54 protein-coding genes, 5 tRNA genes and 2 pseudogenes (1 of these 61 cut by a window edge) are annotated in these 56338 nt (G+C 69.5%); 26 read left to right on the top strand and 35 right to left on the bottom strand.

The window, feature by feature from the left end; genetic code table 11:
- Positions 1–687: the 5' portion of an ABC transporter substrate-binding protein gene (locus tag G401_RS0125565; RefSeq protein ID WP_027344708.1), read on the bottom strand. The gene continues 588 nt to the left of window position 1, outside the view; 687 of the gene's 1275 nt are visible here — the first part of the coding sequence; its start codon is at positions 685–687; its stop codon lies beyond the left edge, outside the window.
- 233 nt (positions 688–920) lie between these two features.
- Between G401_RS0125565 and G401_RS48400 the strand changes: the two genes are divergently transcribed.
- Both G401_RS48400 and G401_RS55005 read left to right on the top strand, forming a co-directional pair.
- Positions 921–2585, top strand: coding sequence for a cellulose binding domain-containing protein (locus tag G401_RS48400; protein ID WP_051367148.1), 1665 nt, complete (start codon positions 921–923; stop codon positions 2583–2585).
- Between the two features lie 373 nt (positions 2586–2958).
- Positions 2959–3132 (top strand): DUF4236 domain-containing protein, encoded by a 174-nt coding sequence (locus G401_RS55005; protein ID WP_084557593.1) that lies wholly within the window; start codon positions 2959–2961, stop codon positions 3130–3132.
- A gap of 76 nt (positions 3133–3208) precedes the next feature.
- Here the strand turns inward: G401_RS55005 and G401_RS0125545 are convergent, their stop codons facing one another.
- A complete protein-coding gene (locus G401_RS0125545; protein ID WP_051367147.1) occupies positions 3209–5386 on the bottom strand; it encodes a ricin-type beta-trefoil lectin domain protein in 2178 nt (725 codons plus the stop codon).
- Positions 5387–5974: 588 nt separating this feature from the next.
- Here G401_RS0125545 and G401_RS53320 point away from each other — a divergent pair.
- A complete protein-coding gene (locus G401_RS53320; protein ID WP_051367146.1) occupies positions 5975–6484 on the top strand; it encodes a GyrI-like domain-containing protein in 510 nt (169 codons plus the stop codon).
- Here G401_RS53320 and G401_RS0125535 read toward each other — a convergent pair.
- The 3 genes and pseudogenes from G401_RS0125535 to G401_RS58640 all read right to left on the bottom strand — a co-directional run.
- Positions 6409–7035, bottom strand: coding sequence for a zinc metalloprotease (locus G401_RS0125535; RefSeq protein ID WP_027344706.1), 627 nt, complete (start codon positions 7033–7035; stop codon positions 6409–6411). The two genes, G401_RS53320 and G401_RS0125535, sit on opposite strands and share 76 nt — an antisense overlap.
- Before the next feature lie 29 nt (positions 7036–7064).
- Positions 7065–7820 carry an AI-2E family transporter gene (locus G401_RS48390; RefSeq protein WP_169734251.1) on the bottom strand — a complete coding sequence of 252 codons (756 nt, stop codon included), beginning with the start codon at positions 7818–7820 and terminating at the stop codon, positions 7065–7067.
- 121 nt (positions 7821–7941) lie between these two features.
- A pseudogene (locus G401_RS58640) lies at positions 7942–8154 on the bottom strand (AI-2E family transporter); the annotation flags it as partial.
- 169 nt (positions 8155–8323) lie between these two features.
- Here G401_RS58640 and G401_RS0125525 point away from each other — a divergent pair.
- The 5 genes from G401_RS0125525 to G401_RS48380 all read left to right on the top strand — a co-directional run bounded on the left by G401_RS0125525 (position 8324) and on the right by G401_RS48380 (position 12345).
- Positions 8324–8566, top strand: a complete 243-nt coding sequence (locus G401_RS0125525; RefSeq protein ID WP_027344705.1) for a hypothetical protein — start codon at positions 8324–8326, stop codon at positions 8564–8566.
- Positions 8567–8603: 37 nt separating this feature from the next.
- Positions 8604–9335 (top strand): ATP-binding cassette domain-containing protein, encoded by a 732-nt coding sequence (locus tag G401_RS48385; RefSeq protein ID WP_034593106.1) that lies wholly within the window; start codon positions 8604–8606, stop codon positions 9333–9335.
- Positions 9332–10018: a hypothetical protein gene (locus tag G401_RS0125515; RefSeq protein ID WP_027344704.1), complete on the top strand. Its 687-nt coding sequence runs from the start codon at positions 9332–9334 to the stop codon at positions 10016–10018. Before G401_RS48385 ends, G401_RS0125515 begins: the two co-directional genes overlap by 4 nt.
- 103 nt (positions 10019–10121) lie before the next feature.
- Positions 10122–11603 (top strand): sulfatase family protein, encoded by a 1482-nt coding sequence (locus tag G401_RS0125510; RefSeq protein ID WP_034593103.1) that lies wholly within the window; start codon positions 10122–10124, stop codon positions 11601–11603.
- A 175-nt stretch (positions 11604–11778) separates the two neighbouring features.
- A complete protein-coding gene (locus G401_RS48380; protein ID WP_157546313.1) occupies positions 11779–12345 on the top strand; it encodes a hypothetical protein in 567 nt (188 codons plus the stop codon).
- On the opposite strand, the gene G401_RS0125500 is transcribed toward G401_RS48380, so the two are convergent.
- Positions 12308–13879, bottom strand: coding sequence for a glycoside hydrolase family 10 protein (locus G401_RS0125500; protein ID WP_245601839.1), 1572 nt, complete (start codon positions 13877–13879; stop codon positions 12308–12310). The two genes, G401_RS48380 and G401_RS0125500, sit on opposite strands and share 38 nt — an antisense overlap.
- Positions 13880–14027: 148 nt before the next feature.
- Positions 14028–14636: a TetR/AcrR family transcriptional regulator gene (locus G401_RS0125495; protein WP_027344701.1), complete on the bottom strand. Its 609-nt coding sequence runs from the start codon at positions 14634–14636 to the stop codon at positions 14028–14030.
- Between the two features lie 131 nt (positions 14637–14767).
- Here G401_RS0125495 and G401_RS0125490 point away from each other — a divergent pair, with 131 nt between their 5' ends.
- The gene (locus G401_RS0125490; protein ID WP_027344700.1) at positions 14768–15610 is read left to right on the top strand and encodes an alpha/beta fold hydrolase; all 843 of its coding nucleotides are present in this window, start codon (positions 14768–14770) and stop codon (positions 15608–15610) included.
- Positions 15611–16222: 612 nt separating this feature from the next.
- On the opposite strand, the gene katG is transcribed toward G401_RS0125490, so the two are convergent.
- The 8 genes from katG to G401_RS0125450 all read right to left on the bottom strand — a co-directional run bounded on the left by katG (position 16223) and on the right by G401_RS0125450 (position 24289).
- Positions 16223–18442: a catalase/peroxidase HPI gene (katG, locus tag G401_RS0125485; protein ID WP_027344699.1), complete on the bottom strand. Its 2220-nt coding sequence runs from the start codon at positions 18440–18442 to the stop codon at positions 16223–16225.
- Positions 18443–18673: 231 nt separating this feature from the next.
- The gene (locus G401_RS0125480; protein WP_169734250.1) at positions 18674–19555 is read right to left on the bottom strand and encodes a septum formation family protein; all 882 of its coding nucleotides are present in this window, start codon (positions 19553–19555) and stop codon (positions 18674–18676) included.
- Positions 19556–19684: 129 nt separating this feature from the next.
- Positions 19685–20068, bottom strand: a complete 384-nt coding sequence (locus G401_RS53315; protein ID WP_051367144.1) for a hypothetical protein — start codon at positions 20066–20068, stop codon at positions 19685–19687.
- Positions 20065–20580, bottom strand: coding sequence for a SigE family RNA polymerase sigma factor (locus G401_RS0125470; protein ID WP_027344697.1), 516 nt, complete (start codon positions 20578–20580; stop codon positions 20065–20067). The genes G401_RS53315 and G401_RS0125470 overlap by 4 nt, the downstream gene beginning before the upstream one ends.
- A gap of 79 nt (positions 20581–20659) precedes the next feature.
- Complete coding sequence (locus tag G401_RS57895; RefSeq protein WP_027344696.1) at positions 20660–21508, bottom strand: hypothetical protein; 849 nt, start codon at positions 21506–21508, stop codon at positions 20660–20662.
- Complete coding sequence (locus tag G401_RS0125460; protein WP_027344695.1) at positions 21505–21999, bottom strand: SigE family RNA polymerase sigma factor; 495 nt, start codon at positions 21997–21999, stop codon at positions 21505–21507. The genes G401_RS57895 and G401_RS0125460 overlap by 4 nt, the downstream gene beginning before the upstream one ends.
- A gap of 56 nt (positions 22000–22055) precedes the next feature.
- Entirely contained in the window at positions 22056–23252 is a 1197-nt protein-coding gene (locus tag G401_RS0125455) for an NAD(P)/FAD-dependent oxidoreductase (RefSeq protein WP_027344694.1), read from the bottom strand.
- A 92-nt stretch (positions 23253–23344) separates the two neighbouring features.
- Positions 23345–24289: an RNA polymerase sigma-70 factor gene (locus G401_RS0125450; protein ID WP_027344693.1), complete on the bottom strand. Its 945-nt coding sequence runs from the start codon at positions 24287–24289 to the stop codon at positions 23345–23347.
- A gap of 160 nt (positions 24290–24449) precedes the next feature.
- Here G401_RS0125450 and G401_RS0125445 point away from each other — a divergent pair, with 160 nt between their 5' ends.
- Entirely contained in the window at positions 24450–26138 is a 1689-nt protein-coding gene (locus G401_RS0125445; protein WP_407636944.1) for a DEAD/DEAH box helicase, read from the top strand.
- 53 nt (positions 26139–26191) lie between these two features.
- On the opposite strand, the gene G401_RS0125440 is transcribed toward G401_RS0125445, so the two are convergent.
- Positions 26192–26662, bottom strand: a complete 471-nt coding sequence (locus G401_RS0125440) for a cupin domain-containing protein (RefSeq protein WP_027344691.1) — start codon at positions 26660–26662, stop codon at positions 26192–26194.
- Positions 26663–26810: 148 nt separating this feature from the next.
- Here G401_RS0125440 and G401_RS0125435 point away from each other — a divergent pair, with 148 nt between their 5' ends.
- Complete coding sequence (locus G401_RS0125435) at positions 26811–27305, top strand: RrF2 family transcriptional regulator (protein ID WP_034593094.1); 495 nt, start codon at positions 26811–26813, stop codon at positions 27303–27305.
- A gap of 77 nt (positions 27306–27382) precedes the next feature.
- On the opposite strand, the gene G401_RS0125430 is transcribed toward G401_RS0125435, so the two are convergent.
- Entirely contained in the window at positions 27383–28369 is a 987-nt protein-coding gene (locus G401_RS0125430; protein ID WP_027344689.1) for a hypothetical protein, read from the bottom strand.
- Positions 28370–28523: 154 nt separating this feature from the next.
- Here G401_RS0125430 and G401_RS48370 point away from each other — a divergent pair, with 154 nt between their 5' ends.
- Positions 28524–29255, top strand: coding sequence for a GbsR/MarR family transcriptional regulator (locus G401_RS48370; RefSeq protein ID WP_051367143.1), 732 nt, complete (start codon positions 28524–28526; stop codon positions 29253–29255).
- Between the two features lie 69 nt (positions 29256–29324).
- On the opposite strand, the gene G401_RS0125420 is transcribed toward G401_RS48370, so the two are convergent.
- The 3 genes from G401_RS0125420 to G401_RS0125410 all read right to left on the bottom strand — a co-directional run bounded on the left by G401_RS0125420 (position 29325) and on the right by G401_RS0125410 (position 30939).
- Positions 29325–29396, bottom strand: a tRNA-Val gene (locus G401_RS0125420).
- Between the two features lie 44 nt (positions 29397–29440).
- Positions 29441–30619 carry a glutathionylspermidine synthase family protein gene (locus G401_RS0125415; RefSeq protein WP_027344688.1) on the bottom strand — a complete coding sequence of 393 codons (1179 nt, stop codon included), beginning with the start codon at positions 30617–30619 and terminating at the stop codon, positions 29441–29443.
- A gap of 2 nt (positions 30620–30621) precedes the next feature.
- Entirely contained in the window at positions 30622–30939 is a 318-nt protein-coding gene (locus G401_RS0125410; RefSeq protein ID WP_064741851.1) for a hypothetical protein, read from the bottom strand.
- 60 nt (positions 30940–30999) lie between these two features.
- Here G401_RS0125410 and G401_RS0125405 point away from each other — a divergent pair, with 60 nt between their 5' ends.
- A complete protein-coding gene (locus tag G401_RS0125405; protein ID WP_027344686.1) occupies positions 31000–31422 on the top strand; it encodes a DUF350 domain-containing protein in 423 nt (140 codons plus the stop codon).
- Between the two features lie 12 nt (positions 31423–31434).
- Here the strand turns inward: G401_RS0125405 and G401_RS0125400 are convergent, their stop codons facing one another.
- Positions 31435–32154 (bottom strand): VOC family protein, encoded by a 720-nt coding sequence (locus G401_RS0125400; RefSeq protein WP_027344685.1) that lies wholly within the window; start codon positions 32152–32154, stop codon positions 31435–31437.
- 98 nt (positions 32155–32252) lie between these two features.
- On the opposite strand from G401_RS0125400, the gene G401_RS48365 reads away from it, so the two are divergent.
- Positions 32253–33041, top strand: a complete 789-nt coding sequence (locus G401_RS48365) for a spermidine synthase (RefSeq protein ID WP_051367142.1) — start codon at positions 32253–32255, stop codon at positions 33039–33041.
- Here the strand turns inward: G401_RS48365 and G401_RS0125390 are convergent.
- The 6 genes from G401_RS0125390 to G401_RS0125365 all read right to left on the bottom strand — a co-directional run bounded on the left by G401_RS0125390 (position 33014) and on the right by G401_RS0125365 (position 38492).
- Complete coding sequence (locus tag G401_RS0125390; RefSeq protein WP_027344684.1) at positions 33014–33682, bottom strand: winged helix-turn-helix transcriptional regulator; 669 nt, start codon at positions 33680–33682, stop codon at positions 33014–33016. The genes G401_RS48365 and G401_RS0125390 overlap by 28 nt on opposite strands.
- 3 nt (positions 33683–33685) lie before the next feature.
- Entirely contained in the window at positions 33686–34462 is a 777-nt protein-coding gene (gene pstB, locus G401_RS0125385) for a phosphate ABC transporter ATP-binding protein PstB (protein WP_027344683.1), read from the bottom strand.
- A 14-nt stretch (positions 34463–34476) separates the two neighbouring features.
- Positions 34477–35550: a phosphate ABC transporter permease PstA gene (pstA, locus tag G401_RS0125380; protein ID WP_051367141.1), complete on the bottom strand. Its 1074-nt coding sequence runs from the start codon at positions 35548–35550 to the stop codon at positions 34477–34479.
- Positions 35547–36626 carry a phosphate ABC transporter permease subunit PstC gene (gene pstC, locus G401_RS48360; RefSeq protein ID WP_084557589.1) on the bottom strand — a complete coding sequence of 360 codons (1080 nt, stop codon included), beginning with the start codon at positions 36624–36626 and terminating at the stop codon, positions 35547–35549. Before pstC ends, pstA begins: the two co-directional genes overlap by 4 nt.
- Before the next feature lie 118 nt (positions 36627–36744).
- Positions 36745–37854, bottom strand: a complete 1110-nt coding sequence (gene pstS, locus G401_RS0125370; RefSeq protein ID WP_027344681.1) for a phosphate ABC transporter substrate-binding protein PstS — start codon at positions 37852–37854, stop codon at positions 36745–36747.
- A 236-nt stretch (positions 37855–38090) separates the two neighbouring features.
- Positions 38091–38492, bottom strand: coding sequence for a hypothetical protein (locus G401_RS0125365; protein WP_027344680.1), 402 nt, complete (start codon positions 38490–38492; stop codon positions 38091–38093).
- 110 nt (positions 38493–38602) lie between these two features.
- Here G401_RS0125365 and G401_RS0125360 point away from each other — a divergent pair, with 110 nt between their 5' ends.
- Positions 38603–39103, top strand: coding sequence for a SixA phosphatase family protein (locus tag G401_RS0125360; RefSeq protein ID WP_027344679.1), 501 nt, complete (start codon positions 38603–38605; stop codon positions 39101–39103).
- 150 nt (positions 39104–39253) lie between these two features.
- On the opposite strand, the gene G401_RS0125355 is transcribed toward G401_RS0125360, so the two are convergent.
- Entirely contained in the window at positions 39254–40669 is a 1416-nt protein-coding gene (locus G401_RS0125355; protein ID WP_027344678.1) for an MFS transporter, read from the bottom strand.
- 135 nt (positions 40670–40804) lie between these two features.
- Here G401_RS0125355 and G401_RS0125350 point away from each other — a divergent pair, with 135 nt between their 5' ends.
- The 3 genes from G401_RS0125350 to ypfJ all read left to right on the top strand — a co-directional run bounded on the left by G401_RS0125350 (position 40805) and on the right by ypfJ (position 44893).
- Positions 40805–41698 (top strand): helix-turn-helix transcriptional regulator, encoded by an 894-nt coding sequence (locus G401_RS0125350; RefSeq protein WP_027344677.1) that lies wholly within the window; start codon positions 40805–40807, stop codon positions 41696–41698.
- A complete protein-coding gene (locus tag G401_RS0125345) occupies positions 41695–43218 on the top strand; it encodes a phospholipase D family protein (RefSeq protein ID WP_027344676.1) in 1524 nt (507 codons plus the stop codon). The genes G401_RS0125350 and G401_RS0125345 overlap by 4 nt, the downstream gene beginning before the upstream one ends.
- Before the next feature lie 775 nt (positions 43219–43993).
- The gene (gene ypfJ, locus G401_RS0125340) at positions 43994–44893 is read left to right on the top strand and encodes a KPN_02809 family neutral zinc metallopeptidase (RefSeq protein ID WP_027344675.1); all 900 of its coding nucleotides are present in this window, start codon (positions 43994–43996) and stop codon (positions 44891–44893) included.
- On the opposite strand, the gene G401_RS0125335 is transcribed toward ypfJ, so the two are convergent.
- From G401_RS0125335 to G401_RS0125320, 4 genes are all read right to left on the bottom strand, one after another.
- Positions 44886–45533, bottom strand: coding sequence for a pyrimidine reductase family protein (locus tag G401_RS0125335; RefSeq protein ID WP_027344674.1), 648 nt, complete (start codon positions 45531–45533; stop codon positions 44886–44888). The genes ypfJ and G401_RS0125335 overlap by 8 nt on opposite strands.
- A gap of 2 nt (positions 45534–45535) precedes the next feature.
- The gene (gene folP / locus G401_RS0125330) at positions 45536–46345 is read right to left on the bottom strand and encodes a dihydropteroate synthase (RefSeq protein WP_084557621.1); all 810 of its coding nucleotides are present in this window, start codon (positions 46343–46345) and stop codon (positions 45536–45538) included.
- Between the two features lie 185 nt (positions 46346–46530).
- A tRNA-Gly gene (locus tag G401_RS0125325) sits at positions 46531–46603 on the bottom strand.
- A 48-nt stretch (positions 46604–46651) separates the two neighbouring features.
- On the bottom strand, positions 46652–47440 hold the full coding sequence (locus tag G401_RS0125320; RefSeq protein WP_027344672.1) for a DUF2127 domain-containing protein: 789 nt from the start codon (positions 47438–47440) through the stop codon (positions 46652–46654).
- 99 nt (positions 47441–47539) lie between these two features.
- Between G401_RS0125320 and G401_RS0125315 the strand changes: the two genes are divergently transcribed.
- Both G401_RS0125315 and G401_RS54170 read left to right on the top strand, forming a co-directional pair.
- Positions 47540–48901, top strand: a complete 1362-nt coding sequence (locus G401_RS0125315) for a DUF2637 domain-containing protein (RefSeq protein ID WP_027344671.1) — start codon at positions 47540–47542, stop codon at positions 48899–48901.
- A 1341-nt stretch (positions 48902–50242) separates the two neighbouring features.
- On the top strand, positions 50243–50779 hold the full coding sequence (locus G401_RS54170; protein WP_064741850.1) for a septal ring lytic transglycosylase RlpA family protein: 537 nt from the start codon (positions 50243–50245) through the stop codon (positions 50777–50779).
- Here G401_RS54170 and G401_RS0125305 read toward each other — a convergent pair.
- Positions 50764–51360: a TetR/AcrR family transcriptional regulator gene (locus G401_RS0125305; protein ID WP_027344669.1), complete on the bottom strand. Its 597-nt coding sequence runs from the start codon at positions 51358–51360 to the stop codon at positions 50764–50766. The genes G401_RS54170 and G401_RS0125305 overlap by 16 nt on opposite strands.
- 57 nt (positions 51361–51417) lie before the next feature.
- Here G401_RS0125305 and G401_RS0125300 point away from each other — a divergent pair, with 57 nt between their 5' ends.
- Positions 51418–52473, top strand: coding sequence for a CapA family protein (locus tag G401_RS0125300; protein WP_027344668.1), 1056 nt, complete (start codon positions 51418–51420; stop codon positions 52471–52473).
- Positions 52474–52482: 9 nt separating this feature from the next.
- On the top strand, positions 52483–53079 hold the full coding sequence (locus G401_RS0125295) for a nucleoside/nucleotide kinase family protein (RefSeq protein ID WP_027344667.1): 597 nt from the start codon (positions 52483–52485) through the stop codon (positions 53077–53079).
- A 519-nt stretch (positions 53080–53598) separates the two neighbouring features.
- Here the strand turns inward: G401_RS0125295 and G401_RS0125285 are convergent.
- Positions 53599–54453, bottom strand: coding sequence for a dioxygenase family protein (locus tag G401_RS0125285; protein ID WP_027344666.1), 855 nt, complete (start codon positions 54451–54453; stop codon positions 53599–53601).
- Positions 54454–54526: 73 nt separating this feature from the next.
- On the opposite strand from G401_RS0125285, the gene G401_RS0125280 reads away from it, so the two are divergent.
- From G401_RS0125280 to G401_RS0125265, 4 genes are all read left to right on the top strand, one after another.
- Complete coding sequence (locus tag G401_RS0125280; RefSeq protein WP_169734249.1) at positions 54527–55618, top strand: CapA family protein; 1092 nt, start codon at positions 54527–54529, stop codon at positions 55616–55618.
- A 135-nt stretch (positions 55619–55753) separates the two neighbouring features.
- Positions 55754–55826, top strand: a tRNA-Gly gene (locus G401_RS0125275).
- Between the two features lie 45 nt (positions 55827–55871).
- Positions 55872–55942, top strand: a tRNA-Cys gene (locus G401_RS0125270).
- Positions 55943–55969: 27 nt separating this feature from the next.
- Positions 55970–56044, top strand: a tRNA-Val gene (locus G401_RS0125265).
- Between the two features lie 65 nt (positions 56045–56109).
- On the opposite strand, the pseudogene G401_RS48355 reads toward G401_RS0125265, so the two are convergent.
- Positions 56110–56338, bottom strand: a pseudogene (locus G401_RS48355) (hypothetical protein); the annotation flags it as partial.

Below are 56338 nucleotides of genomic sequence, written 5' to 3'. Positions count from 1 at the left end.
GCCGCCGTCCATCTGCAGGTTCTCGCTGCTGTCGTAGAAGCCGACCGGCTGCTGCGCCAGCACGGGGTTGAAGACGTTGGTGGCGTTGTCGACGAACTTCTTGCCGGTCTTCGCCGTGTACTGCTTGCCGACCGCGATGAAGTCGTCCCAGGTCTTCCACAGGGCCGAGACCTTGTCCCGGTCGGTGGGCAGGCCCGCGGCCGCGAAGAGGTCGGTGCGGTAGCACATCGCCTGGCCGCCGACATCGGTGCCGAGGCCGATCTGGGTCTTGCCGTCGGCCGACAGCGACTGCTTCCACTTCCAGCCGAGGTACTTGTCCTGGTACTTGCCGGCCCCGTAGTCCAGCAGGTTCACGAACTTGTCGGCCTGGCTGCGGAACTGGACGATGAAGCCCTCGTCGATCGCCGCGATGTCGGCGGCGCCGGACCCGGCGACGAGCTTCTTCTGCAGGTCCTCGTGCTGCGCGTTGTATTCGCCGGAGTTGAGGACGATCTTGATGCCCGGGTGGCTCGCCTCGTACTTCGGCTTGAGCTGGGTCAGCCCGAAGTCACCCCAGAAATTGATCTTCAGAGTGACGTCGCCCTTCGACTCGGTCTGCGTGCTCTTGCCGCTGCACGCGGCCACCAGAACGAGCGCCAGGGCACCGACGGCGGTCGCCCTCAACGACCGCGTCATCAACCGTTTCATCTATTCCTCCGCGGGACGTGGCGTGGACTGAACCGGATAAGTAGCGACACTCTATGGGCGCGCTCCCAGGGTGTCAACGGCCGGTTAAGCGACCATGAAGACTTGCGTCAAGGACGGCGTACGCATAGAGTCACCGTGACTTAACCGGTTCTGTTTACGCAGGTCTCCACCCGGTGTGGACAGTCCGGAAGGGTCACCTCACCCCCCGGGAACGCCCACCCTGAGGAGAACCGATGACCTCTCCATCCGTCGCACGGCACCTGCGCCCGGCGGCGCTCGTCGTCGCGATCGTGGCGGCCGTGCTGATGGCCGGCCTCGTCTTCACCAGCCGGCCCGCCGGCGCCGCGACGTCCGCGTTCGCGCAGCGCTGCGGCATACACTTCTGCTTCAACGGCAAGCCGTTCTACTTCGCCGGCGCGAACACCTACGACGTGTTCACCTACGGCGGCAGCTACGGCGACACCGAGACCCAGTACATGGACAAGGCGCGGATCGACGCGCACATGGCGCACCTGCAGTCCGACAAGGTCAGCGTGCTACGGCTGTGGATGTTCAGCCACGAGAGCTGGCACGGCTTCGAGACGGCCAAGGGCGTCTACAACGATCAGCAGTTCGCGCTGTTCGACTACGTGATCCAGTCGGCCAAGGCGCACTCGATCATGCTGATCCCCGTCTTCGAGAACTACTGGGAGGCGTACGGGGGGATCGACACGCGGCTGTCCTGGGAAGGGCTGTCCGGCGGCCAGCCCGGCCGGGCCAAGTTCTTCAACAAGGCGCAGTGCCCCGGCTGCTTCACCCAGTACAAGAACTACGTGAACTACGCGCTCAACCGGGTCAACCACTACAGCGGCGTCAAGTACAAGGACGACCCGTCCATCTTCGCCTGGGAGCTCATGAACGAGCCGCGCTACCAGGACGTCAGCGCCGACGAGAACGTCAGCGGGGCGACCCTGCGGGCCTGGGTCGACGAGATGGGCGCCTACGTGAAGAGCATCGACCCCAACCACCTGCTCGACGCCGGGCTGGAAGGCCACGGCACCAAGTACGGCTTCGGCGGCGACGAGGGCAACCCGTTCGTCTACATCCAGCAGTCGCCGTACATCGACTTCACCTCCGCCCACCCGTACCCGGACGAGGGCTGGGCGGGGCTGGACATCCCGAAGACCAAGACCCTGATCCGGGCCTGGATCAGCGACTCGCACAACGTGGTCGGCAAGCCCTTCTTCATGGGCGAGTGGAACGTCCACCAGGACTGGACGAACTGGTGGAGCCAGATCTACACCGACTTCGAGGCGGCCGACGGCGACGGTGACGCTTTCTGGTGGTACAAGGACGGTTCCGGGGGTGGCGGGTTCGACACGGTGTACGGTGCGGCGCAGCTGTCCGTGTTCCGCCAGCATTCGGCGAACATGACCGCCAAGTCCACCGGTACGCCGCCCTCGTCGTCCGCTTCGCCGGTCCCGACCGTGTCGCTGTCGCTGTCGCCGTCCCCGACGCGCTCCGCTTCGCCGTCACCCTCGGCGTCGGCGTCGCCGTCGGTGTCGCCCTCGCCGTCGACCTCCCCCACCGGTTCGGCGGGAACCTCGTGCCTGGCCACGTACCACGTGGACAACTCGTGGGGAACGGGGTTCAACGCGACGGTCACGTTGAAGAACACCGGCAGCACGACCTTCGCCAACTGGACGCTGACCTTCACGGCGCCGTCCGGGGTCTCCCTGGGCAACGGGTGGAACGGGACGTGGTCGTTCGCGTCGCCGACCTTCACCGTCCAGGCTCCGGGCTGGGCGACCAGTCTGGCCCCGGGGGCGACGTGGAGTCCCGCGTACACCGGGAACGGGCCTTCGAGCCCGACCCCGACGGGCTTCAAGCTCAACGGCGTGGCCTGCGCCACGGCTTAGCTCGGAAGATGCGAGATCGTCCTGTGGGGAGCGCTGCGATTCGCTCCTCACAGGACACCCGGGTCAAGAAGTGCCCGACTACTCATCTCCAGCGGCGGCGCCGCAGCGCGTACGCGAGCGAGACGAGCGCCTGCCAGGCGAACGCGAGGCCCAGAAGAAGGCGGTCGACGGGACCCACTCGTTGGAAGTCCTTGGTCATGCCGCACCCACCCGTCGCGTCGTCCGTCACCCTCTGTCGTGGGGGAAGGCGGAGGTGACACGGCGGCCGGTTGCACGAAGCGATGCGCGTGGCGGATAGCACACATGTTTGCCGGATCGTCCAGAGGGGAATGCCGACGGCACCCCATGCAGGACGATCGAAGGAGACCCGGCGATGGCCGTGCTGCTACGCAAGCGATGGAAGATCGGACCCCTGATCCTGAACTTCACGCAGAAGGGCTTCTCCTCGTGGAGTTTCAAGCTGGGCCGCTGGTCGTGGAACTCCAAGACCCGTGCGCACCGCGTGGACCTGCCGGGCCCGCTGTCCTGGAAGCAGGACAAGAACTAAAGGCATGTTAGGTCGGGAGCCGCCCCCAGCGCGGCTCCCGACCGTCCATGGTGGAGCAAGGTCTACCGGGACAGGCTTACGGGAAGTTCACCAGGTTGGCCACGTTGGTGCCGGAGTTCGACGGCCCACCGGTGTTGTTGATGATGTGGCTGATCGTGCCGGTGCCGCCGAGCGAGACCGTCACCAGGTCGTGGAACTTGACCCCGGACACCGCGGGCACCTCGAACGAGTGGGCCAGCACGACGCTCGGGTTGCTGCTGAAGTAGCAGTAGCTGCCCAGCCCCCACGCCTCGTGCGAGGTCACCGACGCGCCCACCTTGTACGCGGCGTACCCCTGGGTCGAGCCGTTCATCCAGCTCGACTGGTTGGGCACGTCGTACGGGATCTCGTTCTGGAAGAAGTACGTGCGTCCGCCGTTGCCGTTCCAGATGACCTGGTACTGCTGGTAGTGCTCGACGAACAGCCCGTACGCGGTCACGTTGTTGCCGTTGACCACGAGCCCGTTGGCCGCGGTGTTGGACGTCCAGCCCACGCCGCTGCCGTGGTCGGCCCGCCAGATCCAGCTGTGATCGATGATCACGTTGTTGCTGTTGATCCGCAGGCTGACGCTCGCCTTGCCGACCCCGGCGCCGCCGACGCGGAAGAACACGTCGGAGAGCGTGGTCGGGTTGCCGGAGTGGTCGGCCGAGGAGCCCGACGGCCCGATCTCCGCCAGTACGCCGGAGTTGGTGGTACCGGCGTCGACGAGCAGGCCGGCCAGCTTCACCCCGTCGACGTCGGCGACGCTGAGCGCCGTGATGCCGCCGTCCGGGATCAGCGTGGCCAGGCCCAGACCGAGGATGACCGTGTCGGGGCGGGTCACGTTGAGGGTCTGGTTGAGGTGGTAGACACCCGGCGTGACGAGCAGGTTCTTACCCGCGGCCAGCGCCGAGTTCATCGTCGCGGCCGAGTCGCCGGGCTTGATGATCTGGAACTGGCTCAGCGGCAGCGACTGCCCGGGCGGGGTCGCGCCCGACCACGTGGTGCCGACCGCGTTCGTCCGGATCCCCGGCACGAACACGTTGTACGCGCCGGCGCCGTCCACGTAGAGGAACGGCTTCTCGCGTACGACGGGGGCGCTGCCGACGGTGGTGTAGGGCGGGTTCGGGAACGACTGCCCCGGAGCACCCTGTACGCCGACGAACACCATGTTCCAGTTCGAGCCCGACCACGAGCCCTCCTGGGAGTTACGCGTGATCCACTGCTGCTGCGAACCGGACTGGATCTGCCCGTCCACCTTGGTGTCGGAGATCCAGCCGCCCGACGACCAGCCGCCGTCGTCGAGTGCGAGGTTGCCGCGTACGTGCATGCGGCGGTAGGGCGCGGCCTGGGATACGGCCCAGCGGTCGGTGCCCGACGACGGGCTGACCGACAGGTTCTCGGCGTCCCGCCAGAAGTTCTGCGTGGCGTTGCCCTGGAACCAGTCCGCCTCGGCGTGGACGGCTCCGTTGATGGTCACGTTGTCGGGCGAGAACCCGAGGCCGGCCACCTGCGTGTAGAAGCCCACGTTCACGTCGTTGCTGTACGTGCCCGGCTTGAACAGCAGGGCGTACCGCTGGGTGCCGAACTGGTTGGTCTGCTGGGAGTTGAACGTGGAGTTGAGCCGCGACTGGATCGTCGAGCTCGACATGGACGGGTCGAACACGAAGACGTTGGGGCCGAAGTCCGGGTTCGTCGTGCCGCCGCCGGTGCCGGTGGGCGTCGGGCTCGGCGTCGAGCCGCCGGGCAGGTTCCACTGCTGGTTGGCGCTGTTGGCGCAGGCCCAGATCTGCAGCCGCGTCCCGTCGGCCGAGCTGGGCCCGGTCGCGTCGAGGCACTTGCCGGAAGCGGCGTTGATCAGCTCAAGACCCGAGGGGGTCCACTGCTGGGCACCGGTGCCGTTGCAGTCCCACAGCTGAATCTTGGTTCCGTCGGCCGTGCCGGCGGAGGTCACGTCCATGCACTTGCCCAGGGCGCGCACGGTCCCGTCGGAACCGACGGTCCAGGTCTGGGCGGCAGTGCCGTTACACGTGTAGAGCTGCACCGCTGTGCCGTTGGCGGAGCTGGCGCCGGCCACGTCGACGCACTTGCCGCCGTAGCCGGTGATGGCGCCGGTACCGGCGGCAAGGGCGGTGCCGCTGGTCAGCGCGATGAAGCCGGTCGCGGCCGCGAGGGCCGAGACGGCGAGGACGGCGAGCAGGCGCAGCGGGCGGAGCCGCATCCTGTTCGGTCGCATGGGTCAACCTCCCTGACAGGAAAGTTAAGTAACAGATCGACCGCACGCTATTCTGCTGATAGTACGTAAGTCAATACAAGGCTTGAAGAAAGTCCTCCCCGCCCCCAAGATCCGGCTTGGATCAGGGAAAACACCCGAATCTTGGGCATCGACTCACGGTCAAGATCTTTTGTGCCGGGTTCGCCGATCTCACCTCCGCTCCTCACGCGGGAGACCGTTCCGCCCTGTCGCTGCGCTCCGGGGACTCCACTGCCAGGTGAGTGGGCGACGCATCCTTCACCGCCCCCCGGTCACCGTCTCATCCCTGCACTCCAGCTTTTGTCCCGACTGTCCGATATGGGGCTGACTGGATCGGCGGGTGGGCGATCATTTGCGGCTGGGGTGTCAAATCCGGGCCGATCTGCATGATCAATTACGCGCCTGGTGTCGCAAAGGCCGGTCAACGCGCTCCGGAGACGTAAACGATCATGCAGATCGGGTCGGATTTACACCTCAGCCGCAAACGATCAGCAAATCGACGACCTCTGCCCAGCCGACGAGGTCGAGGCGAGTTGACCCTGTCCCTGGGGGAAGGTTCATGCTCGACGCATGCAGATATCCGTACGCGACGTCCCCGCCCTCGTCGTCGTCACCGAGAGCCGCGACGTCGACCAGGCCGGACTGGAGAAGTGGCTGCCCGAGGCCATGGCCGACGTCCACCGCGGCGCGGGCGACGCCGCGGCGGGCACGGCCGAGCTGGCGTACCTGGAGCGGGGCGCGTTCGACGACGAACCGGTGTTCGTCGCGATCTACGAGGGCGACCCGCACGAGGGACCGGTGACCGTCGAGGTCTGCGCTCCCCTGCGTGCGGACGCGGCGGCGCCGGCGGGTGTACCGGTCCGGACCGTTCCGGCGCATCGGGAGGCGTACGTCCGGGTCACGAAGGAGACGGTGGTGACCGGCGGCCTCGGCGAGGTGTACGCCGCGATCGACCGCTGGATCACGGCCAACGGGTACGCGATCGTCGCGGCGCCCCGGGAGACCTACTGGACGGACTTCCCGTCGGCGGCGATGGACGACGTGGTCTTCGACGTGGGATTCCCGATCGCCTTCAGCTGAAGGATCTCGGTGGCCGCCTCCTCCGCGTGCGGGGCCGGCCTCGGTGAGCGGCGGGTCCGACGCGCTCGCACCACGGCGGTGAGCACGGCCAGAAGCAGGTTGACCAGACCGGCGTGGTTGAGCACGGTCACCGCCATCCCGTCGACGCCGCCGATGAACGCCGCGGCGGCCGCCGTACCGAACAGTCCACACAGGATGATGCTGGCGGTCGAGCCCGCCCAGCGCTCCTCGGCCGTGCCCCGGGCCGCCCGGATGCTGGTCAGGTCGTACATCAGCCGGCCCGCGTCCATACCGGACCGGCGGGCGGCGTACGCGTACGCGAGTTCGTGCGCCGCCACGGAACCGGCCAGCACGATCAGCCCGGCCATGGCCGCCAGCGCGTACGCGGACGCGGCCCGGCCGGGATGGGCCTGCGGCAGCCGGACGAACGCCAGCCACCCGGCCACGAGCGCGGTGACGGCCACGCTGCCGGCGTCGGCGGCCAGGTGGGTGCCGGCCAGCCGCAGGAGGCTGCGATACCGCCGGTGCGTACGCCCGAGAACCAGTGTCATGCCGGAAGCGGTGCCCAGCGGCGCGCGGGTTAAACGACCGGCACCGAGCGGCTCTCGTCACGCGCGCCCGATGTTTGCCGGGGCGTCTCGGGGGAATCCTCTGCCGGCCCTGTAGTCGGTTCGGGCTTGAGCCGGCCTCGCCGCGTGTCCCACACGTCCCGGACGATCACCTGCGCGATCCCCGCGAGCGGGATCGCGAGCAGCGCGCCGAGCACCCCGGCCAGCTCGCCCGCCACCAGGATCGCCACCAGGACGGTCAGCGGGTTGAGGTTCACCGTACGCGCGAAGATCAGCGGCTGCAGCAGGTGGTTCTCGACGAGTTGGTAGATGACGAAGAAGACGAGCAGGATCACGGCGGCGCTCACCGAGTGCGTGAGGGCCGCGAGGATCGCGACGATCGCCCCGAGGGCCGCCCCGATGAGCGGGATGAGGTCGGTGATGGCCACGAACAGCGCGATGAGCCCGGCGAACGGCACGTGCAGGATCAGCAGCACGATGTAGGTCAGGGTGCCCGCGATCAGGCTGATGAGCAGGTTGCCGCTGATGTAGCCGGTGATCGTGCGGGCGCAGTCGTGGCCGACGCGGCGGATGCGGGCGGCGGCCTCGTCGTCGAACAGGGCCAGGCAGGCGTCGATGATGATCGGCCCCTCCAGCACCATCAGGTACGCGAGCACGAAGATCGTGATCGTGCCGACGACGCCGGACGCGACGGACTGGACGTAGTGCAGGGCCGAGCCGTTCAGCCCCGTGACCCATTCGCGGACCTGGTCGTCGTGGCTCTGCACGAAGCCCAGCAGGTGCGTACGCCGGAGCAGGTCGCCGAGCGGCCCGCGGCCCTCCTGGGGTGCTGTGCACGATGTCCGGCAGCTGGGTCGTCAGCTGGCCGCCCTGGTTGACGAGCGGCATGACCATGAGGGTGATCAGCCCGCCGAGGACCGTCCACACCCCGAGGAACACCAGCAGGGTGGACAGCCAGCGTCTGATCCAGACGGCCCGCCGCTCGACCCAGTTGGTCACGGGGTACAGCGCGACCGCGAAGAAGCCGGCCACGATGATCCAGATCAGTACGCGCCGCGCCTCGTAGACGACGCCGAGCACGAGGACGGTCAGCAGGACCATGCCCAGGACGACGGCGGTGGTACGCGCGGCGGAAGCCTGCTTGGGGGGAAGCACACCGACCACTCCCCCGACCGGGACGGCGGCAAACGAGGGTTGCCGGGAAGAACGAGGGTTGTGAGGAAGTAGGCGGGCGATTGCCTACCCGGGGGTAGAAGACCACGCTGACGACATGAGCCACGACGACGACCTCCCCGAGGAGCTGGGCAGGCTGCGCAACGAGATCGCCAACGAGATCTACGCCCAGCTGATGATCCGCCAGGGCCGCATCCGCCAGGAGGACGTCGGCGGGGTCGCGTACGCGGTGGCGCAGCGGCTGCGCCAGGGGTTCCGGATCGAGTGGGCGCCCTGGGAGGACGAGCCCGCCGACGAGGACCTGATCAGCATCGACGCCGCCACGTGGCGGGCCGGGTGACAGGCACCTTTCAGGAAGCTGTGAGAACCTCTCGCGCATGCGGTGTGAGGATCTCTGGTTGCGCTACGCGCGGTCCGGCCCCTGGGTGCTCCAAGGCATCTCCGCCTCCCTCGGCCCGGGCGAGGTCGTCGTCCTCGCCGGCCGCAACGGCGCCGGCAAGTCGACGCTGCTGCAGGTGCTGGCGGGCGTACTGACGCCGACTCGGGGCCGGGTCGTCGACCGGCCGCGCCGGGTCGGCTGGGTGCCGGAGAAGTTCCCGGCCGACCAGCCGTTCACCACCCGCCGCTACCTGCGGCACATGAGCGCCGTCCTCGGCCACGGGTCCGGCTCCGTCGACGCGTGGCTGGAACGGCTGGGGCTCTCCGCGTACGCCGATGTGGATCTCAAGGATCTGAGCAAGGGCACCGCGCAGAAGGTCGGGCTCGCGCAGGCCATGATCGGCGAGCCGGAGCTGCTCGTGCTCGACGAACCGTGGGAGGGGCTCGACGTCGCCACCCGCGATCTGGTCCCTGAGCTGGTGCGCGAGGTCGCGGCGGCGGGCGGCCGCACGCTCGTCAGCGACCACCGCGGCGAGACCGCGAAGCTGCCCGAGGCCACCGTTTGGTCCCTTGTGGACGGAACACTCGCGGTCCGCGAGACGCAGGCCGCCGACTGCGTCGTCGAGATCTCGGTGCCCGCACACCAGGTCGCCGTCGCGGTCGCCGCCTGGCGCGCCCAGGGCCACAACATTCTGCGGGTACGCGAGCCGGAGCGGACGGTTCAGTCGTGAAAGCGTTGGCGTACATGCGTTTGCGCGCGTTCCTGCGATCGGGCCGGGCGCTGGCCCCGCTGCTGTGCGCGGTGGCCCTGATCGGCATCGCCTACGGCGGCGGGGCCGCGACGGCCGGCGAGGCGTACGCGTTCACCTCGGTCGTGATCTTCCCGATGATCGCCTGGCAGACGAAGATCATCCTCGACGGCGAGCCGGACGTGCAGCGCCGGCTGGCCCGGGTCGCGGTCGGCTCGGCCGGGGGTGAACTGGCCGCCGGCCTGGTCGTGGCCGGCGTCGCCGCGCTCGGCGCGATCGTCATCGCCCTGGGGCTGCCCTGGATCATCGGCGGCATCAAGCCCCCCGAGCACGGTACGCTCGCCGCCCAGCTGATCGCCGGGCTCTGGGCGCACCTGCTCGTCGTGCCGCCCGCGGTCGGGATCGGCGCCCTGTCGAGCCGGGCGCTCCTGCGCAACGCGGGATGGGGTGCGCTGGCGCTCGTCGGCGGTTCGCTGCTCGCGATCGTGCTGGGGCTCAAGAACTCGCCGGTGCCGTTCCTGGCCCCGCCGCTGATGCCCGCCGCCCGGGTGACCGCGGCCGACCCGACCGACTTCGCGGCGCTGCTGTGGCCGACGCTGTGGGGGATCGCCTGGTCGGCGGTCGTGCTGGCGGTCTACGCCCGGCTCAGGAGGACACGCGCCTGAGCACGTACGCCCGAACCGTTCGATGTAGCGCTCGGGTTCCTATTCATGGATCTCTGACATTTTGTTGGCCGACGGATCACAACTTTCCACCAGGATTGTCGGTATGCGTACTATTCGCCGCCTCGCGGCTTTCGGTGCCGTGGGAGTGGCCGTGCTCGCGGCCGTGACCCCGGCGCGCGCCGTCCCCGCGCCCGAGGCCGCCGCCGCCCCGCCGCCCAACATCGTCTTCATCCTGACCGACGACCTGGCCTGGAACCTGGTCCCCTACCTCTCGCAGGTGCAGCAGTTGCAGCGCGACGGGGTGACCTTCACGAACTACACCGTGACCGACTCGCTCTGCTGCCCGTCCCGGTCCTCGATCTTCACGGGCAAGTTCCCGCACGACACCGGGGTCTTCACCAACGGCGGTGGCGACGGCGGGTTCGCCACCTTCAAGGGCCGCGGCAACGAGCAGCACACGTTCGCGACCGCGCTGCAGGCCCAGGGGTACGCGACCGGCTTCCTCGGCAAGTACCTCAACGGCTACCAGCCCGCCGACACCCAGGGCGGGACCCAGCCCTACATCCCGCCGGGCTGGTCGGAGTGGGACGTCGCGGGCAACGGGTACCCGGAGTACAACTACGACCTCAACGAGAACCACAGTGTCGTGCACTACGGCGCCGATCCGGCCGACTACCTGACGGGAGTGTTGTCCCGCAAGGGAAAGGCGTTCATCCAGCAGTCCGCCGCGGCCGGCAAGCCGTTCCTGCTGGAGGTGGCGACGTTCGCGCCGCATTCGCCGTTCACGCCGGCGAATCAAGACCTCGACAAGTTCCCGGGGCTGACCGCGCCGCGGCCGGCCGCGTACGACACGACGCCGGCGAACGCGCCCGCGTGGCTCGCGTCCAACCCGCCGCTCACCGCCGCCGAGAAGTCCACGATGGACACCAACTTCCGCAAGCGGGCCCAGGCCGTCCAGGCGGTCGACCGGCTCATCGCGAACCTCCGGGCGCAGCTGACCGCGAGCGGGGTCGCGGACAACACCTACCTCGTCTTCAGCTCCGACAACGGATTCCACATGGGCGAGTACCGGCTCACCGGCGGCAAGCAGACCGCGTTCGACACCGACATCCGCGTACCGCTGGTCGTCGCGGGGCCGGGCGTTCCGGCGGGGGTCACGCGTACCGAGGTGGTGCAGAACATCGACCTGGCGCCGACGTTCCAGCGCCTCGGCGGAGCGGACGTCGGATCCGATGTGGACGGCCGGAGCCTGGTGAACCTGATCCACGGCGAGGCGGCGCCCGCCTGGCGGACGGGCTCGCTGATCGAGCACCACGGGCCGAACACCGCGCCGGACGACCCCGACGCGCAGACCCAGCGCAACGGGAACCCGACGACCTACGAAGCCCTGCGCACCGCGACCTACACCTACGTCGAGTACACGACCGGCGAGATCGAGTACTACGACCGCGTCGCCGACCCGGACCAGCTGGACAACATCGCCGGTACGCTGACCGCCGCCCGGCGCTCGGCCCTGCACGCGGCGCTGGCCGGGCTGATCAACTGCCACACCCACGACACCTGCTGGACCGCCGCCCACGTCTAGCCCGCCCACTCCGCGGCCCCTGACCCCCGGCCCTTGATCCCGTCCCCTGGCCCCCGTCCCTTGATCCCGTTTGGATCAGGTATTTCACCCGGATCATGGCCCAAGATTCGGGTGAAATACCTGATCCAAACGGGATCAACGGGCCGGTCTACCAGCTGAAATGGTACGGTTTCGCGTGCTTGGTTTCGCCCGCCGCGAGTTCCAGCTGATGCTGCTGCGCCGCATGGCCGACTTCTGCCCCGAACTCGTCATCGAGGCCTATGGGGAGATGGGCGCGACCCACGCCGAATACATGGCCGCGCACAACCGGTGGCAGTCGTTGCTGCGTACGCGGCGCGGCCCCCAAGGACTGTCGCTGTACAAGGCGGTTCTCGGCCCGCCCGACGACGAGTACGCGCAACCGTACGGCGACGTCACCTTCACCGCGTACGCGTGGCCGTTGCCGGGACTGTGGCCGGACCTGCGGTTCGAGGCGATGACCGGGTTCGGCGGCCAGATCCTGCACAGCTGGCTCGTACGCCGCCCGGACTCCCCCGTCCCCGCACTGCCGCCGGTCGAGCGGCTGGCCCCGTGGTCCTGCGTCGTCGGCGACGTCCTCGCGAACTACCCCGGCGCCCGGGAGACGCAGCCCGAGGCGCCCTCGCAATGGCAGGCGTACGCGGACGGCCACAAGCTCACCTTCGTGCACGGTCTCCTGCAGACGGTCAGGAAGTCTCATTCCCCAGGCGGTCCAACGCCGTGACGCAGTAGTGGTCGGCCCGCCCGGCGGCCGGGTCGGTCCACGTCTGGCGGCCGCCGGTCGCGCGTACCACCGCGACGAGGGTCGCCGGGTCGTTCGGCTTCACCGCACGGTAGACCGCGTAACTCGCCGGCTGATCGGATCCGTGCGGTGGCGACCACGTGACGGATCCGGTGTCGCCGGCTGCGCGTACCGGTGGATAGGAAAGCCGCTGATGCTGGAGCTGGCCCATCAGCGGGACGAGCGCGGGCGTCGGGTAATGGGCCCTGACGTAGCGGGTGACCGAGCCGAGCCGGTTCGCGCGCAGGTCCGAGGCGGTGAAGTGAATGGCGCCGGCGGCGCCGCCGGGCGCCTCGATGAGAGTGAGCTGGCGGTCGAGCTGGGCCGGGTCTTTCCAGGCGCCCGACTGGCCGACCCGGTAGTCCGCGAGTCCTATGTAGAGGTCCGTACGCGTCCCCTTCACGACGTCCTCCCACCACTTCAGCAGGACGGTGAAGTTCGCGACGCTGTAACCGATGTTCCAGTAGAGCTGGGGCGCGATGTAGTCGAGCCAGCCGGCCTGGACCCAGTGGCGGGTGTCGGCGTAGATGGCGCTGTAGGCCTCCAGCCCTTTCGTCGCCGAGCCGGCCGGGTCCGAGGTGTTGTTGCGCCAGATCCCGAACGGGCTGATGCCGAACTTCACCCACGGCTTGAGCGCCTTGATCCGGGTGCTCATCTCCTGGACCAGCAGGTCGACGTTGTGCCGTCGCCAGTCGTCGCGGCCCATGCCGTTGCCGTACGCCGCGAAGGAGGCGCTGTCCGGGAAGCCGCCGCCGTTGCCGGGATACGGATAGAAGAAGTCGTCGAAGTGGACTCCGTCGATGTCGTACTTGCCGACCGCTTCGAGGATCGAGTCCTCCACGAACGTCCGCGCGGCCGGGATTCCGGGATCGAAGTAGAGCCGCCGATCGCCGCCCGTCGGCGGGTACGTGACGAGCCATTCCGGATGCGCGAGAGCCGGATCGCCCGGCGGCAGCTGCGCGGCGGTGGCGTCCTGGCTCGCCTTGTAGGGATTGAACCAGGCATGGAATTCGAGATTGCGCTTGTGCGCCTCGCCGACCATGAAGGCCATCGGGTCCCAGCCCGGATCGGCGCCGTCCTTGCGCCCGGTGAGCCAATACGACCAGGGCGCGTACGCCGAGGGCCAGAAAGCGTCGCCACTCGGCCGCACATGGACGTAGACCGCGTTGAAGTTGAGCCTGACGGCGAGATCGAGCCAGCCGATGAACTCGGCCTTGACGGTTTCCTCGGGCAGACCCGGCTTGCTCGGCCAGTCCGAGTTGCGGACGGTGGTGATCCACAGGCCGCGCAGCTCACGGGGTGCCGGCGCCCGCAGGCACGGGCCCACGTCGGCGGCGCTGCGGTCTCCGGTGAGGGGACTCGCGGCCGGGCCGGCGAGCCAGGCCGCCAATCCGGCGACGATCACCAGCACGACGGCGGCACTGCGCAGCGCGATCCGGATCCGGCGAACCGGCCGCAGACGGGGCTGAGTACGCACGCGGAAACCTCCCAGCGGGAGACTACGCAGGTTTCGCCCGGTTCAGAAGGGTCGGCGGACTTTCTTACCCCTAGTCAGGGTTCGATCACAGGGTTTGGCTACAGCGCCGGTTGCGGCCGGAAGATCACCCCGATGGGCGGCCGGAAGATCACCCCGGTCCCGGCCGGAAGATCTGGTCCAGCGACCGGTCGATCAGGGCCATGGCCTCGTCCCCGTCGAAGACGCCGATGAGCAGCGGCCCGACGAATCCCTGGGTCAGCACGTAGAGCGTGGTCGCGGCCGCCGCCGGGTCGACGCCCCGGCGCAGCTCGCCGGCGTCCGCCGCGGCCCGCAGCCAGGACCGCATCAGGTCGAGCACGTGCGCGTACCCATCTCGGAGCTGGTCGGCGTACGCCGGGTCGACGGTCGCGTACGTGAAGAAGGCGACGTTGACGGTCGCCTCCTCCCGGCTCGGCCCGTCGACCGGCATCATCGCCCGCAGGGCGTGCCGGACCGTGTCCCGCCGGGTGGCCGGCTGCGGCAGCAGGGCCATCTCGGCCGCCAGCCGCCGGCCGACCCGCTCCCGCATATGGCTGAGCGCGAACAGGAGCATCTCCGCCTTGGTGTCGAAGTAGTGCTGCACCGCCCCCATCGAGACGCCCGCCTGCCGGGCCACGTCCCGCAGGCTGACCGCCTCGATGCCCTGCTCGCCGATGACGGCGTACACGGCCTGAGCCAGCGCCTGCCGCCGCTCCACATGATCGACCTGCTTGGGCACCGGTTCCTCCCTTCGGTCCGCGATGCGCATGTGCCACCAGTTAGCCATGCGATTGTATTGCAAAACGGTGATCCACACGGCTACGCTGAGTTTGGCGATGCGACCGCATTGCAAAAACACAGGAGGACGTCGTGGAGTACGCCCGCAACAAGGACGTGAAGATCGCCTACGAGGTGCTGGGCGACCCCGCGCGGGGCGTACCGCTGCTCATGATCATGGGCCTGGACTTCCAGATGAACTGGTGGCCGGACGCCTTCTGCCGACAGTTCGTCGACCGCGGCTTCGCCGTCGTCCGCTTCGACAACCGCGACACCGGCCTGTCGACCCATTTCGCCCGTGGCGACAAGTACACCGGCCAGGACATGGTCGACGACGCGCTCGCGGTCATGGACGCGGTCGGCTGGCGCAGCGCCCACGTCTTCGGCGCGTCCATGGGGGCCGGCCTCGCCCAGGCGCTGACCCTCCTGCACCCCGAACGCGTCCGCACGATGACCTCCGGCATGGGCGCGCCCGTCACCGCCGGCCTGCTGTCGATGATCCGCTACGTCCGGCTCGGCACCATCGCCAAGCTCGCCCGCCTCCCCCAGGCCAAGACCCGCGAGCAGGAGATCGACAACATCGTCGCGGTCTACCGTGCCGTCGGCTCGCCCGGCTACCGGTTCCCCGAGACCTGGGCCCGCGAGGCCGCCGGGGTCAGCTACGACCGCCACCCGCGCGACCCGCTGACCACGCAACGCCAGACGACCGCGATGCGCAGACTCCGCGTACCCGCGTTGTCGACGATCACCTGCCCGGCCTTCGTCTTCCACGGCGCCGAAGATCCCCTGGTCCGCGTCGCGGCCGGCCACGACACCGCCCGGCAGATCCCGGGGGCGGCGTACGTCGCGCACCCGGGGATGGGGCACAACCTGCCCGAGGAACTGTGGCCGGACATCATCGGCCGCATCGCCGCCCTGGCCGAGAAACAATCTTGAAAGGCATTTCGTCCCGGGTTCGTCGATCTCACCTCCGCTCCTCGCGCGGGAGACCGTTCCGACCCCTCCGCTTCGCTCCGAGGCCTCCACTGCCAGGTGAGTGGGGCGAAGCATCCTTCACCGCGGTTCGGTCACCGCTTCACCCTTCGCCTCTGGCGTTGTCGCGACTGTCCGATATGGAGGCGTGACGCCAGTCGGCTAGTCGGCGCGGGTGATCGTTTACGGCCCAGGTGTAAAACAGCCACTCGATGCATGATCAATTACGGCTCCGGAGCACGCTGACCGCCCCTGGCTACACCTGACGCGTAAACAATCATGCGGGGAGGGCTTGAAAACACACCTCAGCCGTAAATGATCACGAAATCAACAGCAGCATCTTGCGAAATGGAAGATCGTTCCCGCATCGCGGCAGGACGTCGCGGCCGCACGGGCAGGACATGATCGAACGCGACCGACCTGCGAGGAAAGCACCCCTGCCGCCGAGCGCGGCCCATATTCCGCCTGGCTTTGTCGCGACTGTCCGATATGGAGGAATGGTTTCCGGTCGCGAGGCGAAGATCGTGGTGAAAGGCGCGCTCGGGCCGACCCTGGCGGGCCGGCCCGAGCGAAGGATCAGCGCAGGTCGAAGCGGTCCAGGTCCATGACCTTCGACCAGGCCGCCGCGAAGTCGCGGACGAACTTCTCGTTCGCGTCGTCGCTCGCGTACACCTCGGCGACGGCCCGCAGCTCCGAGTTGGAGCCGAAGACGAGGTCCACCCGGCTGCCGGTCAGGGCCTTGCCCGCGGCGGTACGCCCTTCGAACGTCTCGCCGTCCTCGGCGGCCGTCCAGGTGGTGCCCAGTTCCAGCAGGTTCACGAAGAAGTCGTTGGTCAGCGTGCCCGGCTTGTCGGTGAAGACGCCGGCCGTCGACTGCTTGGCGTTGGCGCCGAGCACCCGCAGGCCGCCGACGAGCACGGTCATCTCCGGCGCGCTCAGCGTGAGCAGGTTGGCCTTGTCGACCAGCAGGAACTCGGCCGGCAGGCGGGTGCCCTTGCCCAGGTAGTTGCGGAAGCCGTCGGCCACCGGCTCCAGCGGCACGAACGACTCGACGTCGGTCTGCTCCTGCGACGCGTCGGTACGCCCGGGCGTGAACGCCACCTCGACCGGCACGCCACCGTCACGGGCGGCCTTCTCGACGGCCGCGACGCCACCGAGGACGATCAGGTCGGCCAGCGAGATCTTCTTGCCGGACTGGGCGGCGTTGAAGTTCTCCTGGACGCCCCGCAGCGTACGCAGCACGATCGCGAGGTCGTCCGGGTCGTTGACCTCCCAGCCGCTCTGCGGTTCGAGGCGGATACGCGCACCGTTGGCGCCGCCGCGCTTGTCGCTGCCGCGGAACGTCGAGGCCGAGGCCCAGGCGGTCGAGACCAGCTGCGCGACGGTGAGCCCGGAGCCGAGGATCTGCTCCTTGAGGGCGGCGACGTCGGCGGCGTCCACCAGCGCGTGGTCGACGGCCGGCACCGGGTCCTGCCAGATCAGCACCTCGGACGGGACCTCGGCGCCGAGGTAGCGGGCGATCGGGCCCATGTCGCGGTGGGTCAGCTTGAACCAGGCCCGGGCGAACGCGTCCGCGAACTCGGCCGGGTTCTCGGCGAAGCGCCGCGAGATCTGCTCGTACACCGGGTCGAAGCGCAGCGACAGGTCGGTGGTGAGCATCGTCGGCGCGTGGCTCTTCGCCGCGTCGTGCGCGTCCGGCACGGTACCCGCGCCGCCGCCGTCCTTCGGCTTCCACTGGTGCGCGCCGGCCGGGCTCTTGGACAGCTCCCACTCGTAGCCGAACAGGATCTGGAAGAAGCTGTTGTCCCAGGCGGTCGGCGTGTTCGTCCAGGCACCCTCGAGGCCGCTGGTGATCGCGTCGCCGCCCTTGCCGGTGCCGTACGCGTTCCGCCAGCCCAGGCCCTGCTCCTCCAGGCCGGCGGCCTCGGGCTCCGGGCCGACGTTGGAGGCCGGGCCGGCGCCGTGGGTCTTGCCGAAGGTGTGGCCGCCGGCGATCAGCGCGACGGTCTCCTCGTCGTTCATGGCCATGCGGCGGAACGTCTCGCGGATGTCGCGGGCCGCGGCGATCGGGTCCGGGTTGCCGTTCGGGCCCTCCGGGTTGACGTAGATGAGGCCCATCTGCACCGCGGCCAGCGGGTTCTCCAGGTCGCGGTCGCCGGAGTAGCGCTGGTCGCCGAGCCAGGTGGTCTCGGGGCCCCAGTAGACGTCCTCGTCGGGCTCCCACACGTCGGGGCGCCCGCCGGCGAAGCCGAAGGTCTGGAAGCCCATGGACTCCAGCGCCACGTTGCCGGTGAGGATCATCAGGTCCGCCCAGGACAGCGCCTGGCCGTACTTCTTCTTGACCGGCCACAGCAGCCGGCGGGCCTTGTCCAGGTTGCCGTTGTCCGGCCAGCTGTTGAGCGGCGCGAACCGCTGCTGCCCGGCCCCGGCGCCGCCGCGGCCGTCGCTGATGCGGTAGGTGCCGGCGCTGTGCCAGGCCATGCGGATCATGAACGGGCCGTAGTGGCCGTAGTCGGCCGGCCACCAGTCCTGCGAGGTCGTCAGGACCTCGGCGATGTCACTCTTCACGGCGGCGAGGTCGAGCGTCGCGAAGGCCTTCGCGTAGTCGAACTCCGCGCCGAGCGGGTTCGCCACGGCCGGGTTCTTCGCGAGGATCTTCAGGTTGAGCTGGTTCGGCCACCAGCCGCGGTTGGCGCTGCCCTGCGTCGGGTGGGGCGCGCGCCCGTGCGCGACGGGGCAACGGGATTCGGCGCCCGCCTCCGCGTCGTGAACGACGGCGTCGTGGTTCTCGGACATCAGATTCCTTCCGTGACGTGGCGAATCAGGCGGATCGCGATCGGCCCGCGGGCAGGACTGCACAGCGGCCGGCGAGTCGTCGCCTCACCCCGAGTCTTGCCCGTTTTCTGGAACGAGTCAAGAATCTACCCTACATGTCACCGGACCTTCACGCAGCTCACGCCCTCTTCCTATCACCGGCGTACGCCGACGAGGCCTCATCGCGTCCCGCGCCACCGGCGCCCCGGTCCGTTAGAGGCCCTTGCCGCCACGCCCCGCGACGGTGCCGTTGACGAGCTTGTCCGCCACGACGAAGCAGCCGACGTACCGGCGGCCGGACGGCCAGAACTCGAAGTCGTCCTGGTAGACCGCCGACATGCTGACGAGTTCCTCGGCACGCGACCCGCTCACCTTCATGTACGCCGCGGCGACGCCGTAGCAGCGCTGGAAGACGGCGTCGGAGTCGGCGTTCAGCGGGTCCGAGGCGGCCGGCGCGTGCAGGAAGGCGCCGACGTACTCGCCGGTGTGGATAGTCGTGCACGTGACCGGGTTCCAGGTGTCGTTCGCGTCCCGGTTGAAGCACAGCGGGGGCAGCGGATGCGCCTTCAGACTGCCGGACCGGGCCTCGTCCAGCCGGGCGTCGGTCATCGGCTCACGCTGGACGAGATCGCAGCGAAACCACCGGGCACCGGCCTGCCACCCGGCCGCGTCCGGGAGGACGACCCGCAGGTCGAGCCGCGGATCCACCCACACATGCCCCATGTACGCCGTCGCCTGCTGGTCACACTTCGCGTACAGCCGGGACTGGCCGGCGGCCGAGGCCCCGGTGGCCGACCGCGTCAGCACCGGCGGACTCGCCTCGGCGCCGGTCACCTGGCCGACGTAGACGGTCTCCGCGAGATGGCCGCCGGCGCAGTCGACCGCCTCGTTGTCCGCGCTGCCGGCCGTCTGGTCCACGGCCCGCGCGTGGCAGGTGCCCGCCCGCGGCGGCACGGCCCGCGACGCCGACGGCGACGAAGACGCGGACGGAGACGGAGACGGCGGAACCGACCACGAGACCGGAGTGGTGGCCGGCGAGCAGGCCGTGAGCAGGAGAAGCACGGCGCCGAGCAGGCTTGCTTTACGGAGGGTCACGAGCACCGGAGTTTAGGGATCATGGCCGCACGCTGTCGAGACGGCCGGCAGGCGTACGCGAAAGGGCGGTCTGAAGATCGATTCAGACCGCCCGGAGGTTGGCACCGAGCTGTTTCAGGGCCAGCTGTTCTAGTGCTTGTGGTGTTTGGGCGACGGGGACGGCGACGGGAAGTTCCCGGGGTCGGAGGGCGACGGGGACGGGAGGTTGCCCGGGCTGGAGGGCGAGGGGGCCGCCGTCGGGTAGTCCGACGGGGTCGGCTTCACCGTCGGCGTCACGATCGCCGACGGCGAGGGCGACGGCGCGGCCGGTGTGACCGCGTGCTCGGCGGCGGCGAAGGCGAGCGGGGTACCGATCAGCACCGCGACACCGGCGGTGACCGCGATCGTGATCACCCGGACGGTACGCCTCTTCTCGGCCTGGGCGTGGGCGCGGCTTGTCAGGTTCACAGGGATTGCCTCCTCGGCGATCTCGGACAGGGTGGAACGGAGGAGAGCCTCGAAGGGTGTGCTCATGGCGTGATCGTCTCCAGCGAGAATTCGGCGGCCGGCAGTAGTTCCCGCAGCCGCGTCACAGCCCGGTTGTTCCGGCTTCGGACAGTGCCGACGGAACAACCCAGAATCTCTGCGACCTGGCTCTCGGTGAGATCTTCGAAGTAACGCAGGACGATGACGGAGCGCTGGGCCGGCGGTAGGCGCCGCAGCGCGTCCCGCAGCGCCAGCCGCAGGTCGGTGTCCGCGCTGTGGTCGGAGACCACCCCGTCGGACACCACGGCGGGCATCGACCGGCGCATCGTCGCCAGCCGTCGCCACCAGCTGATCTGCTCCCGGTGCATGGCCGTGCGCACGTATCCCTCGGGATCCGCGTGCCGCAGCCGGCTCCACCGGGCGTAGGTCTTGGCGAGCGCCGACTGGACCAGGTCCTCGGCCGAGTGCTGGTCCCCGGTCAGCAGGTAGGCCACCCGGATCAGGGCCGGCGTACGCGCCGCCGCGAACTCTGCGAACCTCGTCCTGGCGTCATCTTCCACGCTCTTCCCTTCGCGGTTCTTTGTCTCACCTCTACAGACGCGTGGCACCCCCAGACCTATCCGGAGAAGTTTCCGTTGTTCAGCCGAAGACGGCGAAGCCCGGGTCCTGAGCCAGTTCTTCCAGCTGGGCGATGGTGAGCGGCGGCGTACCCGAGACGGAGTTGGGGGTGGCGTCCGCGAAAGCGGCCACCAGGAGGTCGGTGGACGTGGCAAGGACATGGGTGTGTCCGGTCCAGAACTCGACGATGCGCTGCTTCATGAGGACCAGGTCGTCCAATGTGGTGAATTCCTGGTAGCTCAGGAGCACCGAGCCGTCGGCGAACTGCGTCCGCTCGACGTTCTGGCGCTTCTGCCAGGAGGAGTCCGTTCGGAGTTCTTCCTGCGTCGGTGGCGGGTTGCTGGAGTCGCGGTCACCCACGACCACGGCGATCAGGCCCAGACCTGGTACCCGGCCGACCGATTCGATCCCGCCGTCCTGATCGTTACGCGGGTGGTCAGGGCCGAACCAGAACGGCTGGAAGGCAGCCGCCGCGCGGACCTCGTGTGGATAGAAACGCGTACCGGGGAGCAGGCGTTTCACCGCGTGGACCATCGTGCAGCCGACCTGGTTCAGCATCTGGTCGGTTACCGTCGCGGGGGTCGGCGGGCGTGTCGAGGAGGCCAGCGGGTCGACGGTCACGTCACCCGCCGCCTGCCGGTCGACCGGCACCTCCCGCAGGCAGGCGGCCGCCGGTACCACCGGGTCGGCCGGCCCCGGCAGCTGCGCCCAGAAGACCAGCGCCGCCACAGCGACCGCCGTGCCGCCGCCGATCGAGCCGAGCAACCGGTTGCGCTTCCGGCGCCGGCCCAGCGCCAGCACCCTGTCCGCGGTCAGAACCATGGACGGCTCGTCCGTCGTGACGTACGCGTACAGCTCGTCGGCGCTCATCCGAGTTCTCCCACGATCGGCGCGGCGCCGAGCGCCCCGCGCAGCTTCGCCAGGCCGTGTGCCGTCTGGCTCTTCACGGTTCCCTCGGCGATGCCGAGGATCTCCGCCGCCTCCGCGACCGAGACGTCCTCCAGGTGGCGCAGGACGACCAGCACCCGCTGCCGGGGCGGCAACGTGTCCAGGGCCCGCCGCATGTCCAGCCGCGCGGCGACGTCCACACCCGACCCCGGCGGCGGCTCGGGCAGGTCCGCCGTCACCAGCTCGTGGCGGCGCTTGCGCTGCATCGAGAGGTACGCGTTGATGAGCGTCCGGCGCGCGTACGCGTCGATCGTCGTAGGGTCCAACCGTTTCCAGTGCCGGTACAGCTGAAGGAACGCCTGCTGGACGAGGTCTTCCGCGAGATGCCAGTCGCCGCAGAGCGCGTACGCGACCCGCCTTAACCGCCCGGCCCGGGCGGCGAAATAGTCGGAGAACTCCGACGTCCACGTCATGCGTTATCTACGCTGCCGTGCATCGCGGGGTTGCATGCCCGGCGAAGTGCGTGCGGCTATGCGACCGCCCGAACGGCCTCGCCCGACGTGACCTGCTCCCGCGTGACGCGGTGGCGCCGGACCGGCAGCCCCAGCGTCGGGTGGGCGACGCCCCAGGCCGCGCCCTTGCAGACGAGCTCCTTGTAGAGCGCGGCGAACCGGCCGGTCAGGACCGCCCGCACCGCCCGGTCGTCGGAGGTGACGTACTGGATCAGCCCCTCCTTGCGGCCGAGCGAGATGCACTGGTTGAAGTAGCCGAGCGGCGCCTTCGGGATCTTCCGGCCGGTCAGGCGGGCCGCGATCGCGTCGGCGGCCTGCCAGGCCATCGGCGTACCCGAGGCGCACGACATCCGCAGCGGCTTGTTCCCCGCGCCCATGGCCGAGGCGGCGTCGCCGATCGCGTACACGTCGGGGTGGGAGACGGAACGCATGGTCTCGTCGACCACGATGCGGCCGGCGCCGGTGACCCGCAGGTCCGTCGCCTGGGCGATCGGGTGGACCGCGAAGCCCGTGGTCCAGACGGTGACTTCGGCCGGGATGGCCTCGCCCTCGGCGAGGGCGACCCGGCCGGCCTCGACGCCGGTGACGGCGGCGTGCTCGTGGACCGTGATCCCCAGCTTGCCGACGACCTTGCGCAGATGCCGGCGGCCGTTGGGCGAGAGCCAGTCGCCGAGCTCACCACGGGCGGCGAGCGCCACGTCGAGGTCCGGGCGGGCTTCGGCGATCTCGGTCGCGGCCTCCAGCCCGGTCAGCCCGCCGCCGACGACGACCACCCGCTGCCCGGCGCCGAGGCGGGCCAGGCGCTCGCGCAGCCGGAGCGCGCCGGGGCGGCTCGCGAGCTCGTACGCGTGCTCGGCGGTTCCCGGTACGCCCCGAGTGTTCCAGCCGCTGCCGAGGGCATAGACGAGCGTGTCGTAGGACAGCTGCCCGGCACCGTTCTCGTCGACGACGGCGACGGTCTTGTGGTCGACGTCGACGCCGGTCACCTTCGCCAGCTTCAGCTCGACACCGGTACCGGCGAACATCTCGGCGAACGGCCGGGGAGTGAGGTCCTGGCCGGTCGCCAGCTGGTGCATGCGTACGCGTTCCACGAAGTCGGGTTCGGCGTTGACGAGGGTGATGGCGACGTCCTCACGGTGCAGGCGCTTGGCGAGCCGGCCGGCGGCGATGGCTCCGCTGTAGCCGGCCCCGAGGACGATGATGCGATGTGACATTTCCGTGCTCCTGTCTCAGGTGGTTTCGCCCCTTGAACCGGGCGGCCCACGGTTTCCTGACAGGAACGGCTGTGAAGCGGATCACTCGCCGATCAGTACGCGACGAACAGGGGTTCCCCGTGATCGGCGGCCGCCCAGTGAGCGGTCGCGCGTTCGAGCTTGTCGGGGTTGACCTGGTTGCGGAACCCGGCGATGCCGTCGGCGGTGATCTCCAGGCACATGATGCCGACGACCCGGCCGTCGAGGACCGCCACGACGGCGGGATCGCCGTTGGCGGACGAGATGTAGACACCCGGCGAGCCGCCGATCACGGCCCGTTTGGCCTCGGCGGGCTGGAACAGGCCCCGCAGGAACTTCGCCACCGCGACGGCACCCTCGACCACCTTGGCCCGCGCCGGGATCTTCCCCCCGCCGTCGCCGATCGACACGGCGTCTGAGGTGAGCAGGCGTACGAGCGGCTCGGTCCGGCCGCTGACGGCGGCGGCCAGGAACTCCTCGACGATCCGCCGGGCCGTGGCCGCGTCGATCTCGGTACGTGCCGGGCCGTCCGCGACGTGCTTCTTCGCCCGGTGGAAGATCTGCTGGCTGGCGGCCTCGCTGACGTCGAGGATGTCCGCGATCTCCCGGTGCGAGTAGTCGAACGCCTCGCGCAGCACGTACACCGCCCGCTCGTTGGGCGACAGCCGCTCCATGAGGGCGAGGACGGCGTACGAGACGGATTCGCGCTGCTCGGCGGTGTCGGCCGGGCCGAGCATGGGGTCCCCGGCCAGCAGCGGCTCCGGAAGCCATTGCCCGACATACGTCTCCCGGCGTACGCGCGCGGAGGTGAGCTGGTTGAGGCAGAGGTTGGTGAGAACCTTGGTCAGCCAGGCCTCGGGGACCTCGATGCGCCCGACGTCCGTGGCGTGCCAGCGCAGGAACGTCTCCTGCACGACGTCCTCCGCCTCCGCCGCCGAGCCGAGCAGCCGGTACGCGATGGCCTCCAGGCGCGGGCGGGAGGCCTCGAACCGGTCGACGTCCTCGGCGGTCAAGGGCACGATCCGATACTAGTCATCGCGATGAAACGGACCATCGACCACGTATCGACAACCGGTACGCCCGCCGGTACCTGACGATCGAGCAGTGGCCTGACGGCAGGGCTGCGATGATGACCTGGGACAATACCCTGTTGCGTCTACAGGGCAGGAGATGATGGCGATGAGCCAGTCGCAGGAATCGGTGTCCTTCGCCGATCTGGCACTGCGGTCGGAGCTGCTCAAGGCCCTGGCGGATCTCGGCTACGAGGAGCCGACGCCGATCCAGCGCGAGTCGATCCCGCCGATCGCGGCCGGCAGCGACGTGCTCGGCCAGGCGGCCACCGGCACGGGCAAGACCGCGGCGTTCGCGCTGCCGATCCTGCAGCGGCTCGCCGAAGGTGACCGGGGAGTCAAACCGGTGGCGCTGGTGCTGGTGCCCACCCGGGAACTCGCCGTGCAGGTCTCCCAGGCGTTCCACCGCTACGGTCGCGACCTGGGCGTCCGGGTGCTGCCGATCTACGGCGGCCAGCCGATCGGGCGGCAGCTGCAGGCGCTGTCGCGCGGCGTCGACGTCATCATCGCCACGCCGGGCCGGGCCATCGACCACATCAACCGCGGCACGCTGGACCTCGGCGAGGTCACGACGGTGGTGCTCGACGAGGCCGACGAGATGCTGGACATGGGCTTCGTCGAGGACATCGAGGCGATCCTCGACGAGACCAGCGACCAGCGGCAGACCGTGCTCTTCTCGGCCACCATGCCCGCGCGGATCGCCGCCCTGGCCCGGCGCTACCTGCGCGACCCGGTACGCATCGAGATGGGCCGGCAGGAGACGACTCCCGGCGAGGCCCCGAAGGTCCGCCAGAGCGCGTACATGGTTGCCCGCGCACACAAGCCCGCAGCGTTGGGCCGGATCCTCGACACCGAGTCGCCGGCGGCGGCGATCGTCTTCTGCCGCACCCGGGAAGAGGTGGACCAGCTCACGGAGACGCTCAACGGCCGCGGCTACCGTGCCGAGCCGCTGCACGGCGGCATGAGCCAGGACCAGCGCGACCGGGTGATGGCCCGGATGCGGGCCGGCACCACCGACCTGCTCATCGCCACCGACGTCGCCGCGCGCGGCCTCGACATCGACCTGCTGACCCACGTGGTCAACTACAACGTGCCCTCGGCCGCCGAGGCGTACGTCCACCGCATCGGCCGCGTCGGGCGCGCCGGCCGCGAAGGCGTGGCGATCACCCTCGCCGAGCCGCGCGAGCACCGCATGCTCAAGACGATCGAGCAGACCACCAAGCAACGCTTCACGATCGAGAAGCTGCCCACGGTCGCGGATCTGCGTACGCGGCGGCTCGAGATGACCCGCGCCGCCCTGCAGGAGGCTCTGGTCGCCGGGGACGGCCTGGAGCAGTTCCGGGTCGTGGTCGAGTCGCTCGGCGACGAATTCGACATCGTCGACATCGCGCTCGCGGCGGTGCAGCTCGCGCACCAGAGCAGCGGCAACGAGATCGACGAGCAGGAGATCCCCGACCAGTCCGACTCGGTCAGTCGCAAGCCGCGGCGCGACGAACCCGAACGACGCGGCGGCAAGAGCGCCCCCCGCTCGGGCGGCGGTGGCACCGTGAAGCTGTTCTTCGGCCTCGGACGGCGGGCGAACATCCGCCCCCAGGACCTCGTCGGCGCGATCGCCAACGAGGCAGGACTCAGCGGGCGCGACATCGGGGCGATCGAGATCACCGACCGCTTCTCGCTGGTCGAGGTGCCCGCCGGGGCGGCCGACGACGTGATCAGCGCGTTGCGCAACAGCACCGTCAAGGGCAAGAAGCTCACGGTACGCCGGGAGTCGTTCGCCGCCCGCAAACGCACCAAGTAGGCGGGACCGGCGGCCCACTTCGGCCGCCGGTCCTGGTCGGACGGGCCGGAGCCCTACTCGGCCGCGCGGTCCGCCCACACGGGACTCTCGGCGTAGTGGTTGTCGTAGAGGTCCTGGGTCTCGCCGACCTGCTGCCAGGTGGCCTCACCGTTGTGCACCCGGTCGAGGAGGCGGTAGTAGTCGAACCGCGGCTTGCCCGGAGTGATCACGACCAGGAAGTCGGCATCGTGCCCGGGCGCCGGGGCGAAGGCGTGGGTCGTGTTCGGCGCGACGAAGAGCGCGTCGCCCTTGTGCAGGGTACGCAGCTCCTCTCCGACGAGCATCTCCAAGGCCCCGTCGAGGATGAAGAACAGCTCGCCGGAGTGGGTGTGCCGGTGCGGCGGGGCGCCCTCGGTGCCGTCCTTCAGCAGCGTGCGGTTGCTGGTGAGAGCGCCGCCGGTGTGTTCGTGATCGAACAGCAGGGTGATCACGCTCGTCGGGTCGGCGTCGAGGACTTCGGCCTGGGCTGCGCGTACGAGGGTCATCGGGGGCTCCTTCGCTGTTTTCGAACTTCTGCTGTGCTCGAACTTCCGTTGTGCTCGAACGTGATATCTGGACATTAGATGTCCAGGATTCCTCCGCACAAGATGATCGTGGCCGCCGTCACAAGTTCTGGACATGTAGAGTCCAGATATGCGGATGAGCCAGGGCGTCGAATGGGCCTTGCACACATGCCTCAACCTGAGCTGGCTGGACACCCCGGTGCCGACCGACACCCTCGCGGCGTTCTACGAGCTGCCGCCGGCGTACCTGAACAAGCAGCTCCAAGCCCTGGCTCGCGCCGGGATCCTGACGTCGACGCCCGGCCCGCGAGGCGGTTTCCGACTGGGCCGGGCCGCCGAGGCGATCTCGCTGCTGGACGTCGTGACCGCGATCGAAGGGGCCGAGGACCTGTTCCGGTGCGACCAGATCCTCGACAAGGGCCCGGGGCAGCACGCGGGCGTCGACTACCGGCAGTCCTGCGCGTTCGCCCAGGCGATGCGGGGCGCCGACCTCGCCTGGCGTCGGGAACTCGCCGGCCGGTCCGTGGCCGACGTGCGGGCCGAGGTCGAGCGCGCGCACCCGGAATCGCCTGCCGACACCCGCGCCAGGATCGCCGAGCTACGCAAGGGTCCTGCGTCCCGCTAAGGATGCTGCGGAACAGCTCTTTCACACTGCACGGTCGTCTACGCGAAGCGGATGATCCTCCCCGTAGTGACGCGGCCTTATCCACGAGCCGCTTGCTCCACCAGGACCTGCCGCGGCGCTGCTGGGCTTCGGCGGCCCAGTACCAGCGCGGTGCCGGCAACGGCGACGGCGGCGACGCCTCCGAAGCCCAGCAGCGTCGCACCGTCCGGATGGATCAGCGACTGCCCCCGTCCGGTCTGCCATACCAGGACCGCGAACAGCCCGGCGTACGCGAGGCCGGCGACGATCATCAAACGGGCCTGGACGGTCTCGTCGCGCAGTGCAGGGATCCTGTGGGCGAGGCGGCCGAGGACGAAGGCGGTCAGCAGCAGGATGTGGATGGCGTGCAAGCCGACGAAGTGCGGTACGCGGAAGTCGCCGCCGGTGGTGCTCCAGTCGGTCAGGAACATCCCGTGGCCGTCGAGGTCGCCGACGCCGTGCCCCTGGTACATCGTGATCTTCGTGCCGTTGGCGTCGGTGACGGTTCGCTCGTGGGCGTTGGTCACCATCCACCAGACCGGGACGAGCATGCCGAGGGTGGCCAGGCTGATTCCGTAGCGGATGGCCCGCGTCAGCGGCCGGGACAGGGAGCGCTGCGCGAGTACGACTCCGGCGATCACCAGCTGGGCGAGGAAGATGGCCGCGACGCCGTAGGTGAACAGCTGGGTCATGGCGACGGTGACAGGGTCGGCGAAGTTGGCGTTGAAGTGGCTGAAGGTGCCGCGGGCTGCCTGCACGGTGATTCCGGCGACCTCCAGAGTCGCGGCGAAGGCGAAGACGGTGCCGGTCCACCAGCCGAGGCGGGGGGCCCTGCGCAGCTTGGTCAGCAGCCAGGCGAGGGCACCAGAGTAGAGGGTGAAGGCCAGCCCGAACTTCAGCGGCTTCACCCACACCGGCTCGCCGAGCAGGACGCGGTCGTCGACGACGATCCCGACGGCGGCGATCACGACGAGCAGGAGCATGAGGGACACGTTGATCATCAGGGGGCGGTGCCAGGTGCGCCAGGGCTTCAGGAAAGCAGTCATGACCAAAAGCTAAGTTGCATTCAGTGTTCGGGCAATCCTGAATCCTCATGATTGCAACGTTTGTAGAGCTAGTTCCCATCAAATCGTTGCAACGATATGTCGCTTAATGCTCGGCATTGTTGCGACGAGGCGAGGGCGGCGGCATACTCGGCGCATGCCTGGAGAACGGCTCACCCTGCAGGACCGCCGCCGCATCGCCGCCGGCCTGGCCCGCCGGCTGGGCTACGCGGAGATCGCCCGCGAGCTGTCCCGTCCCACCTCGACGATCACCCGTGAGGTGCAGCGCAACGGCGGCCCGCGGACCTACCAGGCCGACCGCGCCCACCACACCGCCGCCGCCCGTGCCCAGCGCCAGCCCGCCGCCACGCCTCACGCACCGATCGCGGGGGCGGCCGCGTTCGGCCGCGACCCCGAAGCCGTCCGCACTTTCCGGGCGCAGCTCACCGAGGTAAGCGCCCAAACAGGACTGGGCCGAGTAGCCGCCGGCATCCTCGCCTGTCTGTACACAACCGACGATGGCAGCCTCACCGCCGCCGACCTCGTCGCCCAGCTCAACGTCAGCCCGGCCACGATCTCGAAGGCGATCGGCGATCTGGAACAGGCGCAGCTGACCCGGCGCGAGCGCGAGCCGGGCGCCCGCCACGATCGCTACCACGTCAACGGCGACGTCTGGTACCGATCGTGGATCGCCAGCGCCCAGCAGAACATCGCCCTGGCCCAGTTCGCCGCCCAGGGCGCCGCGATCCTCGGGTCCGCCACGCCCGCAGGTGCGCGCCTGACCGACACCAGCGACCTCCTCGGCCATCTCGGCCAGACCATGCTCACGGCAGCCGAGGACTGGGCCCGCCGCAAGGAGCAGGGCACCGCAAGCGACGAAGGCAGGTAACCGCGGCCAACCGAAAACGCTCCTTACGCCAGATCGGCGCAAGGAGCGTTTGACGTGCAGTTTCTTCGGTGGGCGATACTGGGATCGAACCAGTGACCCCTTCGGTGTGAACGAAGTGCTCTCCCGCTGAGCTAATCGCCCTCAGCGCGTACGAACTGTACCTGATCCGGTCCGTCGTTGCACATTCACCCCGCGATGAGGTGTGGCACGAATCTTGCCGACACGTCGGTGATCAACCCCGGCGTCTCGCGGATGCCCAGGCCGGCGGGCTCGCCGTCGACCACCCAGGCGCCGAGGACCGGGCGCTGGCCGCCGAATTCGGGGAGGGCGTGGAAGGCCTGGTAGCAGACCGGCCCGTCGTCCTGCGCCGGGTCGCCGACGGTGAAGCCGGGCGTGGTGATGCGTACGCCGGCTCCTTCGCGGCCGAGGAGCGGTTTGGCGACGTAGCCGTGGACGGCGAGGTCCCGGGGCCCGTCCAGGTACGCCGGGAGCAGGTTGCGGTGTCCCGGGTAGCGCTCCCAGAGCAGGGCCAGGAGGGCCTTGTTCGACAGGAGCATCTTCCAGGCGGGCTCGATCCAGCGGGGGCCGCGGCCGGACAGCGCGAGGTCGAGTGCGCGGCCGCCGAAGCTGTCGGTGACCAGCCATTCCCACGGGTAGAGCTTGAAGATGGTCTTGATGTCGCGGTCCTGCTGGTCGACGAAGCGGCCGGCCGGGTCCCAGCCGATCTCCTCGACCGGCAGGGTGACTCCGTGCAGCCCCGCCTGTTCGGCGCATTCTTGCAGGTAGGTGGCGGTCATGAAGTCTTCGCCGATCTCGTCCGCCAGGGTGTACGCGAAGTGGACCGGCCCGGCCGACAGCCGCCAGGTCCAGGCGCGCCAGGCGTCGACGAGGCGTTCGTGCAGCGAGTTCCACTGGTCGGCGTCGGGGTGCAGTTCTTCGAGCCAGAACCATTGGGGGCCGGCAGCTTCGAGGAGCGAGGTCGGCGTGTCCGCGTTGTATTCCAGCATTCTGGCCGGGCCCGAGCCGTCGTAGCGCAGGTCGAAGCGGCCGTACAGGCTGATCTCCTCGGCCCGGTTCGCCCAGGAGCGCTCGATCAGGGCGATCACACGCTTGTCGGTGATGGCGTATTCGGCGTACCGGCGGTCGGCGATGACCGCCGCGACCGTGTCGAGGCACATCTCGTGCAGTTCGGCGACCGTCTCCTCCAGGTCGTCGATCTCCGCCGAGGTGAACTCGTAGTACGCCGATTCGTCCCAGTACGTGGCCGGCTGGCCGTTGTCGTCGGGGATGACGGCGTACAGGAGGCCCTGCGATTCGACGGTCGTACGCCAATCGGGCCGGGGGGTGCAGGTGACGCGTTTCACGATCAGCTGCCGCCGCCGAAGTGGCCGCCGAAGCCACCGCGTTCGAAGGAGCCTCCGTTGACCTTGGAGCCGATGCCCCGGCCGCCGGAGCCGCCGTAGTACCAGCGGCCGGTGCCGCCGGAGCCGCAGTACGTCTGATCGATCCGCTGGTAGGTACGCGGGTCCACGCAGGTCTTGCGCTGGAAGAACGTCTGGTAGCCGGCGCTGCCGCAGCACGCCAGCACGACCGCGCCCATGATCCCGTACGCGACGTACTGACTCCGTCTTCGTTCCGTCGTGGGCTTGGCGCCCACCCGAGGGTTCCCCGCTGGATGTTTCATGACCGGCGAGCGTACAGGGGGGTCGCAAAGAGTTGAACGGGTCAACTAGCCTGTCGCGCCATGACGCATCTCCTCGACGGACTGGTCGGCTCGGTCGCGTTCACAGCTGTGGGCGTGGTGCTGCTGACGGGCGGATTTCTCCTGGTCGACCTGCTGACACCGGGGCCGCTGCGGCACCAGATCTGGAGCGAGCGCAACCGGAACGCGGCCGCGTACCTGAGCTCGGCACTGCTCGGCGTGGGCGCGATCGCGTTCACCTCGATCATCACCACGTACGACGAGTTCTGGGTCGGGCTGGTGTCCACCGCGGTCTACGGCGTCCTCGGCCTGCTGCTCATGGCTGGCGCGTTCCTGCTGGTCGACGTGCTGACGCCGGGGAAGCTCGGGGCGATCATCGTCGACCCCGAGCCTCACCCGGCGGTGTGGGTCAGCAGCGCGGCGAACCTGGCGATCGCCGGGATCGTCTGCGCCGCCATCTCCTGAGCCGCTCGGCGGCTACTCGGGCGCCTTCCAGGTCAGGCAGAACGGCTTGCCGGCGGGGTCGGCGTAGACGCGCCAGTTGCCGCCCTCGCCGGGCAGCCTGGTCGCGCCGAGCGCCAGCACCTGGGGCTCGGCCGCCTCGACGTCGTCCACGAGGAAGTCGAGGTGGTACTGCTGCGGGTACGCCGGGTCGGGCCAGCGCGGCGCCTGGTACTCCTCGATCTGCTGGAACATCAGCGGCTGCTCGCCGTCGTTGCCGATCATGGCCATGCCGTCGGCCTCGTAGGTGAGCGGCTTGCCGGTGACCTCGGCGTAGAAGTGGCTCAGCACCTTGGCGTCCGGGCAGTCCAGCATCACGCCGGCCACCGTGACGACCTGGTCGTCCGGCCTGGCGACCAGGTCGAACGGGTGTCCGGCCGGGTCGGCGAGGGTGTTCCACGTCTCGTTCTCGCGCAGCACGGTCGCGCCCAGCTCGACCGCCTTCGCCGTCGCCGCCGCCAGGTCCGGTACGCGCAGGTCGAGGTGTGCCTGCTGGGGGTGGGCCGGATCGGGCCACTTCGGCGAGATGTGGTCGGGGGCGAGCTGCAGCCCCACGCGCCAGCCGTCGCTCGTGGTCAGGGTGATCCACTCGTCGTCGCCGTACGCCTCGGTCCAGCCGGCCAGGCCGCGGTAGAAGGCGGACAGCCCGGCGATGTCGGGGCCGTCCAGCACCACGGTCTTGAGTTCGGCAATCATTCGGGTCGACTCCCGTCATAGCTCGTTCACATCAACCTACCCATGCTCGGCCGTGGGTATGACAAAACGGCGAGAGGGGTGCCGCTACGCTGGCCTCCGTGGGGGAAGCGTTTGCCGTCGAGAACGGCCTCGTCGAGCTGGTACCCGATCCCGACGAGCCGGACGCCTGGACGCTGGTGCTCAACGGCATGCCCCAGTCGCACGTCAACCTCGCCGACCCGGTCCTCATCGCGTTCGACTACGTACGCCGGACCGTCGAGATCATCGATCTGCTGATGCCGGGCGGGATTCCGCTGCGCGTACTGCATCTGGGCGGGGGCGCGATGTCCCTGCCGCGGGTGCTGTCGCTGCTGCGGCCGGGTTCGGAGCAGACCGTCGTCGAGGTGGACGCCCTGCTGTCCGACATCGTCCAGACCCGCCTGCCGCTGCATCCGGACGCAGGAGTCGACATCGTGATCGCCGACGCGCTGGACTTCCTGCGGGACGGGCCGGCGGAGGCGTACGACGTGATCATCGCGGACATCTTCACCGGCGCGGCGGTGCCTCAGCACGTGACGACGCCCACCTTCGTAAGGTTGGCGCACGAGGCGCTGGCGCCGGGCGGCCTGTACGTGGCGAACGTGATCGACGGGCGGCCGCTCTTCTTCGTGCAGGGCCTGGCCGCCTCGGTTCGCGCGCAGTTCCGCGACACCGCGGTGGTGGCCGAGACGGAGGTGCTGCGCGGGGTGACCCGCAGCAACCTGCTGCTGGTCGGGGCGGACCGGGACGTACGCGTGCTGACCACGGCACTTCCCGGCCCGGATCCCTACGACTTACGGGTGTTGCACGGTGCGGCGCTGACGGAGTTCCTCACCAGCGCTCAGGCGGCCGGCGGCACCAGCCGGTAGCCGACGCCGCGGATGGTGAGGATCAGCCGGGGATCGTGCTGATCGTCGCCCAGCCGCTGGCGCAGCCGCTGGACGTGCACCGTCACCGTGTTCGAGTTCTGCACGCCGCCCCACACCGCGTCGTGGATCTGCTCCCGGGTCACCACCTTGTCCGCGTTGGACATCAGCAGCTGCAGCAGGCGCAGCTCGCGCATGGGCAGGCGTACCGGGCGGTCGGCGTACTGCACCGACAGGCTCGCCGGGTCCAGGCGCAGCGTACCCACCTGGAGCACCGGGCCGGTCGCCTCGGCCGGGCGCAGCGCGAGCAGGATCGGCAGCAGCTCACTCACCCGGTACGGTCGCGCCACGCAGGCGGCGGCCCCGGCGGCGAGCGCTTCGGCCGCCGCCGGCCCGTCACCCGCCGAGACTCCGAGGACGACCGGGATCCCTGTACGCGACGCGAGGGTCCGCACGAAGGCGGCGCCTCCGATCGTCGGCAGCGCGGTCGCGGCGAGTACCGCGTCCGGATGTTCTGCCCCCGCGATGAGCAGCGCCTCCGCTCCGTCCGTCGATGTGATCACGCGTACCGCATGGTCTTCCAGCTCGGCTGAGACGCCCGCCACCAGAGCTGGGTCAGGATCGGCGACGAGAAGCAGGGTCACAGGTCACCCGAAGCGGCCGGTGATGTAATCCTCGGTTCGCTTCTCCCGCGGATTCGTGAAGATCTTCGACGTCACGTCGTGCTCGATCAGGCGGCCCGGGTCGCCGGTCTGCGAGATCGAGAAGAAGGCGGTCCGGTCGCTGACCCGGGCGGCCTGCTGCATGTTGTGCGTGACGATGATGATCGTGTACTCGTTCTTGAGCTCGAAGATGAGGTCCTCGATCGCGCCCGTCGAGATCGGGTCGAGGGCGGAGCAGGGCTCGTCCATGAGCACGACCGCCGGCTGCACCGCGATGGTCCGCGCGATGCACAGCCGCTGCTGCTGGCCGCCGGACAGGCCCGCGCCGGGCTTGCCGAGCCGGTTCTTGACCTCGTCCCACAGGTTCGCCGACTTGAGCGCCTTCTCCGCCGCGTCGTCCAGCAGCGACTTCTTGCGTACGCCGTTGAGCTTCAGCCCGGCGACGACGTTGTCGAAGATGGACATCGTCGGGAACGGGTTCGGCCGCTGGAACACCATGCCGATGTTCCGGCGTACGGCGGTGACGTCGACGTTGCGCTCGTAGATGTCGTTGCCGTCGAGGGTCAGCCGGCCCTCGACGCGGGCACCGGGCAGCACCTCGTGCATCCGGTTGATCGACCGCAGGAAGGTCGACTTGCCGCAGCCCGAGGGGCCGATCAGCGCGGTGACCGACCGCGGCTCGATGGTCATCGTGATGTCCTCGATGGCCTTGAAGGTGCCGTAGTACGCGGTAACTCCCACCGCTTCGATGCGCTTGGCCATGGTTGTCTTCCTACCTACTTCAGCTTGCTGCGACGGGCGAGGAGCTTCGCCACGATGGTCAGGGTCAGGACGAAGGCGACCAGGGTCAGGGCCGCCGACCAGGCGCGGGCGGGCGCGTACTGGCTGGCCGCACCGGCCTGGTCCCAGATGTAGATCGCCAGCGACGACTGGTTGCCCGAGAACGGGTTGAAGTTGATCGAGTTGAAGCCGCCGGAGACCAGCAGCACCGGGGCCGTCTCGCCGGCCGCCCGGGCCACCGCCAGCATCACGCCGGTCACGATGCCCGGCAGGGCCGTCGGGAGGACCACCCTCATCACGGTCTTCCACTTGGCGATACCGAGCGCGTACGAGCCCTCGCGCAGCGCGTCCGGTACCAGGCGCAGCATCTCCTCGCAGGACCGGGTGACGGTCGGCAGCATCAGCACCACCAGGGCCAGCGAGGCCGCGAAGCCCGAGTAGCCGCCCTGGCCGTGGTTGAAGAACTTGTACATGCCGAACACGTAGAACGCCAGCACGAAGAGGCCGGCGATGATCGACGGGATGCCGGTCATGACGTCGACGAAGAACCGGATCGCCGTCGCCAGCTTGCCCCGGCCGTACTCGACGATGTACACCGCCGCGGCGACGCCCAGCGGGACCGAGATCAGCGCGGCCAGACCGACCTGTTCGAGCGTACCGATCATGGCGTGGTACGCGCCGCCGTTGGCGTCGAAGGCGGTGATGCCGTTCATCGAGTGCGTGAAGAAGTCCGCGTCGATCCGACTGACGCCCTTGCTGACCAGCGTGTACACGACGGACAGCAGCGGCAGCAGGGCGAGCACGAAGGCGGAGTAGATCAGCGAGGTGGCCACCCGGTTGCGGGCCGCCCGGCTGCCCTCGACGCCGGTCGCGACCGCGGCCAGCAGCACGAGGTACAGCAGCACCGCGACGACGGCGGTCAGCACCCAGCCGCCGTCGAGCAGGCCGCCCAGGTAGATCGCGAGGTAGCTCAGGACCGCCGCACCGGCGGCGATGGCCCAGGGTGCCCACTTCGGCAGGCGCCGGCCACGCAGGTCGGTGCCGATGCCCGGGGTCGAGATGGTCGTCATAGCGCGCTCCGGAACTCACGGCGGCGGTAGATGATGACGCGGGCGGTCACGTTGACCACCAGGGTGATGGCGAACAGCACCAGACCGGAGGCGATGAGCGCGCCCCGGCCGAAGTCGTCGGCCTCGCCGAAGTGGTTGGCGATGTTCGCCGCGATCGTGTTGCCGCCGACCTCCACGACGTCCCAGCTGATGACGAAGGTGCCGCCGAGGGTCATGGCCAGCGCGATCGTCTCGCCGAGCGCCCGGCCGAGGCCGAGGATCGTCGCGGCGATCAGGCCCGGGCGGCCGTAGGGCAGGACCGCGGTGCGGATCATCTCCCACTTCGTGGCGCCCAGGGCCAGCGCGGCCTCCTCGTTCATCTTCGGCGTCTGCTGGAAGACCTCGCGCGACAGGGCCGTGATGATCGGCAGGATCATGATGGCCAGGACCAGCGAACCGAGCAGGATCGACTTGCCGTAGGGGCCGTCGCTGCCGAAGATCGGGATCCAGCCGAAGTACTTGTGCAGCCAGGCCGACAGGTCGCGTACCGGGTCGATGAGGTACTCGCGGCCCCAGAGGCCGAAGACGATGCTGGGCACCGCGGCGAGCAGGTCGATGACGAAGCCGAGGGTGGTCGCGACGGTGCGGTGCGCGTAGTGCGACAGGCAGAGCGCGATGCCGAGGGCGACGGGCACCGCGATGATCAGCGCGATCACGGCGGTGTACACGGTGCCGAAGGCCAGCGCGGCCACGCCGAACACCCGGTCCGGAACCTGCCAGGTCTTCTCCGTGAGGAAGTTGACCTTGTCACCCTGGATGGCCGGGATCGCCTTGGCGATCAGGAAGACCGCGATGGCGACGATGATGACCAGCACCGCGGCGCCGGAACCGGTGGTGAGCCACCGGAAGAGCTTCTCGCCGTTCAGGGACTTGCGACGGCCGAGATCAACGGGCACGCGTGCCTCCTGGGCCCGGGTGGTCGCCGCGTCGGCGGCGGGGGTGGACTCCGGAAGCCGCCGCTCGGGGCCCCAGGGCGACTGCTCGCGCTCGGGTGGCTCCGCCGACTGGGTCGAGCCGGGCAGGCTGGGAGGGTTCATAGTCACTCACATCAATCGGGCGAAGAATCCGGATGCGGTTGTGGGCTTCTCATCGATGTGCCCGGCCGGATGCGTTCACATCCGGCCGGGCGGTTGCTCGGTCGAGCCCGTCAGCGGGTCAGGCGAGAGCCTTGACGCTCGCGGCGACCTTGGCCTGCACGTCGCTCGGCAGCGGCGCGTAGCCCAGCCGGGTCAGCGTGGCCTGGCCGTCACCGGCGGCGTAGCCGAGGAAGGACTTCAGCAGCGGGAGCTTGTCCGCCTGGTTGCCCTTCTCGCAGACGATCTCGTAGGTCACCAGCACGATCGGGTACGCGCCCGCGGCCGGGGTGTTGTAGTCGATCGTCATCTTGAGGTCGTTGCCCGTGCCGTCGACCTTCGCCGAGGCGATGGTCTTGCCGGCCGAATCGGCCGACAGGGCGGTGAACTCGCCGGACGCGTTCTTGATCTTCGCCATGTGCAGGTTGTTGGCGATCGCGAACGACCACTCGACGTACGCGATGGCGCCGTCGGTCTTGGCGACCGCGGTGCTCACGCCGTCGCTCTTGGTCTCACCCTGGCCGCCCGGGGCCTTCCAGTCCTTGGCGTGGTCGTAGGTCCAGTCCGCGGCGGCGGCCTTCGACAGGTACTTGGTGAAGTTGTCGTTGGTGCCCGACGAGTCCTGGCGGTGGATCGCGGTGATCTTCGTGCCCGGCAGGGTCGCGCCCGGGTTGTCGGCCTTGATGGCGGCGTCGTCCCAGGTGGTGATCTTGCCCGAGTAGATCTTCGCCAGCGTGGAGGCGCTGAACTGCAGGTCGGTCACGCCGCTGAGGTTGGTGACGACCGCGATCGGCCCGATGACCATGGGCAGGTGGATCGCCTTGTTGCCGGTGCCGCAGCGCGCGTCGGCCTTCGGCTGCTCGTCGGCGGCCTTCATCGGCGAGTCCGAGCCGGCGAAGTCGGCCGTGCCGCCGCCGAACGCCTGGATACCCGCACCCGAGCCGGTGCCCTGGTAGTCGACGGTGGCGCCGCTGCACTTCGCCTGGAAGTCCTTGACCCACTGGGCGACGGCGTTGGTCTGGGCGGTCGAGCCCTGAGCGGTGAGCTTGCCCGTGGCACAGTCGGCGCTGGCGCCGGAAGAAGAGGAGCCAGCCGTGGGGCTGTCAGTGTTGTTGTCAGAACCGCACGCCGCGAGCGCGAGCGCCGCGGTCAGCATGACACCGGCCAGGATGCCGTGCCGCTTGAGCTTCACGAGCTTGTCCCTTTCGAGGGGAGTCGCCGGCCCCCCAGGGAAAGGGGTCCGGGCCGGAGCTTTTCTGCCCGGCTGGTTTCGAAACCTAAGCGCGTGAGGTAGCCGGTCACCCTGCGTCTGGTGAACCCACGGTGAACAGGTCGACCAGGGAAGGTGACGTGGGTAGCCGGATTTCGTCCGGTTTGTGAACGGCTGCACTAGGCTGTCCGCCCTTGCCGGGGCGTTCGAGGCCTAGATCACAACGCGGATCGTTCACTTAACGGGCAGGCCCAGGCCGGCGTACGCAGCCGGCGCGAAGAGGTCTGGACGGTGACGTGACGGCTCGGCGTACGCACGAACAGGTAGCCGGGCAGCGGGCCCGAGAGCAGGATCCCGCACCGGTCGGCGTCGAAGTCGAGGTCGTCGACGAGCAGTCCGCGGCGGCCGTCGGGATCGGCGATCTCCCAGTCGGCCACCTCGTGGAAGACGAACCGGATCGGGAAGCGTACGCAGCGGGAGCCGACCCGGCCCAGCCGATTGCCGCCGACGAGCAGCTGGCCGCCGAGATCGCAGACAGCCGACCAGTCGAGGTACGCGTCCGCGAGCCACGCGTCGATCCGATCGATCGCGACGCCGGCCCCGAGTGTCCGATCCCCCACGTAGCCATCTTGACGCCCGGACGGGCGCCGGGCGTTCGTTTCGGGGTTTTCCGCCGGATACGGGCGCGTTCCGGATGCGCGGAACCGGTCGCTGCGGCAAGCTGTGGCACATGACGGCCCGCACACTCGTGCTCCTGCGTCACGCCAAGGCCGACCGGCCGAACGGCGTAGCCGATCCCGACCGACCGCTCACCGAACGGGGTCACGCCGACGCCGCGGCCGCCGGTGCCTGGCTGCTGTCCAGCGATCACGTCCCCGACCTGGTGCTCTGCTCACCGGCCCGGCGTACGCGACAGACGTGGCACTCGGTCGCGATCGCGATCGGCGAGGCCGGTTCACCGACCGTCCGCTATGAGCGCGACCTCTACGACGGGGGCGTGGACGAGGCCCTCGAAGTGATCGCCGGGGCCGCGGCCGACGAGGGGCCGACGATCGTGCTGATCGGCCACAACCCGACCATCTCCCAGCTGTCCGTACGCCTCGACCCCGAGGGCCAGGCGGACTCGGACGGCTTGCGTACAAGCGGGATCGCCGTGCACGAACTGCCGGACGGCTGGTCGCCCGGCGACCGGGCCCCGCTCAAGGCCACCCACACCAGCCGCGCCGACTGACCCGCCCCAAGACCCCGGCGTCCCAAGACCCCCGCGCCCCAAGACCCGGCGCCCCAAGATCCCGTTTGGATCAGGGAAATCACCCGAATCATGGCCCAAGATTCGGGTGAAAACCGTGATCCAAGCGGGATCTTGGAGGTGGGCGGCGGGTCAGGACGGGCGTAGGCGGGTGACCGCGTACGCGGTGGCGAGGGCGAGCGCGACGCAGCACCCGAGCGCGCCCACCGTGGCGACCCGCCAGGAGAACGCGTCGGCCAGGCCGAACAGCGCCGAGCCGAGGACCGACGCGCCCAGCGCCAGGCCGATCTGCATGGCCGTCGACAGCACGCCGCCGGCGAGCCCGGCCCGGTCGGCGGGCAGGCCGGCCAGCACGGAACCGATCAGCGGTACGAGCACCATGGCCCAGCCGAGGCCGACGACGACCAGCGGGACGGCGATCCACACGGCGGTCAGCCGATCACCGAGGACGGCCACCGCCGCGGCGAAGCCGCTCAGCCCCGCCGCGAACAGCAGCGCGCCGATGGCGAGGACGCGTACGCCCCACCGGGCGACCCAGCCGCCGACGCGCAACGAGGCCAGCAGGAACACCGTCGCGCAGGGCGCCATCGTCAGGCCGGCCACGAACGGGCCGAAGTCGTGCGCCACTTGCATCGTGATCGAGGTCGTGAACAGGAAACCGCCGATCAGCACCGCGAACAGCGTGATGGCCACGAGCGCCCGGCGAGCCAGCGGGAGACGCAGCAGGCTGGGCGGCAATAGTGGATCACCCGAGCGCCGCTCTACGCGTACTTGGATGAGGTGAAAGCAGTAGAGCGCGGGCACGACGAGGCCGAGGCTGACCCAGGTCCACACCGGCCAGCCGGCCGCGCGGCCGAGCGTGAGCGGGACCAGCAGGAACGCGATGGCCAGGGCGAGCACGACGGCGCCGAGGGTGTCGACGCGGGCGTGGGACGTGGAGCGGGTTTCCGGGATCAGCCGCGCGGCAAGGATCAGGGCGAGGACCCCGATCGGCACGTTGACCAGGAAGATCGGCCGCCAGGACAGGCCCGCGACGTCGGCGGCCAGCAGCGCGCCGCCGAGCAGCTGGCCCGCGGCGCTGGCGATCCCCGCGATCGCGCCGAAGAAGCCGAGCGCGCGGGCCCGGTCGGGTCCGGTGAAGCCGGCCTGGATCGAGGCCAGGACCTGCGGGTAGAGCATGGCCGCCGCGAAACCCTGGAGTACGCGGAAAGCGATCAGCACCCCGACCGTCGGGGCGAGCCCGCAGGCGGCCGACGTGATCACGAAGGCGGCGAGGCCGATCAGGAACAGCCGCCGACGGCCGAAGCGGTCCCCGAGCCGGCCGCCCGCCACGAGTGTGCACGCGTACGCGACGCCGTAGCCGGACACGGTGAGCTCCAGCGCGGCCGGACCGGCGGCGAGCGTACGCCCGATCGTGGCGAGCGCGATGTTGACGATGAACGCGTCGAGCATCGGCAGGAACGCCCCGAGCAGGAGCACCGGCAGCGCCCGCCACGGCGCCTTCGCCGCCGGCGTGACCGGAGTGGTGACTTCTTGCAACATCGTCATGATGATCAGCTTTGACCCGCTCGCAACCTGGTACCTAGAGCGCGCTGATACTGTTACTGGCAGCACCAGGAAAGTACCGGCAGCACCAGGCAAGTACCGGCAGCACCAGGAACGCATCGAACGGGGGATCTCTCGATGAGCCAGGCAGCGGAACGGCGTCGCGCTCTGGGCGAGTTCATCCGGTCCCGGCGCGAGCGTACGACACCCGAGATGGTCGGCATGGCCCCCGGGCTGCGGCGGCGTACGCCGGGGCTGCGCCGGGAGGAGGTCGCGCTGCTGTCCGGCATCGGCGTCACCTGGTACACCTGGCTGGAGCAGGGCCGCGACATCAACGCCTCCGCGCAGGTCATGAACGCCGTGGCGCGCGTACTGCAGCTGAACGACGTCGAGCAGGCGCACCTGTTCGCCCTGGCCGAGCTGCCCGAACCGCACCTCGCCGACCAGCCGCCGCAGGTCTCCCCCGCCATCCGGGTCATGCTCGACCAGATCTCGCCGATTCCGGCCGTGGTGGCCGGTCCACATTGGGAGATCCTGGCCGGCAATGACACCTACATCGCGATGGTGGGCGACTATCGGCAGCTGCCCGTGTGCATGCAGAACACGCTGTTCCTCTACTTCGCGGATCCCGAGTGGCGCCATCTCATGGGCGACTGGGAGAAGAACGCGCCGAGGCTGGTCGCCAAGATGCGCGCGGCGGCCGCCGCCGACCTCACCGACCCCGCGTGGCAGCGGCTGCTGCGCCAGTTGGAGGAGTACTCGACGGAGTTCCGCGAGCTCTGGGAGCGCCAGGAGGTCGCGGGCATGGACAACATGGTGAAGCACATCCACCACCGTGAGGTCGGCGACATCGACACCGAGGTCGTGCACACCTGGCTCACCGACCGCCGCGGCACCCGCATGACCGTCTACACGCCGCTGAACGCCGCTTCACGGTCGGCGTACGAGCGGCTGGCCACGGTCGCGCCGCGGATCATCCCGGACCCGCGCACGTTTGCGCCGGCGGCCGTGGGGGCAATGGCGGCGGCGTGACCGCCGAAGACTGGTTCCTCAGCCGGGCCGAACGCGGCAATCCGGCGTCCACGATAGAGCCGTTCACCGCCGGCAATGCCGTGCGCGCACTGGTCCACGGGCGTACCTATTTCCGGGCGCTGCACCAGGCCGTCACGGGCACCCGCCGTGGCGACACCATCCTGTTCACCGACTGGCGGGCCGACCTCGACCAGCTCCTCGACGGCCCCGGCACCGCGTTCGCCGAGGTCCTGACGGCCGCCGCGGGCCGCGGCGTCGTCATTCAGGGCCTCGTCTGGCGCTCGCACGCCGAGCGCCTCGCCTTCTCCGCCGAGCCCAACCGCGAACTCGTCGACGCCATTCAGGCCGCCGGTGGCGACTGCCTGCTCGACATGCGCGTGAAAGTGGGCGGTTCACACCACCAGAAGCTTTTCGTCGTACGCAGTCCGGAGCGCCCCGAATCCGATGTCGCCTTCGTCGGCGGCATCGACGTCTGTCACAGCCGCGGCGATTCGGCCGACCATGACGGTGACCCCCAGACACTGCCGATGAATCCGGCGTACGGGGAGCGTCCACCGTGGCACGACGTGCAACTGGAAATCCGCGGACCGGCGGTGTCCGATGTGGAAACCGTCTTCCGGGAGCGCTGGAACGATCCGGCCGAACTGACCCGCCATCCCTTGCGGCGGCTACGCGACACCCTCGACCGGCGCCGCAACACACCGGCGACGACCGCCCGGCGTACGCCGCCGCCACCGGAGGCCGGTTCCGTGCCGCTCCAAGTGCTGCGCACGTATCCGCGGCTGCGATATCCGTTCGCGCCCCGGGGAGAGCGGAGCATCGCGCGGGCGTACCTCAAGGCGCTGCCCCGGGCCAGCCGGCTGATCTACATCGAGGACCAGTACCTCTGGTCGACCGAGGTGGCCCGGCCGTTCGCCGACGCCCTGCGTACGCATCCCGACCTGCACCTCGTCGCGGTCCTGCCCCGGTACCCGGACTCGGCGCACGGGCTGGTCTCGGAGGCCGAACTCTACGGCCGCCGCCGCGCGATGGCGCTGCTGCGCAAGGCCGGGGGCGACCGGGTCGCCTGCTACACCCTCGAAAACCCCACCGGTACGCCGATCTACGTCCACGCCAAGGTCTGCGTCATCGACGACACGTGGTCGACGGTCGGCTCCGACAACTTCAACCTGCGCTCGTGGACCTACGACAGCGAACTGTCCTGCGCGGTCTACGAGCCGGACGGCTTCCCCCGGGACCTCCGCCTGCAGTTGCAGCGAGAGCACCTCGGCCGGGTCGACGGCGACGACGGCGACCTGCTCGACCCGATGTCGAGCTTCGCCGCGTTCGCGAAGTCCGCCGCGGAACTCGACGCCTGGCACGAGTCCGGCCGTTCCGGCGTCCGCCCGGCGGGCCAGCTGCGCAGGTACGATCCGCCGTCGCTGACGACATGGCGCAAGCCGGCGGCCAAGGTGATCCAGCAGCTCGTCTGCGATCCCGACGGCCGCCCCAAGCACCTCCGCCTGCGCCACCACTTCTGATCCGGCCGTCGGCACGCATGATCATCCATGGCGAGCCCGCGGGCAGACCCACTCCGACTTTGTCCCGACTGTCCGATACAGGGTTCGAGTTGTGACATCTCGGCCGCTGTGGATCATGTCCAACCCGTTCGGTCCCCGGCCAGCTCCCGTGATGCGGGAATGATCTTCCGGCCGGTGGGCCGGCGCCGCCGATTCCTTGATCATTTACGGCTGAGGCGTAATTCCGGCTCGATCTGCATGATCGTTTACGGATCAGGTGTAGCCAGAGGCGGTCAGCGTGCTCCAAAACCGCAATCGATCATGCAGTCGGCGGCCACATTCACACCTGAGCCGCAAACGATCACCCCGCCGGCGACTGACCGGACATCCATATCGGACAGTCACGACAAAGCCCAGCACGCCGAGGCTGGCCGACGCCCCCCTTCTCGACGATCTTGCGCGAATGTACTGGCATTCCGGGCATATGCCGCGGATTTGGGACATTCGCGCAAGATCGTCGAGAGCAGCGAGAGCAGCTGGGCACAAGTCGGACAGTCGCGACAAAGGCAGGAGGTGGCAGCGAACCAGGGTCAGGGTGAAACGGTGACCGAACGGCGGCGATGGATGCTCGCCCCACTCACCTGGCAGTGGAGGCCTCGGAGCGCAGCGGAGGGGCCGGAACGGTCTCCCGCGTGAGGAGCGGAGGTGAGATCGACGGACCCGGGACAAAAAGATCTTAAAGATCTTGCATTGGATCCTGATTTTGAGGATCTCGGAAAGCGGGAATAGACCCGCCATGTCCCTCAACGAAAACGCTGATGTTGATACCAGTCAGGTCACCGACGTACGCGGATCCGGCGGCGGGGGCGGCGGCGGGTTCCGGATGGGCGGCGGCCTGATCGGCACCCTGGTCACCTTGGCCCTGCTCGTGATCGGCGGCATCACCGGCGTCAACGTCCTCGGTGGCGGCGGCGGTGGCGACGGCAGCGGCGACAACTCCACGGTGCAGCAGGAGTGCGCGACGACGAATCCGGATCGAACGAAGAACGAGGACTGCCGCAACATCCTGTACATCAATTCGATTCAGGCCTTCTGGCAGACCGAGTTGCCGGACGTCTACAGCCAGCCCTACCAGAAGGTGAACACGGTCTTCTTCTCGCAGGCCGTGAACACCGGCTGCGGTCAGGCCGACAGCGGGGTCGGGCCGTTCTACTGCCCGGAGGACAAGCGGGTCTACATCGATCTGACCTTCTACGACGAACTGGCTTCGCGGTTCGGCGCGAAGGGGCAGTTCGCCCAGCCGTACGTGCTCGCCCACGAGTACGGGCACCACGTGCAGGACCTGCTCGGCACCGAGGCCGACGTGAACAAGCAGCAGCAGAGCGATCCCGGCGCGGCCAACCAGCTGTCGGTGAAGCTGGAACTCCAGGCCGACTGCTACGCGGGGGTCTGGGCGAAGCACGCCACGGAGACGAAGACGGCGTCCGGCAAGCCGATCTTCACGAGCGTCACGCAGCAGGATCTCGATCAGGCGCTGCAGGCGGCGGCGTCGATCGGCGACGACAAGATCCAGCAGCAGTCCGGCGGGCGAATCGACGAGTCGAAGTTCACCCACGGCACCGCCCAGCAGCGCCACGACTGGCTGCTCAAGGGGTACACGACCGGTGATCCGAAGGCGTGCGACACCTTCAGCTGATGATCCGCTCGTAGCGCAGGAAGAGCATCTCGTCGTCGGTCAGGGCGTGCGCCAGGCGCATGCCCTGCGGCGTCGTCGGGGCACCGGCGGTGACCCGCGTGGCCCCCGGCCCGGCCAGCGTCGGGCTGAGGGTCAGGCAGAACTCGTCCACCACGCCCGCCGCCTCCAGGGTCCCGAGCAGATGCGGGCCGCCTTCGCAGAGGATGCGGCCGAGGCCGCGTTCCTGGAGGGCGCGTACCGCTTGGGCGCCGTCGACGTCGACGTCCCCGGCCAGCACCACATCCCGAAAACGCGAGCGGCGCTCCGCCGGGGCGCTCGAAACAGTGATCACGGTGGCCTCGGCGAACTCGTCCGGGTCCAGGTCGAGTGTGCGCGACACGATCGCCATGTGCGGGCGTACGAAGTCGTAGCCCTCGGCGCGGACCGTCCCCGCGCCCACGAGCACTACGTCCGCCGCCTCCCGCAACACGCCCATCACCCGCTGGTCGGCGGGATTGCCGAGGCCACCGGAGCGTCCCGCCAGCGTCGCGGCCCCGTCCACCGATGCCACGAAGTTCACGCGTACGCCGGGAGCCTGCGCGTACGCCGCCGCCAACCCGGTCTCGTCCAGGTCGGCGGGGTCGGGCCAGATTCTGCGCATGATCACATGTTATGCAGAAGGTACGCGGGCGCGCGCCAACCGAGGATCGCTTCGGTCATCCGGGCGACGTCGGCCGCGGCCCTGACGTTGTGCATCCGGACGATCCGGGCCCCCAGCACGATCGCGATCGCCTCGGCCGCCAGCGAACCTTCGAGGCGCTCGCCCTGCGGCCGGTCGAGGGTCTCGCCGACGAAATCCTTGTTCGAGACGGCGGCCAGCATCGGATAGCCGACCGCGGCGATCTCGGGCAGCCGGCGCGTCAGTTCCAGCGTGTGCAAGGTGTTCTTGTTCAGGTCGTGGCCGGGGTCGATGATGATCTGCTCTGGGCGGACGCCCCGGCCGAGCGCCACCCCCACCCGATCGCGCAGGAACGCCGCGATGTCTGCGGCGACGTCCGCGTACTGCGGCTTCGGGTGGTGCGTACGCGGCGCCGCGATGCTGTGCGTGATGATCAATTGGGTGTGCGGGTTCGCCGCCACCAGATCCGCCAGCGACGGGTCGTGCAGCCCGGTGGTGTCGTTGACGATGTGCGCGCCGGCCGCGATGGCCGCCTTGGCGACGTCGTGGCGGAACGTGTCCACCGAGATCGCGACGCGCGCGTGCCGGGCGGCCGCCTCGACCACCGGCAGTACGCGTTCCAGCTCCTCGTCGGCGCTCACCGCGGGCCCGTCCGGCGAGAACTTCACGCCGCCGATGTCCACCCAGTCCGCCCCGGCGGAGACGGCCGCGTCGACGGCCTCGACGGCCTTGTCGAGCGCGTACGTGGCGCCTTTGTCGAAGAACGAGTCGGGTGTCCGGTTCACCACGGCCATGACGGCGACTTCCCGGTCGAAGTCGTACGTACGCCCGGCGATGGTGCGGCGGGGCTCGATCAGCTCGGGCAGAAAGATCGTCACGACGGGTGACGCTACCAGCACGCTCAGCCCCCGGAAAACGTGCTCAGCCGCCGGAACGAGTCGAGGCGCCGACGATGTACGTCGACGCCTCGAAGGAGAAGAGCGGATGACGAGATTCGAACTCGCGACCCTCACCTTGGCAAGGTGATGCGCTACCAGCTGCGCTACATCCGCACGCCGACCCGGTGACCCGCGCCGACCCGAGAAACTATAGCCGACCGGTCAGCCGGCCGCACGCCGGGGCACGGCGCGCAGCTTGACCTGCTCGGTGGCGTCCTCGACCTCCAGCAGGCTCTGCTCCTCCCGCTCCGCGTGGTACGCCTTCGCGCCGCCCCGCAGACCGAAGAGCCGCTTCGACAGCAGGATGTAGACGACCGCCGCGATGTTGATGAGCAGCGCTCCGACGCGTACCCAGGTGACCCGCTCGGTGAGCTCGTAGATCTCGATCGGGATGAACAGCGACGTCGCCACGACGGCGAAGTACTCGCCCCAGCGCTTGAGCAGCCACAGGCCGGTGCCCTCGATGAGCTGGAGGGTGCCGTAGACCACGAGGCCGAGGGCGATCCAGAGGAGCGCCTTGGACTGCGCCTCGATCACCGTACGCAGCGTGTGGACGATCGCCGAGCCCTCCAGGTTGTAGTGGATCTTCTCGGCGATCGGCTTGAGCAGCGGGAGGTCCTCATTGAACGCCTTCTGCACGGCGTCCTGGTTCTTGCGGAACCGGAACACCCCGTACGCCGCGGCCAGCACGAGCAGGCCCTTGATGAACCGCTCGCAGGCCAGCAGCCGCAGGATGACGGCGTCGCGCAGGGCCCGGCCGCGCAACACGATCGGGGCGGCCGACGCCGGGCCCGACCCGCGCGGGTCGCCGAGGACGAATGTGCCACATCTGAGGCACCGCCACGCCTGGCCCACCGGGGTGTGCGCGTGCAGCTTCTGCCGCAGGTCATCCTCGGTGGGCGCATAGGTCACGTGCCCTTTGCGGCCGCAGCTACGCAGGTTCCAGTCCACGGCGGAAAGGTACCCCACGGCGTCCACCGGTGTGCGGAGATCAATTCTGCGAGGCAGAATGCCTGTCGCATTGTCGGTGCCCTCTGGGAGGATGTCGCGGTGACCGAGAGACCCACCCCCGACCACACCAACGGTGCGCGGATCAACGGACAGCACCCGACGGGTGCCGTCTCCGCCATCCGTGCGGCGCGGCAGTGGCCAGTGTTCCAGCAGAACAAGAGCACGAACTTCTGGATCAACACGCTGCTGACGGTGGTCGCCGTCGCGGCCTCCTACGGCGCGGCGCTCGGCCAGGCCGGGTTCGCCGAGCTCTACCTCGGCATGCACGGTCCGGAAAGGTACGTGGTCTTCCTCATCATCGAGGCCACCGCCGTCGCCCTGATGCTGCTCGCCAACCAGACCGCGCTGGCCGGCGACTCCGCCGGCGGACTGTGGACACTCGTCTGGGTGGTCACCGCCGGCGCCGTGACCATGCAGGTCATGCACGCCAACGCCATCGGGCATCCCGAGGCCGCCATGGTCTACGCGACGGCCTCGGTCCTGACCGTCGTCCTGTGGCGGGCGAAGACCCGGCGGGCACTGCGCGACCGGCTGCGCGCGGCCGGGATGATCGAAGACCCGCTCCCCCGCTACCGGCCGGTCCGCTGGGTGCTGCGCCCCCGCGAGACGTTCCGCGCCTGGTACCTGGCGCTCGGCGAGGGCGTGTCCGACCCGGCGACCGCCATGGACATGGCCCGCGCCGACCGGCTCTACCACCGCTCGGCCACGGCCGCGCGGATCGCCGAACGCCGCGCCCGCCGCTCGAAGCAGCCCCGCCCCGACCTCACCGGCCAGAAGCACGTCGTGCCGCCGTGGCGGGTCACCCACGCCGACGCGTACCGGTTCGGCGTCCTGCCGTGGCATCAGCACACGCCGGCGATCGCGGGCCCGGCCGCCGCCACGCCGAAGGTCGCGCCGCCCAAGCCGCCCGCGCCCCGCACGGCGGAACCCCAGCTCAACCGGTCGATCGCGACCACGCCGATCAACGGCTCGGGCACGGTCCTCGATCGGGTGACGCCGCCGTTCGACCGCGACGATCCGCTGCGGCCGGCGCCGCTGCCCTCGTTCTCCGAGCCGGCCACGTTCGAGCCGCCGATCTCGGTGCCGCCGACCTCGATCACGCCCGTCGAGCGGCCGGTGTCGGCCGTCCCCGAGCTGATGAGCGGCATCCGGGAGCAGCTGACCGGCGTACTGCCGACGGATGGAACGGTCCGGTCGGCCGGCGGCCCGCTGCGTAACTCGATCTACGAGGCGCTCGACGCCATCACGCAGGGCGACGAGGGCATGCGGACGGGCGAGATCATCGGCGCCCTGGCCGACCGCTTCCCGAACATCGACGACGCCCAGCTCCACCGCTACCTGGAGCAGTACGTCCAGGAGACCAACGACGGCCGCCGGGTACGCCGCCGCCTCTCCGTCTGACCACACCCTCGCCGATCATGAAGAGTGCTTGTCGAGAATTGGCCGGCGTCGACCGTCCAGGCACGACGACGACGCCACGCTGCTCGGCATGATCAGCGCCTCGGTGTGATCGCCGGCTCGGGTGTGCCCGTCGGCTCGGTGTGATCGGCGGCTCGGTGTGATCGGCGGCTCGGTGTGATCGGCGGCTCGGCGTGATCGGCGGCTCGGTGTGATCGGCGGCTCGGCGTGATCGAAAGCGGTTGGGATGTCGAAAGCGCCGCGACGCCTTGATCGAATGCGGCCCTGATGCGCGCATGGCCACCCAGCCGCTTCTCGGCCGCATTTGATCAAGCAAAGATCCCCGGATTCACTGCTCAGACGCATTCGATCACCCAGTGAGCGAAGGCGAAGATGGTCACCACTCGCCTCATGATCAGCGCGTTGATCACAGTCGCCGGCTCGGCAACCCAGTGGGCGTCCGTCTGCCCGCCAGAGGGGCGATCGTTTACGGGTGAGGTGTGAAAACGGCCGACGCCTGCATGATCATTTACGGTTCCGGGGTGCGTAGACGGCCCCTGGTCGCACCAGACGCGTAAACGATCATGCAATGTGGGCTCGAAATGACACTTCACCCGCAAACGATCAAGAAAACAGCGACCGCGGTCCAGCTGGCGGAAGATCCTTCCCGCATCGCGGACGACTGGCGGCCACGGAACGGCCTGGACGTGATCCACAGCGGCTGAGCTGTAGAAATCCAGCCCGCACCCAAGATCCAAAGCGCCCCAGATGTAGAAAACCGGCCCCTACCGACATCCCAGCCGCAAACGATCGAGGGACCAGGCCCGAAAACTACATCCCACCCGCTGACGATCACCGACCCGGCCGGCACCCCGACCTCCCCCTACAGGACGACCCTCCAGCCAGGGCGACCCCTTAGCCAGGGCGACAAGCCAGGGCGGCCCCCTTAGCCAGGGCGGCCCGCACAAGCCCGAAGAAGGTCCCGACACCCCGGAGACAAGAGGAATTGTCGGGTATGCGACGCGCCCGGCGAGCGTGACGGACGCCGGGTGCGACAACTCCGGCAACCCCGTCGCTACCGTCGGCCGGGAGATCGCTCAGCGACGAGCGGTCACTCACCGGCCCGGGTGGTTCGCCGCCCGGGACCCCGGTGAGGCCGAGACGAGAGAGGTTGAACCCGTGGCCGGCAGACATGCCGCAGGACAGACCGCTCGCAGGACTCCCCTCACCCGCGAACAGAAGATCCGGTCAGCCAGGAACCGCACCGCTCCACCCGGCAACACCCCGAACGACCCGCCCGCCCCGCACCTCCCCGGCGCCGAGTTCCCCCGGCGAGGCGCCCCGGTGACCTACCGCGCCCGGCACGCGTACGTGCAGCGCAGGCGGCCTGTCGTGGCTCCCCTGGCCACCGCCGCCGCGCTCGGCGTCGCCGTCATCGGCGTCGTCGGGCTGACCCAGCAGAGCGCCCCCGCGCAGCCGGCCAACACCGCCGATGCCGGGGTCTCCACGGCCGACCCCGTGGTCGCCCGCCGCCAGGAGATCGCGGTCCAGCCCGCCGACCGGTCACGGCCGCGGCCGAGCCCCAAGCCCCGCAAGGCCGCCCCGAGCGGCACGTGCGAGGCGTCCTACTACGCCGAGGGGCAGGGCACGGCCTCCGGCGAGCACTTCGATCCGCGGGCGCTGACCGCGGCGCACAAGAGCCTGAAGTTCGGCACCCGCGTACGCGTCACGAACCCCCGCAACGGCAAATGGGTCGTGGTACGCATCAACGACCGCGGACCCTACGTCAGCGGCCGGTGCCTGGACCTGTCGAAGGCGGCCTTCGCCTCGATCGAGAACCCGGGCAAGGGTGTGACGACCGTCCGCTACGAAGTGATCTGAAGTCCCAGTTCACGGTCCACGGCCTCGTGGATCCAGCCGAGTACGCGCCCGGCCGGGATCACGTTGTCGTGGACCGTGACCTGCACGGCGAGTCCGTCGATGAGAGCGGTGATCCGCCAGGCGGCCTTGACCGGGTCGGTGCAGCGCAACGTCCCGTCGGCGACCCCGGCCGCGATGACCTCGGCGAGTGCTTCCTTCCACCGCAGGTCGAGGTTGCGCGACACCCGCTCCAGTTCGGCGTTGCGCTGCCCTTCCGACCAGCCGTCGATCCAGATCGTCCAGGCCTTGGAGTTGCCGCTGGGCGCGTACAGGTCGACGATCGTGCGTACCTTGGCCAGCGGCGGGGCGTCCGAGCGCAGCACCTCGGTCAGCCCGGCGAGATCGAGCTCGGCCGCGTACGCGAACGCCTGCGCGAGCAGCGAGTCCTTTGTGGAGAAGTGGTAGAAGACGAGGGCCTGGCTCACCCCGGCCGCCCGGGCGACGTCCCCGGTACGCGTGTTGGCCAGGCCGCGCTCCGCGATCACGTCCACCGCCGTGCGCAGCAGCTCGTCCAGCCGCACGTCGGCGGGTCTGCGTGTCACGCCGCCACGGTAGCCGATGGGTGTGCCCGCCCCGGGCGTTGCGTCGTTGCATCCAGTATGCCGGGAAACCGCCGCCTCCTCGCGCCCTCGCTCGTCGCCGTCCTCCTGGCCGCCGCCCTGGCCGGCTGCACGGCGCGGGCGGCGGCCCCGACCGGCGCGCCGACGGCACCCGCCACGCCGTCGCCCGCCCGCCCGATCACTGTCGCGTTCGCGGGGGACGTGCATTTCACCGATCGCACGTCAGGCGTACTGGATCAGGGAATGCCGGGTGTGACGGCGCTGATGGGTGGCGCGGACCTCGCGATGGTCAATCTTGAGACCGCGGTGACCAGCGGCGGGACCCCCGAGCCCAAGCAGTTCCACTTCCGCGCGCCGGCCGGGGCCTTCGCGGCCCTGAAGGCCGCGGGCATCGACGTCACCACCATCGCCAACAACCACGCGCTCGACTACGGCCGGGCCGGCCTCACCGACACTCTCGCCGCCGCGGCCCAGGCCAGGATGCCCGTCGTGGGTGCGGGCCCGACCGCCGGCGCCGCCTTCGCGCCGCAGATCTTCACCATCCGGGGTACGCGGATAGCCGTCCTCGGGATGAGCCAGGTGAGCGAGCTCTGGCAGGCGTGGCGCGCGACCGACACGCGGTCGGGACTCGCGATGGCGCGGGATACGGACCGGGCGGTGGCCGCCGTACGCGCCGCCAAGAAGCGGGCCGATGTGGTCATCGTGTACCTGCACTGGGGAACCGAGTACCAGGAGTGCCCGTCGGCCGAGCAGCGCGACCTGGCCCGCCGCCTGTCCGACGCCGGAGCCGACGCCCTCGTCGGTACGCACGCCCACGTCCTGCTCGGCGACGGCTGGCTGCGCCACACGTACGTGCACTACGGCCTGAGCAACTTCGTCTGGTGGCGCAACGACGCGGCGACCAACGACACCGAGGTGCTCACGTTGACCATCCGGTCCGGACGGATCATCTCGGGAACCGTGACGCCCGCGTACATCGACCGGACGACCGGCGTACCGGCGGCCGTCTCGGGAGCGGCGGCGCAACGCATCCTGGCCGAGCGTCGCCGGGTCGTCGGCTGCTCCGGGCTGTCGGCCGCGCCCGTCGCTGAATAACCTTCTCTCGTGCCCGATTCCCTGCTGGCCCGCGTACGCGAACTCGCGGCCGTCGCCGACCGCATCATCGTCGGGATCGCCGGCCCGCCCGGCGCCGGCAAGACCACCCTCGCCGCCGGCCTGGTCGCGGCGCTGCCGTCGGCCGTCATGGTCCCGATGGACGGCTTCCACCTGGCCAACGCCGAACTGCACCGCCTCGGCCGCGCCGACCGCAAGGGCGCCCCCGACACGTTCGACGCCGACGGCTACGTGGCGCTGCTGCGCCGGCTGCGTACCGACCGGGACACGACGGTGTACGCGCCCTCGTTCGACCACGTGATGAACGAGCCGATCGCGGGCTCGATCCCGATCCCGCCGGACGTCCGCGTGATCGTCACGGAAGGCAACTACCTGCTCCTCTGGGACGCGGTGCCGCCCCTGCTGGACCTGACCGCGTACGCCGACGTGGAAGACTCCGCCGTACGCGTCACCGGCCTCATCTCGCGCCAGCTCGCCAAGGGCCTCAGCCCCGAGGCGGCATCGGAATGGGTGCTCCGCTCCGACGAGGCCAACGCGGCCCTGGTGGCGACCACCCGCCCCCGAGCAGACCTCATCATCACCCGCTGACCCCACCCCTCGCCCCACCTCAAGATCCCGCTTGGATCAGGGAAAACACCCGAATCATGGCCCATGATTACGTGGCGATCCCTGATCCACACCAGATCTTGGCCGAGACTCCGGCCCTCGGGCAGCAGGGCGCACGGAGTCCGTCGGGGGAAACGTTGCTCGGCGGGCGGCGGCAACCTCTCCCCAAATGTCCGAGGTGGACGGTATCCATGGCTCATTCACCCTGATCATGTCGCGCTATTCCGGCAGCGGAGCCAGGTTGGGCATGATCAAGTAACACCAATTCGGCAAGAAAGCGCTCTCCTGCCGAATTGACGCAACATGATCAAGCAACAATCCCTGATCTTGCGGATGCGGCCGAGACAAGGGCGGGAGTGAACGACGGCGAACGATGCGTCGCCCCACTCAGCTGGCAGGGAGGCCCCGTCACGTCATGTGACGGGACCGACCGGTCTCCCGCGCGAGGAGCGGAGGTGAGATCGACGAACCCGGGACATGAATTTGATCTTGATTTTGAGACTAGACCACCTGGAAGGAGCGCTTGGAGAGTCCGATGAAGAACCCCTCGATCACGGTCTCGACCGGCGCGTCCGCACGCTCCCCCGCCCCCAGCGTCACGAACAGCGGAATGTAGTGATCCACCGTCGGGTGCGCGTAGGGCATGCCCGGGGCCTTGCTCGCGTAGGCCGCGAGCGTGTCGACGTCGCCGCGGGCCAGCGCCTCGGCCGCCCAGGCGTCGAAGTCGGCCGACCATCCCGGCGGCGGGTTCCCCGGCGCGAAGTCCGTACGCCGCAGGAACGGCAGCCCGTGCGTCATGAACCCGGAGCCGATGATCAGGATGCCCTCGTCGCGGAGCGGCGCGAGCCGGCGGCCGAGGTCCATGAGCTTGGCGGGATCCTGGGTCGGCAGGCTGAGCTGCACGACCGGTACGTCGGCCAGCGGCAGCATGACCTTGAGCGGCACCCACGCGCCGTGGTCGAGCCCTCGGCTGCGGTGTTCGTGCAGGTCCGTGGTGTCCGGCAGGAGCGAGGCGATCTTGCGACCGAGCGCGGACGCGTCCGGCGTCGGGTACGTCATCTCGTAGAAGCGCCGCTCGAAGCCGCCGAAGTCGTAGACGAGCGGCGTGCCGGCGGCGGTGCCGGAGATGCTGAGCGGAGCATGCTCCCAGTGCGCGCTCACGATCAGGACGCCCTTCGGCTTGGGCATCGACTGCGCCCAGCCGAACAGCTGGCTCATCCACAGTTCGTCGTCGAGCAGCGGCGGTGCGCCGTGCCCCAGGTAAAGGGCGGGCAGCGGTCCGTCCTGGGGGGTCCAGACCCGCTGCCCGCTGCTCAGAGGGGCCGCCTGTGCGAGAAAGCCGTCGTACGCGTTCACGTTTAGAGCGTACCCCCTTATTGTTGAACCTTCAAGTAATGCGGCGCGGGTCATGTTTCCGTACCCTCGGCGCGTGAGACGGGCTCTGGTTGCGTCGTTGGCTCTCCTTCTGCTGGCCGCCTGCGGCACCGCCACGGACCCCGTGTTCATGGCGTCCCCGGCGCCGTCCGCCTCGGCCCCGCCGGCCTCGCCGCCCGCCGAGCCCAGCCCGTCCGCCTCCCTCACCGGGCCGCCGCCGAAGATCACCCTCGCCTTCGCCGGCGACGTCCACTTCACCGGCAAGACCGCGTCGCTGCTGAAGAACCCGAAAACCGCGGTAGGCCCGTTCACCTCACTCCTGAGCGCCGCCGACCTCGCCGTGGTCAACCTCGAAACCGCCATCACCACCCGGGGTACGCCGGAACCCAAGGAGTTCCACTTCCGTGCTCCCGCGACGGCGTACGCGGCCCTGCAAGCGGCCGGCGTCGACGTGGCATCCCTCGGCAACAACCACGCCCTCGACTACGGTCGCGTGGGCCTGCTCGACAGCCTCGACTCGGCGAAGTCCGCGAACATGCCGGTGATCGGCGCCGGGCGTACGGAAGACGAGGCTTATCGGCCCTTCATGACGACGATCAAGGGTGTGAAGATCGCGGTGCTCGCGATGTCGCAGATCCACACGCTGGCCGAGAGCTGGGCGCCCACCGCCACCCGCCCGGGCATCGCCATGGCCCACGACCTCGACCGGGCCGCCCAGGCCGTACGCGACGCGAAAGCGCAGGCCGACGTCGTCATCGTGTTCATGCACTGGGGTGTCGAAGGCAGCAACTGCCCCAAAGCAGAGATGACGACCTTGGCCCACCGCCTCGCCTCGGCCGGAGCCACGATGATCGTCGGTACGCACGCCCACGTCCCCCTGGCCGGCGGCTGGATGGGCTCCACCTACGTGCACTACGGCCTCGGCAACTTCGTCTGGTACACCGGCGGCTCGACCTCACCCGGCTCCGACACCGAAGTGCTGACCGTCACCCTCACCGGTACGCGAGTCACCGCCACCCACGTCACGCCCGGCATCGTCACCTCGACCGGGCAGCCCGCCCCGGCCACCGGATCCCGGCTGACCACGGTGACCTCCCGGATGGCCGCAGCCGCCCGCTGCTCCGGCCTGGCCGCCAGCCCTTCCTGATTCCGCAGGTCAGACGCGTGGTTTGCGGTGCGTTGGGGAGGTCACGACGCGCCCGGGGGTATCCGGTTTGGCAAGCCCCCACTTGACCCGCTAAAGTTCTCCGAGTCGGCGCGGGACGCAAGCCCCGGACCGTACGCGGATGTAGCGCAGCTGGTAGCGCATCACCTTGCCAAGGTGAGGGTCGCGAGTTCGAATCTCGTCATCCGCTCGGAGCCTTCGTCGGCCGGGAAACCGGATGGCGCGGGAAAGCCACGGTGGAGTGGCCGAGAGGCGAGGCAACGGCCTGCAAAGCCGTGTACACGGGTTCAAATCCCGTCTCCACCTCGGTCCGGTTGCGAAACCGGGTTGCACGGGCGATTGGCGCAGTGGGAGCGCGCTTCCTTGACACGGAAGAGGTCACTGGTTCAAACCCAGTATCGCCCACCAGGTCAGAGGCCACATCCGATCGATGGATGTGGCCTCTTTCGTATCCCGAGTGACTAACTGGGTGACTACGGTCTCGGGGCCTCTCCCCCATCGCGCGACGCCTCCTTCGGCCGGCGGAAGATGCGGTCCATCTCCTGCGCCGCTCCCAGCAGGACGGGTCGCAACTGATGACGATAGACCGCCTCGGTCACCCGAGTACCTGCGTGACCGCACAGCTCGGCAATCCTCTCGATGGTCATGCCCTCGGCCGACAGGATCGAGACGAAGCTGTGGCGGAGCTCCCGAGGGGTCCAT

The organism is Hamadaea tsunoensis DSM 44101, assembly GCF_000428945.1.
Classification (GTDB): Bacteria; Actinomycetota; Actinomycetes; order Mycobacteriales; family Micromonosporaceae; genus Hamadaea; species Hamadaea tsunoensis.
Note: the sequence above shows the minus strand (reverse complement) of the source record. Positions and strands in the feature narration are given on the sequence as shown.

Excerpts from the sequence above, each read along its gene's own strand:
- G401_RS48400 (WP_051367148.1), top strand. The coding sequence starts at position 921 with ATGACCTCTCCATCCGTCGCACGGCACCTGCGCCCGGCGGCGCTCGTC.
- G401_RS55005 (WP_084557593.1), top strand. The coding sequence starts at position 2,959 with ATGGCCGTGCTGCTACGCAAGCGATGGAAGATCGGACCCCTGATCCTG.
- G401_RS0125545 (WP_051367147.1), bottom strand. The coding sequence starts at position 5,386 with ATGCGACCGAACAGGATGCGGCTCCGCCCGCTGCGCCTGCTCGCCGTC.
- G401_RS53320 (WP_051367146.1), top strand. The coding sequence starts at position 5,975 with ATGCAGATATCCGTACGCGACGTCCCCGCCCTCGTCGTCGTCACCGAG.
- G401_RS0125535 (WP_027344706.1), bottom strand. The coding sequence starts at position 7,035 with ATGACACTGGTTCTCGGGCGTACGCACCGGCGGTATCGCAGCCTCCTG.
- G401_RS0125525 (WP_027344705.1), top strand. The coding sequence starts at position 8,324 with ATGAGCCACGACGACGACCTCCCCGAGGAGCTGGGCAGGCTGCGCAAC.
- G401_RS48385 (WP_034593106.1), top strand. The coding sequence starts at position 8,604 with ATGCGGTGTGAGGATCTCTGGTTGCGCTACGCGCGGTCCGGCCCCTGG.
- G401_RS0125510 (WP_034593103.1), top strand. The coding sequence starts at position 10,122 with ATGCGTACTATTCGCCGCCTCGCGGCTTTCGGTGCCGTGGGAGTGGCC.
- katG (WP_027344699.1), bottom strand. The coding sequence starts at position 18,442 with ATGTCCGAGAACCACGACGCCGTCGTTCACGACGCGGAGGCGGGCGCC.
- G401_RS53315 (WP_051367144.1), bottom strand. The coding sequence starts at position 20,068 with ATGAGCACACCCTTCGAGGCTCTCCTCCGTTCCACCCTGTCCGAGATC.
- G401_RS57895 (WP_027344696.1), bottom strand. The coding sequence starts at position 21,508 with ATGAGCGCCGACGAGCTGTACGCGTACGTCACGACGGACGAGCCGTCC.
- G401_RS0125460 (WP_027344695.1), bottom strand. The coding sequence starts at position 21,999 with ATGACGTGGACGTCGGAGTTCTCCGACTATTTCGCCGCCCGGGCCGGG.
- G401_RS0125455 (WP_027344694.1), bottom strand. The coding sequence starts at position 23,252 with ATGTCACATCGCATCATCGTCCTCGGGGCCGGCTACAGCGGAGCCATC.
- G401_RS0125445 (WP_407636944.1), top strand. The coding sequence starts at position 24,450 with ATGAGCCAGTCGCAGGAATCGGTGTCCTTCGCCGATCTGGCACTGCGG.
- G401_RS0125440 (WP_027344691.1), bottom strand. The coding sequence starts at position 26,662 with ATGACCCTCGTACGCGCAGCCCAGGCCGAAGTCCTCGACGCCGACCCG.
- G401_RS0125435 (WP_034593094.1), top strand. The coding sequence starts at position 26,811 with ATGCGGATGAGCCAGGGCGTCGAATGGGCCTTGCACACATGCCTCAAC.
- G401_RS0125430 (WP_027344689.1), bottom strand. The coding sequence starts at position 28,369 with ATGACTGCTTTCCTGAAGCCCTGGCGCACCTGGCACCGCCCCCTGATG.
- G401_RS48370 (WP_051367143.1), top strand. The coding sequence starts at position 28,524 with ATGCCTGGAGAACGGCTCACCCTGCAGGACCGCCGCCGCATCGCCGCC.
- G401_RS0125410 (WP_064741851.1), bottom strand. The coding sequence starts at position 30,939 with ATGAAACATCCAGCGGGGAACCCTCGGGTGGGCGCCAAGCCCACGACG.
- G401_RS0125405 (WP_027344686.1), top strand. The coding sequence starts at position 31,000 with ATGACGCATCTCCTCGACGGACTGGTCGGCTCGGTCGCGTTCACAGCT.
- G401_RS0125400 (WP_027344685.1), bottom strand. The coding sequence starts at position 32,154 with ATGATTGCCGAACTCAAGACCGTGGTGCTGGACGGCCCCGACATCGCC.
- pstB (WP_027344683.1), bottom strand. The coding sequence starts at position 34,462 with ATGGCCAAGCGCATCGAAGCGGTGGGAGTTACCGCGTACTACGGCACC.
- pstA (WP_051367141.1), bottom strand. The coding sequence starts at position 35,550 with ATGACGACCATCTCGACCCCGGGCATCGGCACCGACCTGCGTGGCCGG.
- pstC (WP_084557589.1), bottom strand. The coding sequence starts at position 36,626 with ATGAACCCTCCCAGCCTGCCCGGCTCGACCCAGTCGGCGGAGCCACCC.
- G401_RS0125360 (WP_027344679.1), top strand. The coding sequence starts at position 38,603 with ATGACGGCCCGCACACTCGTGCTCCTGCGTCACGCCAAGGCCGACCGG.
- G401_RS0125355 (WP_027344678.1), bottom strand. The coding sequence starts at position 40,669 with ATGACGATGTTGCAAGAAGTCACCACTCCGGTCACGCCGGCGGCGAAG.
- G401_RS0125350 (WP_027344677.1), top strand. The coding sequence starts at position 40,805 with ATGAGCCAGGCAGCGGAACGGCGTCGCGCTCTGGGCGAGTTCATCCGG.
- ypfJ (WP_027344675.1), top strand. The coding sequence starts at position 43,994 with ATGTCCCTCAACGAAAACGCTGATGTTGATACCAGTCAGGTCACCGAC.
- G401_RS0125335 (WP_027344674.1), bottom strand. The coding sequence starts at position 45,533 with ATGCGCAGAATCTGGCCCGACCCCGCCGACCTGGACGAGACCGGGTTG.
- folP (WP_084557621.1), bottom strand. The coding sequence starts at position 46,345 with ATGGCCGTGGTGAACCGGACACCCGACTCGTTCTTCGACAAAGGCGCC.
- G401_RS0125300 (WP_027344668.1), top strand. The coding sequence starts at position 51,418 with ATGCCGGGAAACCGCCGCCTCCTCGCGCCCTCGCTCGTCGCCGTCCTC.